At 68.9% G+C, this 55858-nt stretch carries 55 protein-coding genes and 2 riboswitches (2 of these 57 only partly in view); of the genes, 26 read left to right on the top strand and 29 right to left on the bottom strand.

Annotation, left to right across the window (positions count from 1 at the left end; genetic code table 11):
• From gcvP to DWQ67_RS09725, 3 genes are all read right to left on the bottom strand, one after another.
• Positions 1–173: the 5' end (the start) of an aminomethyl-transferring glycine dehydrogenase gene (gene gcvP / locus DWQ67_RS09735; protein ID WP_121485398.1), read on the bottom strand. The gene continues 2719 nt to the left of window position 1, outside the view; 173 of the gene's 2892 nt are visible here — the first part of the coding sequence; the start codon lies at positions 171–173; its stop codon lies off the left edge, out of view.
• Between the two features lie 58 nt (positions 174–231).
• A riboswitch (glycine riboswitch) is annotated at positions 232–338 on the bottom strand.
• Positions 339–434: riboswitch (glycine riboswitch) on the bottom strand.
• A 90-nt stretch (positions 435–524) separates the two neighbouring features.
• Positions 525–743: a hypothetical protein gene (locus DWQ67_RS09730; protein ID WP_121485397.1), complete on the bottom strand. Its 219-nt coding sequence runs from the start codon at positions 741–743 to the stop codon at positions 525–527.
• A gap of 48 nt (positions 744–791) precedes the next feature.
• Positions 792–1577, bottom strand: coding sequence for an SGNH/GDSL hydrolase family protein (locus tag DWQ67_RS09725; RefSeq protein WP_121485396.1), 786 nt, complete (start codon positions 1575–1577; stop codon positions 792–794).
• A gap of 95 nt (positions 1578–1672) precedes the next feature.
• On the opposite strand from DWQ67_RS09725, the gene DWQ67_RS09720 reads away from it, so the two are divergent.
• Entirely contained in the window at positions 1673–1981 is a 309-nt protein-coding gene (locus DWQ67_RS09720; protein ID WP_121485395.1) for a hypothetical protein, read from the top strand.
• On the top strand, positions 1978–2679 hold the full coding sequence (locus DWQ67_RS09715) for a hypothetical protein (protein WP_121485394.1): 702 nt from the start codon (positions 1978–1980) through the stop codon (positions 2677–2679). Before DWQ67_RS09720 ends, DWQ67_RS09715 begins: the two co-directional genes overlap by 4 nt.
• Here DWQ67_RS09715 and DWQ67_RS09710 read toward each other — a convergent pair.
• The 3 genes from DWQ67_RS09710 to DWQ67_RS09700 are packed head-to-tail and all read right to left on the bottom strand — an operon-like array spanning position 2676 to position 5968.
• Positions 2676–3827 (bottom strand): serine hydrolase domain-containing protein, encoded by a 1152-nt coding sequence (locus tag DWQ67_RS09710; RefSeq protein ID WP_121485393.1) that lies wholly within the window; start codon positions 3825–3827, stop codon positions 2676–2678. The two genes, DWQ67_RS09715 and DWQ67_RS09710, sit on opposite strands and share 4 nt — an antisense overlap.
• 58 nt (positions 3828–3885) lie before the next feature.
• Positions 3886–4788 (bottom strand): RNase H family protein, encoded by a 903-nt coding sequence (locus DWQ67_RS09705; protein ID WP_121485392.1) that lies wholly within the window; start codon positions 4786–4788, stop codon positions 3886–3888.
• Between the two features lie 55 nt (positions 4789–4843).
• On the bottom strand, positions 4844–5968 hold the full coding sequence (locus DWQ67_RS09700; RefSeq protein ID WP_121485474.1) for a glutathione S-transferase family protein: 1125 nt from the start codon (positions 5966–5968) through the stop codon (positions 4844–4846).
• Between the two features lie 126 nt (positions 5969–6094).
• Here DWQ67_RS09700 and DWQ67_RS09695 point away from each other — a divergent pair, with 126 nt between their 5' ends.
• Positions 6095–6619, top strand: a complete 525-nt coding sequence (locus DWQ67_RS09695; protein WP_233556030.1) for a MarR family winged helix-turn-helix transcriptional regulator — start codon at positions 6095–6097, stop codon at positions 6617–6619.
• A gap of 22 nt (positions 6620–6641) precedes the next feature.
• Here the strand turns inward: DWQ67_RS09695 and DWQ67_RS09690 are convergent, their stop codons facing one another.
• The 5 genes from DWQ67_RS09690 to DWQ67_RS09670 form a co-directional block, all read right to left on the bottom strand.
• Positions 6642–6860 carry a helix-hairpin-helix domain-containing protein gene (locus DWQ67_RS09690; RefSeq protein WP_121485391.1) on the bottom strand — a complete coding sequence of 73 codons (219 nt, stop codon included), beginning with the start codon at positions 6858–6860 and terminating at the stop codon, positions 6642–6644.
• 47 nt (positions 6861–6907) lie between these two features.
• Positions 6908–8242: a Dyp-type peroxidase gene (locus tag DWQ67_RS09685; protein ID WP_121485390.1), complete on the bottom strand. Its 1335-nt coding sequence runs from the start codon at positions 8240–8242 to the stop codon at positions 6908–6910.
• A gap of 13 nt (positions 8243–8255) precedes the next feature.
• A complete protein-coding gene (locus DWQ67_RS09680) occupies positions 8256–8825 on the bottom strand; it encodes a copper chaperone PCu(A)C (protein ID WP_121485389.1) in 570 nt (189 codons plus the stop codon).
• A gap of 273 nt (positions 8826–9098) precedes the next feature.
• Complete coding sequence (locus DWQ67_RS09675; RefSeq protein ID WP_121485388.1) at positions 9099–9773, bottom strand: hypothetical protein; 675 nt, start codon at positions 9771–9773, stop codon at positions 9099–9101.
• Positions 9774–9903: 130 nt separating this feature from the next.
• Positions 9904–11766, bottom strand: a complete 1863-nt coding sequence (locus tag DWQ67_RS09670; RefSeq protein ID WP_121485387.1) for an ABC transporter ATP-binding protein — start codon at positions 11764–11766, stop codon at positions 9904–9906.
• A 138-nt stretch (positions 11767–11904) separates the two neighbouring features.
• Between DWQ67_RS09670 and DWQ67_RS09665 the strand changes: the two genes are divergently transcribed.
• Positions 11905–12465, top strand: coding sequence for a MarR family winged helix-turn-helix transcriptional regulator (locus DWQ67_RS09665; protein WP_121485386.1), 561 nt, complete (start codon positions 11905–11907; stop codon positions 12463–12465).
• 37 nt (positions 12466–12502) lie between these two features.
• On the opposite strand, the gene DWQ67_RS09660 is transcribed toward DWQ67_RS09665, so the two are convergent.
• Positions 12503–13171, bottom strand: a complete 669-nt coding sequence (locus DWQ67_RS09660; RefSeq protein WP_121485385.1) for a copper resistance CopC family protein — start codon at positions 13169–13171, stop codon at positions 12503–12505.
• 150 nt (positions 13172–13321) lie between these two features.
• Here DWQ67_RS09660 and DWQ67_RS09655 point away from each other — a divergent pair, with 150 nt between their 5' ends.
• The 6 genes from DWQ67_RS09655 (at position 13322) to DWQ67_RS09630 (ending at position 19814) form a co-directional block, all read left to right on the top strand.
• A complete protein-coding gene (locus DWQ67_RS09655) occupies positions 13322–14140 on the top strand; it encodes an MBL fold metallo-hydrolase (protein ID WP_121485384.1) in 819 nt (272 codons plus the stop codon).
• Positions 14141–14189: 49 nt separating this feature from the next.
• On the top strand, positions 14190–14978 hold the full coding sequence (locus DWQ67_RS09650; RefSeq protein WP_121485383.1) for an SDR family NAD(P)-dependent oxidoreductase: 789 nt from the start codon (positions 14190–14192) through the stop codon (positions 14976–14978).
• 1014 nt (positions 14979–15992) lie between these two features.
• Complete coding sequence (locus DWQ67_RS09645; RefSeq protein ID WP_121485382.1) at positions 15993–16943, top strand: siderophore ABC transporter substrate-binding protein; 951 nt, start codon at positions 15993–15995, stop codon at positions 16941–16943.
• Between the two features lie 57 nt (positions 16944–17000).
• On the top strand, positions 17001–18041 hold the full coding sequence (locus tag DWQ67_RS09640; RefSeq protein ID WP_121485381.1) for an ABC transporter permease: 1041 nt from the start codon (positions 17001–17003) through the stop codon (positions 18039–18041).
• Complete coding sequence (locus DWQ67_RS09635; RefSeq protein WP_121485380.1) at positions 18034–19059, top strand: iron chelate uptake ABC transporter family permease subunit; 1026 nt, start codon at positions 18034–18036, stop codon at positions 19057–19059. Before DWQ67_RS09640 ends, DWQ67_RS09635 begins: the two co-directional genes overlap by 8 nt.
• On the top strand, positions 19056–19814 hold the full coding sequence (locus tag DWQ67_RS09630) for an iron ABC transporter ATP-binding protein (RefSeq protein ID WP_121485379.1): 759 nt from the start codon (positions 19056–19058) through the stop codon (positions 19812–19814). Before DWQ67_RS09635 ends, DWQ67_RS09630 begins: the two co-directional genes overlap by 4 nt.
• Here DWQ67_RS09630 and DWQ67_RS09625 read toward each other — a convergent pair.
• From DWQ67_RS09625 to DWQ67_RS09610, 4 genes are all read right to left on the bottom strand, one after another.
• Complete coding sequence (locus tag DWQ67_RS09625) at positions 19811–20314, bottom strand: hypothetical protein (RefSeq protein WP_121485378.1); 504 nt, start codon at positions 20312–20314, stop codon at positions 19811–19813. The two genes, DWQ67_RS09630 and DWQ67_RS09625, sit on opposite strands and share 4 nt — an antisense overlap.
• Positions 20315–20411: 97 nt before the next feature.
• On the bottom strand, positions 20412–21743 hold the full coding sequence (locus tag DWQ67_RS09620) for a permease (protein WP_121485377.1): 1332 nt from the start codon (positions 21741–21743) through the stop codon (positions 20412–20414).
• Complete coding sequence (locus DWQ67_RS09615; RefSeq protein ID WP_121485376.1) at positions 21740–22531, bottom strand: ABC transporter ATP-binding protein; 792 nt, start codon at positions 22529–22531, stop codon at positions 21740–21742. The genes DWQ67_RS09620 and DWQ67_RS09615 overlap by 4 nt, the downstream gene beginning before the upstream one ends.
• Positions 22532–22651: 120 nt before the next feature.
• Positions 22652–23824: a mechanosensitive ion channel family protein gene (locus DWQ67_RS09610; RefSeq protein ID WP_147433663.1), complete on the bottom strand. Its 1173-nt coding sequence runs from the start codon at positions 23822–23824 to the stop codon at positions 22652–22654.
• Between the two features lie 178 nt (positions 23825–24002).
• Between DWQ67_RS09610 and DWQ67_RS09605 the strand changes: the two genes are divergently transcribed.
• The 3 genes from DWQ67_RS09605 to DWQ67_RS09595 all read left to right on the top strand — a co-directional run bounded on the left by DWQ67_RS09605 (position 24003) and on the right by DWQ67_RS09595 (position 27692).
• Positions 24003–25625, top strand: a complete 1623-nt coding sequence (locus tag DWQ67_RS09605; RefSeq protein WP_233556029.1) for a DHA2 family efflux MFS transporter permease subunit — start codon at positions 24003–24005, stop codon at positions 25623–25625.
• A 7-nt stretch (positions 25626–25632) separates the two neighbouring features.
• On the top strand, positions 25633–26310 hold the full coding sequence (locus tag DWQ67_RS09600; protein WP_121485374.1) for a TetR/AcrR family transcriptional regulator: 678 nt from the start codon (positions 25633–25635) through the stop codon (positions 26308–26310).
• 128 nt (positions 26311–26438) lie between these two features.
• Positions 26439–27692, top strand: coding sequence for an acyl-CoA dehydrogenase family protein (locus DWQ67_RS09595; RefSeq protein WP_121485373.1), 1254 nt, complete (start codon positions 26439–26441; stop codon positions 27690–27692).
• A gap of 86 nt (positions 27693–27778) precedes the next feature.
• On the opposite strand, the gene DWQ67_RS09590 is transcribed toward DWQ67_RS09595, so the two are convergent.
• Entirely contained in the window at positions 27779–28570 is a 792-nt protein-coding gene (locus tag DWQ67_RS09590; RefSeq protein ID WP_121485372.1) for an alpha/beta fold hydrolase, read from the bottom strand.
• A gap of 31 nt (positions 28571–28601) precedes the next feature.
• Positions 28602–29297, bottom strand: coding sequence for an SDR family oxidoreductase (locus tag DWQ67_RS09585; protein WP_121485471.1), 696 nt, complete (start codon positions 29295–29297; stop codon positions 28602–28604).
• Positions 29298–29412: 115 nt separating this feature from the next.
• On the opposite strand from DWQ67_RS09585, the gene DWQ67_RS09580 reads away from it, so the two are divergent.
• A complete protein-coding gene (locus DWQ67_RS09580; RefSeq protein WP_158595426.1) occupies positions 29413–30756 on the top strand; it encodes an AI-2E family transporter in 1344 nt (447 codons plus the stop codon).
• A gap of 103 nt (positions 30757–30859) precedes the next feature.
• Here DWQ67_RS09580 and DWQ67_RS09575 read toward each other — a convergent pair whose 3' ends face one another.
• Positions 30860–31363, bottom strand: coding sequence for a ferritin (locus tag DWQ67_RS09575; RefSeq protein WP_121485370.1), 504 nt, complete (start codon positions 31361–31363; stop codon positions 30860–30862).
• Positions 31364–31590: 227 nt separating this feature from the next.
• Between DWQ67_RS09575 and DWQ67_RS09570 the strand changes: the two genes are divergently transcribed.
• The 7 genes from DWQ67_RS09570 to DWQ67_RS09540 all read left to right on the top strand — a co-directional run bounded on the left by DWQ67_RS09570 (position 31591) and on the right by DWQ67_RS09540 (position 36634).
• Positions 31591–32304 carry a TetR/AcrR family transcriptional regulator gene (locus DWQ67_RS09570; RefSeq protein WP_147433661.1) on the top strand — a complete coding sequence of 238 codons (714 nt, stop codon included), beginning with the start codon at positions 31591–31593 and terminating at the stop codon, positions 32302–32304.
• 5 nt (positions 32305–32309) lie between these two features.
• On the top strand, positions 32310–32693 hold the full coding sequence (locus DWQ67_RS09565; RefSeq protein WP_121485368.1) for an RNA-binding S4 domain-containing protein: 384 nt from the start codon (positions 32310–32312) through the stop codon (positions 32691–32693).
• Between the two features lie 200 nt (positions 32694–32893).
• Positions 32894–33097: a cold-shock protein gene (locus tag DWQ67_RS09560; protein WP_121485367.1), complete on the top strand. Its 204-nt coding sequence runs from the start codon at positions 32894–32896 to the stop codon at positions 33095–33097.
• A 134-nt stretch (positions 33098–33231) separates the two neighbouring features.
• Positions 33232–34254 carry an LLM class flavin-dependent oxidoreductase gene (locus tag DWQ67_RS09555; protein ID WP_121485366.1) on the top strand — a complete coding sequence of 341 codons (1023 nt, stop codon included), beginning with the start codon at positions 33232–33234 and terminating at the stop codon, positions 34252–34254.
• Positions 34255–34429: 175 nt separating this feature from the next.
• A complete protein-coding gene (locus DWQ67_RS09550) occupies positions 34430–34729 on the top strand; it encodes a hypothetical protein (protein WP_121485365.1) in 300 nt (99 codons plus the stop codon).
• A gap of 75 nt (positions 34730–34804) precedes the next feature.
• A complete protein-coding gene (locus tag DWQ67_RS09545; protein WP_121485364.1) occupies positions 34805–35860 on the top strand; it encodes an enoyl-CoA hydratase/isomerase family protein in 1056 nt (351 codons plus the stop codon).
• Between the two features lie 27 nt (positions 35861–35887).
• Positions 35888–36634: an IclR family transcriptional regulator gene (locus DWQ67_RS09540; RefSeq protein WP_233556028.1), complete on the top strand. Its 747-nt coding sequence runs from the start codon at positions 35888–35890 to the stop codon at positions 36632–36634.
• Positions 36635–36710: 76 nt separating this feature from the next.
• Here the strand turns inward: DWQ67_RS09540 and DWQ67_RS09535 are convergent, their stop codons facing one another.
• The 6 genes from DWQ67_RS09535 to DWQ67_RS09510 form a co-directional block, all read right to left on the bottom strand.
• Positions 36711–37739, bottom strand: a complete 1029-nt coding sequence (locus DWQ67_RS09535) for a siderophore-interacting protein (protein ID WP_121485362.1) — start codon at positions 37737–37739, stop codon at positions 36711–36713.
• Positions 37736–38656 (bottom strand): ABC transporter ATP-binding protein, encoded by a 921-nt coding sequence (locus tag DWQ67_RS09530; protein WP_407645806.1) that lies wholly within the window; start codon positions 38654–38656, stop codon positions 37736–37738. Before DWQ67_RS09530 ends, DWQ67_RS09535 begins: the two co-directional genes overlap by 4 nt.
• Positions 38657–38718: 62 nt before the next feature.
• Positions 38719–39762 carry a FecCD family ABC transporter permease gene (locus DWQ67_RS09525; RefSeq protein ID WP_121485361.1) on the bottom strand — a complete coding sequence of 348 codons (1044 nt, stop codon included), beginning with the start codon at positions 39760–39762 and terminating at the stop codon, positions 38719–38721.
• On the bottom strand, positions 39759–40736 hold the full coding sequence (locus DWQ67_RS09520) for a FecCD family ABC transporter permease (RefSeq protein ID WP_158595425.1): 978 nt from the start codon (positions 40734–40736) through the stop codon (positions 39759–39761). The genes DWQ67_RS09525 and DWQ67_RS09520 overlap by 4 nt, the downstream gene beginning before the upstream one ends.
• A 102-nt stretch (positions 40737–40838) precedes the next feature.
• Positions 40839–41927, bottom strand: a complete 1089-nt coding sequence (locus tag DWQ67_RS09515; protein ID WP_121485469.1) for an ABC transporter substrate-binding protein — start codon at positions 41925–41927, stop codon at positions 40839–40841.
• A gap of 522 nt (positions 41928–42449) precedes the next feature.
• Entirely contained in the window at positions 42450–44267 is a 1818-nt protein-coding gene (locus DWQ67_RS09510) for a BCCT family transporter (protein WP_121485359.1), read from the bottom strand.
• Positions 44268–44408: 141 nt separating this feature from the next.
• On the opposite strand from DWQ67_RS09510, the gene DWQ67_RS09505 reads away from it, so the two are divergent.
• From DWQ67_RS09505 to DWQ67_RS09485, 5 genes are all read left to right on the top strand, one after another.
• Complete coding sequence (locus tag DWQ67_RS09505; protein WP_121485358.1) at positions 44409–45722, top strand: MFS transporter; 1314 nt, start codon at positions 44409–44411, stop codon at positions 45720–45722.
• Positions 45723–45890: 168 nt separating this feature from the next.
• On the top strand, positions 45891–47324 hold the full coding sequence (locus tag DWQ67_RS09500) for a sensor histidine kinase (RefSeq protein WP_121485357.1): 1434 nt from the start codon (positions 45891–45893) through the stop codon (positions 47322–47324).
• Positions 47321–48094: a response regulator transcription factor gene (locus DWQ67_RS09495; RefSeq protein WP_121485356.1), complete on the top strand. Its 774-nt coding sequence runs from the start codon at positions 47321–47323 to the stop codon at positions 48092–48094. Before DWQ67_RS09500 ends, DWQ67_RS09495 begins: the two co-directional genes overlap by 4 nt.
• A 121-nt stretch (positions 48095–48215) precedes the next feature.
• Positions 48216–49094, top strand: coding sequence for an ABC transporter ATP-binding protein (locus DWQ67_RS09490; RefSeq protein WP_121485355.1), 879 nt, complete (start codon positions 48216–48218; stop codon positions 49092–49094).
• On the top strand, positions 49091–50335 hold the full coding sequence (locus DWQ67_RS09485) for an ABC transporter permease (RefSeq protein WP_121485354.1): 1245 nt from the start codon (positions 49091–49093) through the stop codon (positions 50333–50335). Before DWQ67_RS09490 ends, DWQ67_RS09485 begins: the two co-directional genes overlap by 4 nt.
• 166 nt (positions 50336–50501) lie before the next feature.
• On the opposite strand, the gene DWQ67_RS09480 is transcribed toward DWQ67_RS09485, so the two are convergent.
• From DWQ67_RS09480 to DWQ67_RS09465, 4 genes are all read right to left on the bottom strand, one after another.
• Entirely contained in the window at positions 50502–50972 is a 471-nt protein-coding gene (locus DWQ67_RS09480; RefSeq protein ID WP_121485353.1) for a hypothetical protein, read from the bottom strand.
• Between the two features lie 56 nt (positions 50973–51028).
• Complete coding sequence (locus tag DWQ67_RS09475; protein WP_121485352.1) at positions 51029–51514, bottom strand: DUF4190 domain-containing protein; 486 nt, start codon at positions 51512–51514, stop codon at positions 51029–51031.
• Positions 51515–51675: 161 nt separating this feature from the next.
• Positions 51676–52317, bottom strand: coding sequence for a hypothetical protein (locus DWQ67_RS14235; protein WP_199712672.1), 642 nt, complete (start codon positions 52315–52317; stop codon positions 51676–51678).
• 152 nt (positions 52318–52469) lie between these two features.
• Positions 52470–55858, bottom strand: the 3' portion of a protein-coding gene (locus DWQ67_RS09465; RefSeq protein WP_121485351.1) for a proline dehydrogenase family protein. Its footprint extends 268 nt past the window's final position; only the last 3389 of its 3657 coding nucleotides appear in the window; the start codon falls outside the window, past its right edge; its stop codon occupies positions 52470–52472.

The raw sequence follows: 55858 nt of genomic DNA, 5'->3' as shown, positions 1-55858 counted from the left end.
TCGCTGAGCGGGGCGGCCAGATCAAGCGGGCGCTTGGCGCGGATGGAGGCGGGGACGGCGGCGTCGACGAGCGCGTCGAGCGAGCTGTAGCCGAGGGCCGCGAGCATCTCCTCGCGATCATCCCCCTGGGGGCCGATGTGGCGATCGGCGAAGACGGATTCGTGGACGGTCATCGTTGCTCTCCCGGGGACTCAGTGGGGCAGTGCGATGCATCCCGGCACCGGGATACGTCCTCCCCACCCTGTATCCGGACCTGAGAGATTCCGCGCCCAACTGCGAGCGCTTGCACCGTCGGTGGGTCCGGACCGGCACGCCGGCGGACCGCTTTCCAGGGTTGCCTCTCCACAGCGGTGCGGGTGCCTGAGAGTTTCCCGGGGAGGGATTGCTCCTACGGCGCCCACCCATGCGGGGCGGGACTCTCCCGCTGCGGGTCGACAGCTTGCTCACGCGCGATCTCTGCTCGCGCGCTCACGCTGACCAGTCTACGACGAGCGGTGTCTGCTGCGCCACATTGCGGGCGGGCGCTACTCCTTGGTCGCGGAGCCCCGCTTCTGGCGGGCCCTGCGCAGCAGGTACAACGCCACCAGGTCGGCGACCAAGAGCCCGCCCGCCACCAGCAATCGCATCTCAAGCGAGAAATCGGCAAAAGTCATCGCGATAAACACGATCACCGGGGTCGTCACCAGGACGGCCATGAGTACGGCCGGGTTCGCCGGTTGTGGCTCCGAGCCCTTTGCTTCCATAGTGAGTGCTCCGATCGTGACGTTCGCTTGAGGGGACCCAGACGGAGCCTAGCGGGAAACGGTCCCGTCCGCGCCAAGGCTGATCCACTCCGGGTACTTGGCGCTGAGCCCGTCGCCGGAAGAGGTGCCCTTGAGGCGGCGCTGCACCCACGGGCCCATGTAGTCCACGGCCCACTTGCTGGTGTCCCGGGCGGACTCCACCCTGTTCATTTGTGGGCGGGTCAGCGGTTCCGGGTCCTTGCCCTCGAGTGGCTGCCCCATCACCCCCAGCACCCGGCGGCTCATCAGCTCGTGGCCGCGCTCGTTCATGTGGAGGCGGTCCACGGCCCAGTAGCCCAGGTCAGAGAATTCGCGCCAGCGCCAGTAGTCGGCCAGCTCCGCACCGGTCACGTCCGCGACCTCCCGGATGCGCTCGTTGTAGAGGGCGGTGCGGCCCACCAGGGTGCCAAAGAGCGCCGACTTGGAGGCGTCAAAGCCCGTGAAGATGATGACGCGCGCGCCCACGTCCTGCAGCCGGCGCACCGCCCCGGCGTAGCCAAGCACCAGCTGAGTGATGTCCACCTTAGGCCGCATGATGTCGTTGCCGCCGGCATAGAGAGTGACCACGGTGGGGCGCAGCTTCACCGCCGCGTCGATCTGCTCCGAGAGCACCTGCGGAATCTTCTTGCCGCGAATCGCGAGGTTGGCATAACCCCAGCCCTCGCCGCTGGCGCAGAGTTGCTCCGCTACGCGGTCCGCCCAGCCGCGCACCTCATTGGGGCGCGTGGGGTCGGGATCGCCAACGCCCTCCGTGAACGAGTCTCCAAGGGCCAGGTATCGCTGCGAAAATTCCACGGGCCCAGCCTAAACCCGGCCGGGTGGCGCAAAGTCACGCCCGGCCCGCAGTCCTATCCCAGCGGGGGCACAGGATGGCACTGAAGGGTAGAGACATGAACTTCCCCCAGCGGCTCCTCCTCGGAGTGGCATCGGTCGGCCTCGCCGCCGCAGGCGCACTTGGACTCTCCACCAGCACGCCGAGCACCACCGCCTCCTCCGTCACCCCCACCTCAAACACCGGGCTTGGCGGCTCGACGACGCTTGGCTCGGTCGGAACGCACACCGGCGTCAGCACCACGGGGAGCGGCTGGCGCGCCGTCGGCTCCGGAACGCTTCTCAGCGGGCGAACCGCGGAGATCACGGCCAGGGTGAGCGCCCGCTCCGCTGGCACATCGACACACCTCGCGGAGGCGGCGGCATGACCACGATTGGCGACGAACCACAGCTGGAGCAGCAACCCCACTCGGCCGTTCCCGGCCTGAGCGGCCAGGCTTTTGAGGTGCGCGGCGTTCGGCTCAGCGTGGACACCCCCGCGGACCCGGAGGAGGCGCTGGCGGCTGCGGAGGCCGTGCGGCGCCTCGCCAACGAGACCGCGCCGCGATGGGAGCTCACTCCCGGCACCCTGGGCTCCGCGAGCCTGCGCGCCCGGGTCCTGGACGAGGCTGGCGCCTTGTTGGACCAGCTGGGTTTGGTGCACTGGGCCCTGACGGCCGACGGCGATGTGCTGGCTTCCGGCTCGGCTCACCCCCGCCGCGCCCCGGCGGCGGATGAGGCGCTGACCCCGTTCTTTGGCACGCCGTGGCGCGCGGCCGTGGAGGATGCGGGAGGACGGCCGGTGGCTCATGTGGGGCTGGCGGGCACACCCGGCTGGCCGGCGGCCCTGGTGGTGCGCCACCGCGGCCTGGAGGATCGCTACCGCATGGTCGCCGTCCTGGCCTCCTCCGCCCAGGAAGCGGACCTGGTCGCTGATCTGCTTCTCTCCCACCGTTCCTGGGACGAGTCCTCGGAGGCCGCGGTGACGGTGCGCGGCGCAGCGGCCCTGATCGCGCGCCACGAGGGGATCATGGTCAGCGAGGCCTGGCCTCAGGCCGGGCAGCCCTGGGCGCCGCGAAGGGGCTAGCTGGCCATCTGGGACATGAGCGCCTGGCGCACCGCCACCGTGAGGCGCTGCGCCAGCGTCCCGTTGCCGCCCGGCTGGGGCACAAACGGGAGGTACGCGAAGGACACGCCCCACGCCGGATCGGCAAAGGCCAAGGACCCGTTGGCTCCGTCGTGGCCCACGGCCTGGGCGGAACCGAAGTCAAAGGCGGGGTTGGAGCGGATGAATCCCAGGCCAAAGCTCTGGGTAGAGCCGGAGGCGCAGTCCACGCCGAACACGCGCCCGCGCCCCACCTCCGCCACGGTCTGCGCGCTCAGGACCGGCTCACGCACCGCTCCGTCCACCTCCAGCCCGGTCACTGCCCCGGCGAACACCTGCGCCAAGCCGCGGGCACTGGCCACGCCGCCCACGGAGAGCGGGGCCTGTTCCCGCACCGCGCGCAGATTGGGCACCTGCAACAGGTTGTAGGTGCGCTGACCCTGCTCGTCGATGAAGCCCGCCGTGGAGTTCAGCGAGAGCCCCTGCAATCCGAACGGGTCAATGAAGGCCGGGGGCATCTGCACCTCGGGAATGGGGCGGTAGCGGTGCTCCTGCTCCTGGGGCAGGCCAAGCCAGGCGCTGGCCGCCACGGGCGCGCGCAGCTCCTCCTCGAAGATCTCTTGGGCGGTGCGCCCCGTGATGCGGCGGACCAGCTCCTCCACAAAAACGCCAAAGGTCATGGCGTGATAGGCCACGGCGGTGCCCGGCTCCCAGGCCGGAGCCATGTCTGCCAGAACCGCGGCGGCCCGCCGGGAATCGAGGTAGTCCTCGATGGCCAGGCCGCCGTGCACTCCAAGCAGTCCGGCCTGATGACTCAGGAGCTGCTCCACCGTGACCGCTTCCTTGCCCGCGGCGGCAAACTCCGGCCACAGGGAGGCCACCGTGGCGCGCGGGTCCAGCTGCCCACGCTGGACCAGCAGGGCGATCACCAACGAACCCAGCCCCTTGGAGATGGAGAAGATGCCGGTCATGTCCTCCGTGCCGAGCCCCTCACCTACGGCCAGGTCCACCACGGGCACCCCGCCCACCATGACGCTTAGTTGAGCGCGCTGGTGCGGATCCTGCTCCGCCGCCTGGGTCAGGAGGGCGGCGACGCCCTCGAATCCGGGGGCAATCAGGCCTTGCTGCATGAAGTGAATCCTCTCGAAATGAAGATGAAGCGGGCAGTGCAGGCGTCAGGAGCGGCGGCTAGGCCAGCACGGTCTCCTGGCGGAAGAAGCAACGCCAGCGCCCGTGTTCTAGGCGCCACCAGGAGGTGATGACGGAGCCCTGCGCGCCGCGATACACCCGGTATGCGAGCTGGACTAGCTCCGGCGTGGTGGCATCCTCGGCCAGCCGTTCCACCCCGTCCACGGCCGGGCGTGCGGCCTCCGCGGCGCTCAAGGAGTCGCGATCCAGCAACGTCCCGTTGGCCCCCACGGCCCGGAAGGCCGGCGAGAGCAGGAAGCGCAGCGTCTCGGGATCGGAGCGTTCCACGGCGTCCATCACCTCTGCCTCGAGGGTCAGGGCAATCTGCGCCGGGTCCGCGAGCGACCCCGTCCCCTGGTCCAGGCCCTCCAAAGTGGCGCTGTCAGCGGGAGCCGACCCAGCGGCGTCGGGCGCTGACGGTGCCGGCACCTCACCGTCCGCCACAAAACCCGGGCCAGCGTCCGGGGCCTTGCCCGCCTGGTAGGCGGTGGCCGCGCCGCGCGCGCGGTCATCCGCGGCCTCGTTGAGGGGGTGGCCTGCATGACCCTTGACCCACTCAAAGGAGACGGTGCGGCCCACCAACGCCGCGTCAATGTCCTTGAGCAGGTCCAGGTTCAGGACGGGCTTGCCGTCCGCCTTCTTCCAGCCCTTCTTCTTCCAGCCCTTCATCCACTTGGTGACCGAGTTGATGACGTACTGCGAATCGCACAGGATCTGCAGCGGCTCCTCGGCGCGGTGCGCGGTGGAGTGCAGCAGGTCAAGCACGGCCATGAGCTCACCCATGTTGTTGGTGCCGTGCTTCCACCCGCCGGCGTGCCAGCTGGAATCGTTCATGTACCAAGCCCAGCCGGCAGGGCCCGGATTACCCAGGGCGCTGCCGTCCGCCGCCGCGATGATCGTCATGTTTCTATGCAATCACAGGAGCCCGACGCCGCGCAGTTGCGTCCTCCGCGCCGGTTCAGGCCGGGTAGAGCGGGTTATGCCCGGCGGCCACGCGCTCTGCGGCGCGCACCGGCCCCGGCGCGGTTCCCTTGCCAAAGGGATTCCCGCCCAGCCGCTCGCGCTGGTGCGGCTCCAGCCAGCCGGAGAGGTCCGGGCCAAGCGGCACAATCTGCGTGGGATTGATGTCCTCGTGGACCACGTAGTAGTGGCGCTTGATCTGCTCAAAGTCGATGGTGTCGCCAAAGCCGGGGGTCTGGAACAGGTCCCTGGCGTAGCCCCACAGCGCCGGCATCTCCTCCAGCTTGTTGCGGTTGGTCTTGAAGTGCCCGTGATAGACGGGATCAAAGCGGGCCAAGGTGGTGAAGAGGCGCACGTCCGCCTCCGTGATGCTCTCCCCCATCAGGTAGCGGCGCGTGGAGAGGCGCTCCTCCAGCCAATCCATGGCCACCCAGAGCCGCTCGTAGGCGGCGTTGTAGGCCTCCTGGGACCCAGCGAAACCGCAGCGATACACGCCGTTGTTGACCTCCGTGAAGATTCGCGTCATCACGGGCCACATGTCATCCAGCAGCTCTGCGGGCAGCAGATCCGGGGCGCCCTCGCGGTGGAACTGCCGCCACTGGGTGGAGAGGTCCAGCGTGATCTGGGGGTAATCATTGGTCACCACGGCGCCGCTTGGCACGTCCACGATGGCAGGCACGGTGATGCCACGCGGGTAGTCAGGGAAGCGCTTGAAGTAGTTCTGCTGCACGCGCTCGGTGCCAAGCACGGGGTCCACGCCGCCCGGATCCAGATCAAAGGTCCACGAGCGGGCGTCATGCGTGGGGCCGGGCAGGGCCACGGAGAGGGCATCCTCCAGGCCAAGCAAGCGGCGCACAATGAGCGTGCGGTTGGCCCACGGGCAGGCGCGGGCGGCCACGAGCCGGTACCGCCCTGCCTCCACGGGCCAGGCCGTGGCGCCGGGAGTGAGGCCAGCGCCCACGGTGCCAACCTTGGATGGGCCGGGCGCTGGCGCGGCCAGGATGGCCTCCGGATCCGCCACGATCCTGTCCTCGATGTAGTTGGTATCCCGCGCAAACTCGTCGCCGGAGTGGACGTACGCGCCCTTCGTTGAGTGCTCTGGGGAGTGCTTTTCCTGGCTCATCAATGCCTCCTGGCGTGCCCGGCTGTGATCGCCGCGGCCCGCGCGCATGGTGGGTGTCCCGCTGACGTTGTTGTCTTGAGTCTCCCGTGAGATGATTGACACGTCAACATCGAGGAGGTCGTTGTAGTGCACGTCGCAGAACAAACCGCAGTAGATCCGCTCCCCACCTTGGAGCGCTCAGATGCGTGCGCAGGAGTCACCCGCTGGCTCAGCGAAGAGGAACAACAGACCTGGCTCGCCGTGCGCGAGTTCATGTGGGGCTACCCACCCGCACTCGACCGCCAGCTCAGCCAAGACGCCGGGCTCTCCACCGGAGAGTATTCGGTGCTCTCCACGCTCTCTGAGGCGCCGGGGCGCCAGTTGCGAGCCGGGGACGCCGCGGCGGACCTTGGCTGGGAGCGCAGCCGACTCTCCCACCTGCTGCGCCGCATGGAGGCCAAGGGGTTCATCGAGCGCGTGGCCTCGCTGTGCGACAAGCGCGGGCATGACGTGCACCTGACGCAGCTGGGCTGGGAGGCCATCGAGGCCGCCGCCCCGCAGCACGTCACCTTCATCCGCGAGACCCTCTTTGACACGCTCACCGTGGAGGAACAGCGCGCGTTGGCCAGTGCCCTGCGCAAGGTGCACCAGGCCGCGAACCGGGCAAACTAACCGGGCAGGCGGGCGGGCCTGATCAGCCGGCCACCCAGGCCAGGCCGCGCTGATCCAGCCCCTCGTCCAGCTCACGCATGGCCTTGGGGCCCACGCCGTGCAGAGCCGCGACGTCCGCCCGCTTCTGCCCGCTGAGCACCGCCCAGGTGGCGAACCCGGCCTGGATCAGGGCCCTGGCGGCCGGCCGGCCAATCTCGCGCGGGAACTCCGTCAGGTCCGCCGCATGTTCCTGTTCACTCATGCGGCCGAGCCTAGACGGGCGCTCACCCCCGCGTCAGGCGGCGACCATCAGGTGAACAGCCCCTCCCCCAAGAAGCCACCCTCGCTTGCCGCGGGTGGGATCCAGAACACCGCCGAGCCCACGGGCACGGTCCACTCGTTGAGCAGATCCATCTGTGCCAGGCGGGCCTGGATGGGATGAAATTGCTTCATCGGGTCCGCCTGGAAGGAAGCGAAGAGCAGCCCCGCGCGGTCATGACCGCTGGCCCCGGGGTCCGCGTAGTTGAAACCGCGTCGATAGATGCGCTCGGCATCGTTGCCGGTCCGGGACCGACGCACGTGGGCAAAGTCCGGGATCACCGTCACCAACCCGCGCTTGGCCTCAAAGTCCGGCTCGTCGCGTTCGGCTCCGCCTGTCACGGGGCCGCCGTCCTTGAGCGTGCGTCCCATCGAGTTCTCCCGCGCCGAGCGGTCCACCTCATCCCACGTGTCCAGGTTCATGGCGATGCGCCGCAGGACCAGGGAGGTCCCGCCCTGCCCAAACGCCCCGGCACCGGTGCGCCACACCAACTGGTCAAAGTCCGGGGTTCCGGGCACAGGATTGCTGGTGCCATCCACCTGCCCAAAGAGATTGCGCATGGTGGTGCCGTCCGGCCGGGCGCCGCGGGCGTGCCGGAACCCCTCCTGCACCCAGGCCACCTCACCAAAGGGCGCGCTCTCCCGTTGAAGCACGCGGTCGGCGTGCGCCAGGGTCAGCGGGTCATCACAGGTCAGCTGCAACACCATGTCCGCCTCACCCCAACGGGCGTCGAGGCGGTCAATCTTGTAGGCGGGCAGTGGCGCAAGCCAGCGCGGAGGGGTGGCACCCACCGCGCGCACCAGGCCGCGGCCCAGTCCCAGCGTGATGGTCAGGGAAGCCGGGGCCTCCCCCAATTCCGGCTCGACGTCCGCGAGCACCTCGGTGCCCCGCATGAGCCGGGAGATATCATCACTGAGCAGGCGAAGCCAGCCCTTGATGCGCTGGGCACCCATCCCCTTCTTGACGTTGTAGGCCCGGTAGATGGCATGCGCGCCGGGCGGCGTGTGCACTCCGGCCTGGCGTCCCGCCTCAGACACGGCAATCGTCGCCGTGCCGAGGGATCCCGAGGCCACCGAGCCGCGCCCGCCGGGAACGTCCGCGGACCCCACCGGGGCCGCGCTGGGACTCGCCCCCACGGCGTCGGGCACTGCGCCGCCCGCCCCGCCGCCTTGGGAAGAAAACGCCGCCCCACCGGCCAGGCCAAAACCGGCCCCGGCGGCCGCCCCCGCGGCGGCCAAGAGGCCGCCGCGAAGGAGGGAGCGACGATCCGTGCCCCGCCGCGGAGCGTCCGCGGCGGGGTCTGCAGTGTGCTGATCGTCAGTCATGTCTGGGGCCCGCTCAGTGATCCGTGGAGGAGTCACCCGTGGGTGCGTAGCTCTCCTTGGCGCCAGAGAACGCCTTGACCGGAGCCTCCACGGTGGACGTGCTGCCATCATCCATGGTCAGGGTGACCTTGACGATATCTCCCGCCTTGAGAGTGGACTTCAGGTCCATGAGCATGACGTGATTGGCGCCGGGCTCAAAGGCGATGGAGCCGCCGGCCGGGACCGGGAAGCCACCCTCCTTCTCCTTCATGACGCTGCCGCCGTTGGGCGTGGGAACGGTGGTGTGGAGCTGGACCATGCCTGCGGAGTCGCTGGTGGCCTTGACGATGGTGCGTTCCTGGTCGCTGCTGTTTTCGATCTTGCCGAACAGGCCAGACATGTCGTTATCGCTCTCGGTGGCCTTGACCCAGGCGTCGGCGACGGAGATGGCGGGCATGTTCTGCTCGGCGGCGGCCGCCGCCGTGGTGGAGACGGACTGGCCAGAGGAGTCTGCCGGGGCAGACCCGGAGGCGCAGCCGGTCAGCGCGCCGCCCACCAGGGCAAGGCTCGCGGCGAGGGAAAGGGCGGAGATCTTCTTGTTCATGATGTTTCCTTCAGGGGTATATGGCCCGGGAGGCATGGTGCCGACTTCCGGGCGCGTGCCACTGGTGGGCGCTCAGGCGAGCGCCGCGGCTGTGGCAGGCAGTGGTGTGGGGACGTGTGTAGTCCAGTGGGGCCGGAAACTGTCCGGCGCCAGAAAGGTGCCCCCACAAGAAATGGACCCGCGGTCCATTTCCGGGGCAGGGGTGTTTTGGCGACGGGAGGTTTCGCAGTTTCGCTCGGGCACAGCGGTTCAGGCGTGCGCGAGCGCGGCGGTTCAGGCGTACGCGAGCGCGGCGGGAGGGCCGCGGTGCCGCAACGCGGCCAAGGGCAGGCCAAGCAGGTGCGGGCGCGGCAGCTCCCACGAGGGCCTGGCACGCTGTGCCCGACGCCGCGGGGCCGGGATCCGCGGCAACCGCACCCCGGCAACCAGGCGCAGATGGCACCAGTCCCAGGCCGCGGCGACGGCACGTTCGGCATGGCGGATGACCAGCACCGAGAGCACGGCAGAGAGGACGTGGGCCAGCAGCATGAGCGGCTGGGCGGACGCCGCCTCTGCGGTGCCAGCGGGAAATTCACCGGCTACGGCGGAGGCGGTGTGGGTCAGGTGCGTGGCAGCGTCGGACGCCGTGACGTCCGCCAGCGTGGGCACCACGCCGCTACCCCCATGCGGCCCGGCGTGCGCGGAGCCGCCGTGCGCCCCGGCGTGCATGCCGCCAAAGACCACGTGGTAAATGAGCTGGGCGGGGAGGAGCAGGCCGGCGAGCCGAACAAGCGAGGCCCTGCGTGAGGTAAATGGCAGCGCCATCACGGCGCCCAGGGCCCACGCCACAGCCAATAACAAGGGTTCTGGAGCGTGCCCGCCAGCCACAGAGTGGGAGAGCGCGGCCAAGCCAACGGCCACCCCGGAGGCACCCCAGGCACGGCCAAGCGGACGCAGGCGATTCTGCATCGGGGCCTCCTCCGGGGTACTTGAGCGTGGGACGCAGGGCGCGCGGCGGCTCCAGCCAACCGCACGTTCGCCCGCAATTCTACCGTCGATAGAAGTGCGGGCGAACGCGGGACGGCATCCCAGCCTGCGCCTAGTGCGCGTCCACCTCGCCGGCACCCTCGCGCTGCCGCGCTGAGAGCTCGGCAAAAGCACCGCCGCGCTCCCGCAGTTCAGGTGCGGTGCCGCGCTCAAGCACGCGACCGCCGTCGAGCACAACGATCTGCTGCGCGTCCTCCACCGTGGAGAGCCGGTGCGCAATCGTGAGCGTGGTGCGCGTGGAGGCCAGGTGGTCCAGGGCCGCCTGCACCTGCGCCTCCGTGGTGTTATCCAGCGCGCTGGTGGCCTCATCCAGGACCAGGACGCGGGGGTTGCGCAGCAGGGTCCGCGCGATGGCCAGGCGCTGCTGCTCCCCACCAGAGAAGCGATGCCCGCGCGCGCCCACCATGGTGTCCATGCCCTGCGGCAGGCCACGCACCAGGTCAGCGATCCGGGCCGCCTCAAGCACGTCCCAGAGCTGCTCGTCGTCGGCGTCAGGGGCCGCGACCAGCAGGTTCTGCCGCACCGAGGCGTGCACCAGGTAGGTCTCCTGGGAGACCACCCCAACGATGGCGGCCAGGTCGGCAAAGCGCATCTCCCGCACGTCCACGCCGTCAATCAGGACGCGGCCTGCGCTCACGTCGTTCAGGCGCGGGAGAAGGGAGGCCAGCGTGGATTTGCCGGATCCCGTGTGGCCCACGATTGCGGTGGTGGTGCCGGCGGGGATGGTCAGGTCAACGTCCGTGAGCACGTTGCGCTCGTGGCCGTCATAGGCAAAGTCCACGTGCTCAAAGCGCACCTCGCCGCGCACCGTCGCCAGGTCCATGCTGGCCGGCTGCTGCGGCTCCTTGATCTCCGGAACCAGGTCCAGCCATTCAAAGATGCGGGAGAAGAAGGCCATGGCGGTGACCCATTGCACGCCCACGCTCATGAGGCCCATGACGGGGCGGAAGAGGCCTGACTGCAGGGCGGTGAAGGCCACGACGGTGCCGATGGAGAGCCCCTCGCCGCCCACAGGGAAGCCCGCGGCCAGGTAGATCACGGCGGGGATCGCGGCAAACACGATCTGCATGGTGGCCATGCGCCAGCGCCCGGCCAACTGGGACTGCATTTCCAGGTCGGCGAGCTCCTTGCTTGCCCCGGAGAAGCGCTCTGCATCGCGTCCGGTGGAGCCCACCGTCTTGGCCAGGCGAATGCCAGAGACGGAGAGTCCCTCATCCACATAATTCTGCAGGGTCGCCATGTGCGCCTGCTGCTTCAGGGTGATGTCCCGGCGCAGCAGCGCCACCTTGCGCGCCACCCAAACGGAGGGTGGCAGCACAATCAGGGAGATGAGGGCCAGCCACGGGGAGAGCGCGATCATGGCGATGGCAGTGCCGATGGCGGTGGTGACGTTGGCGGCCACGGCGGTGGCGGAGTTGGTGACCAGGCTCTGCATGCCGTTGATGTCATTGGTCATGCGGGACTGCACTTCACCGCCGTGGGTCCTGGTGAAGAAGCCGAGGGACTGGGCTTGGAGGTGGCCAAAGAGTTTGGTGCGCAGATCATGCATCACGCCCTGGCCCACTCGCGTGGAAATCCAGGTCTGCCACACGCCGATCACGGCGGTGATGGCGGCGACGGCGATCATGGCGGCAACCAGCCAGGCCAAGAGCGAGATGTTCGCGTGCGGCAGGGCGTCGTCAATCACGCCGCGCACCAGGAACGGTTGGAAGAGGGACACCAGCGAGCTGCCCGTGATCAGCAGCACCACCAGGAGGAGGGGACCCTTGTAGGGGGTGAAGAGCCGGCCGATGCGGCGCAGGCTCACGGGGTGCAGTGTGAGCTGGGACTGGTCAGCCTTGCTGACACGAGATGGGCCGCCCATGCGGCCGCCCCCGGCATGTCCGGGGTTGTGAGGAACGGGACCGTGGGTCATCCGGAACCTCCTTCTTTGTGCGATGGGTTGGCTCGATGGTGGCCAACCTCAATAAGGAGGTTACCTCCACAAATATGCAATGTAAAGAGGTTACCTCGCAATCTTCCGATCGGGGCGGCACGTGCCTACAGTAAGAACATGACGCACGTGCCAGTTCTTCCCGCCGCCACCACAGACGCCCACCCCGGCACTGATCCCGGCACTGATCCCGGCGCCCAGCCGGAGCTCCCCGACCTGGTGCACTTTGTCTCTCACGGCCTGCGCCGCTCCTGGATGGCGGACCTCTCCCCCTTCGGGATTTCCCCGCACCAGTGGCGCGCCTTGCACACCATCGTGGCGCACGACGGCGCCCCCCAGCGCCAGCGCGACGTCGCCTCACAGCTGCGTATCGCAGCGCGCTCCGCAGCCGAGGTGATTGGCCAGCTGGAGTCAGAGGGGTGGATCACCCGCACGCCGGATCCCAGCGACAAACGCGCCGTCCTCCTCACAGCCACGGACGCCGGACGCGAGATCGAGGGGCGCGTGAGCCAGATGCGCGCCCAGCGCGGTTCGGAGTACTTCGCCACCCTCGGCGCCCAGGATCACGCGGAGCTCAAGCGCTTGCTCAGCCTGCTCGTGGAGGCCCACCCTCGCCAGGCCGCGGCGGGCCCGGCCACGGACCGGCCGGCGCCCGCCGGAGGGCAGGCGGGCACCGCCTGAGGTGGAGCAGGCGCTGCCTGAGGTGGACGGGAGCTGCCTACTCCTCGCGGCGCTTCTTGGGGCGCGTCAGCTGCAACACCACGCCAAGCAAGATGGCCAGGACCAAGAACCCGCCCACGATCCACATCATGGTGTTGGTCGGGGACTGATCCGCGGCCTGCGCGGCGGCCGGAGTCTGCGTGGCGCCGGATTTGGGCGTGCCAGCGGTGTCCGGGGACGCCTTGGCAGCGCCGGAGGAGGCCTTGGCGGAGGACGAACCGGCCCCCTTGGATGCCTTGCCCTTCTCGCCCTTGGTGACGGTGAAGGCGTAGTCGCCGTTGTCGCCAATCGGGTGACCATCGGAGGAGGTCGCGGCCCACTGCACGTCATACGTGCCTGCGGGCAGAGGGCTCAGATCGCGGGACATCTTCTCGCCCTTGACGGAGGTCTCTCCGGTGCTGACTTCCTTGCCGTCGCGATCAGTCACCACGATCTGGTTGGCCTTGCTGCCCTCCAGATTCATGAGGTCAGCGGAGAAGACCAGCGTGATCTTGCCCGGCGCCACGTCGATGATGCTGCCGGCCTTGGGGCTGCTGTCGCGGTTGATGAGCTGGTCATGCGCCTGGGCGGGGGCGGCGATGGCGAGGGGGGCCGCGAGCACGGCGAGCGCGCCGGCCAGGGCCAGCAGGGCGCGCGAGCGGAAGGGGGTGCGGCGGGTGGTGGACACTGCAGGGGCCTCCTAGGCCGGACGACGAAATCGGGCGCCAGCACGGCGTGCGCGGCACCGCCTCCATCCTACCGACGCGCGGCTGTGCGTTGGCTGGCCGGAAGGGGCGGCTGGTGCACTGCCCGGGCCGGGCGCGGCATACTGGCGGCCATGGAGTCTTCCGCGCTTGCCCCCACGCCCGTCCCCCAGATCAGCGTCCTGGCCCAGGACAATCCCGGCCCCATGACCCTGGATGGCACGCAGACCTTCGTGATCGCGACCCCGCAGGGTGCGGTCGTGGTGGACCCAGGGGATGACGACGCCGCGCACCAGGGCGCGCTCGCGGCGCTGGGCCCGGTGCGGCTCATCCTGGTGACGCACCGCCACCACGATCACACCGGCGGGCTGGCGCGGCTGCGCGCACTCACCGGCGCACCCTCTCGCGGCTTCTCCCCCGAGTTCAGTGTTGGCGCCCCGCCGCTGACTGACGCCGAGCTGATCCCCCTTGACCACGCGGCGTCGGGCGGCGGCCTGAACCTGCGCGTCCTGGCGACCCCCGGGCACACCTCGGACTCCGTGAGCCTGGTCCTGGAGCGCGCAGGCGAGGCGCTTGCGGTGCTGACCGGCGACACGATTCTGGGGCGCGGCACCACGATCATTGACCACCCGGACGGGCGCCTTGGCGATTACCTTGGCAGCCTGGAGCGCCTGCGCGCCCTGGGGCCGGTGCCCACGCTGCCGGCGCACGGCGGCTTCCCGGGACCGGTCGGCGCGTTGGCGCAGGCGTACATGGATCACCGTTTGGGGCGCTTGCGCCAGGTGCTCGACGCCGCGTGGGACCTGAGCGCGCGCGGCCAAGCGGTGGACGTGGGCGCGGTGACGGACCTGGTGTACGCCGACGTGGACGCCTCCGTGCGCACCGCGGCGGAGCACACCGTGTCCGCGCAGCTGGCCCTACTCGCAGAACGTGGAGAACTGCCAGGGTCCTGAGGTGGTGTCGGGCCGGATTCGGCGCGGCGCTGGCCGTAGGCTCGGGTGCATGGAGCAGAGCCAGAGCAACGTCCGCGATTCGCCGCACCGCACCGCCCTTGTTACGGGCGCAACGGCCGGGATTGGCGCGGAATTTGCCGCGCAACTGGCCGCACAAGGGCGCCACCTGATTCTGGTGGCCCGGGACGCGGACCGCCTGGCGGAGGTGGCCCACCAGCTGGAGTCGCGCTACGCAATCCACGCCGAGGCCCTCGTGGCGGACCTTCTCACGGAGGAGGGGCAGCTCGCCGTGGAGGCCCGCATCGCCAGCGATGTGGATCCCGTGGAGCTGCTCGTCAACAACGCCGGCTACGGGCTGGGCAAGAGCTTTGCTCAGAACGATTGGGCCACCGAGCGCGATCACTGGCGCATCCACACCGAGGTGCCGCTTCGCTTTGCCCACGCCGCCCTGACCGCCATGTTGCGTCGCGGCGGCGGGCGCATCATCAACGTGGCCTCCGTGGCGGCCTTCACCCCGCGCGGCACCTATTCCGCGGCCAAGCTGGCCATGGTCAACTTCTCCGAGTGGGCCTCACTGCACTACGCCGAGACCGACCTGGCCGTCACCGCACTCTGCCCCGGCTTCACGCGCACCGAATTCCACGAGCGCATGGGCCAGGACGTGAAGGGCTTCCCCGCGTTCGCGTGGCTCAAGGCGGAGGACGTGGTGCGCCAGGGACTGGCCGACTCCGCCGCCGGCCGTGGCGTGAGCATCCCGTCGCTGCGCTACAAGGCCGCGCGGGTGGCGAGCACGGTCCTGCCCGACCGCCTCGTGGAACGCATCGTCCGCCGCTCGTAAGGGCGAGCGCGGGTGGGTTCGGGCGCGGCGGGCGTGGCGGAGGGCTTGAGTACGGGCTCGGGCTCGGGCTCGGCGAAGCACCCTTATCGACGCCAAGCACCCTTCAAGCCCGCTTCCCCGCGATAAGCCCGCTTCACCCGCGCGGCCACGGCGGCGATCGTCGGCGGGCTCCGCGCCCAAGCACCCTTATCGACGCCAAGCACCCTTCAAGCCCGCTTCCCCGCGATAAGCCCGCTTCCCCCGCGCAGCCTCCCCCACGGATCCACGTCCCACGCACGACGCCGCCGCGACCGACCCCGCGGACCTGACCGTGCGCCGTCGGGCACCACCGCGAAAACCCCACGCGACCCGACCCACCCAAGCACCCCTATCGACGCCAAGCACCCTTCAAGCCCGCTTCCCCGCGATAAGCCCGCTTCACCCGCGCGGCCACGGCGGCGATCGACGGCGGGCTCCGTGCCCAAGCACCCTTATCGACGCCAAGCAGGGTTCAAGCCCGCTTCCCCCCGATAAGCCCGCTTCACCCGCGCGGCCACGGCGCCTCGCCTGAGCGGCTCGCCCGAGCGGCTCCCCCGCGCTCACCACGCTCCGGCCGGGGCCCGGCCTGGCGTCGGCCCCCAAGCACGACGCTGCCGGCAACCCCCCTCTAGAAGGAAGTGTGGGGCCCCAAAAACCGAAGTCTTTGGAAGCCCCACCACCCTGCCGATAACGATGTTACCTTTCGCCTCGCCGCGAGTCCATACACTGTTAGGAAAGATCCTTCTGTGGGATATCTCGACCCGTTCGCGAGCATCACACTCACCGCCAACCCCACCGCCAAACCCCCTCGCCGAGCAGCCCCCCGCACCCACCGCGCAACCACCACGCAACCACCACGCAACCCGCTCATGAGATCGACTTCACACCGTTTTGCTTCAACCTGAAGGAGTGCCTAACCTAGGTAGTTGTGATTAAGGCACCGGTTGGTCGCTTAATCACGCCAGACTTCCGCGTCCCCCAAACGAAGAGAACACGATGAAGCGTTCACTGCGAACCACCCTCGGCGCCCTCGGCGCCGCCGCCTCCCTGCTGGTCGTCACCGCGTGCGGCGGCGGATCCCAGGCAGCCAGCTCCGATGCCTCCGCCGAAAAGGTGAGCGTCGAGCACACCCAGGGCACCGCCCAGGTCGTGAAGAACCCCAAGAAGGTCTTCACCTATGACCTGGCCGCGCTGGACACCCTCGAGGCCATGGGCGTGGAGGCCCAGGGCGTTCCGGACGCGCAGTTCCCGTCCTCCCTCTCCAAGTACTCGGACGCGAAGTACACCAAGATCGGCGGCATGAAGGAGCCGGATCTGGAGAAGGTCGCAGCGGAAAAGCCGGACCTCATCATCATCTCCGGCCGCACGGCCAGTGCTTACAAGGACCTGAGCTCGGTGGCCACGACCATCGACCTGTCGGTGGATAACAAGAAGCCGCTGGAGTCCTTCGAGAAGAACGCCCGCACCCTGGGCCAGATCTTTGACAAGTCGGATGAGGTGGACACCCAGATCAAGGCGGTGGAAGCCAAGATCTCCGAGACCAAGGCCAAGGCAGAGGCCTCCTCCTCCAAGGCCCTGATCACCATGGTCTCCGGCGGCAAGCTCACCGCCTACGGCGCCGGCTCCCGCTTTGGCCTGGTGCACGACATCCTTGGTGTGAAGACCGCAGCGGACGTGAAGTCCGAGGGCTCGCACGGTGAGTCCATCTCCTTCGAGTACATCCGCGACAAGAACCCGGACATCCTCTACGTGATTGACCGCGACTCCGCCATCGGCGAGACCTCTGGCAAGTCCGCCGATTCCGTGCTGGATAACGAGCTGGTCAACCAGAGCAATGCAGCGAAGAACAAGAAGATCATCGACCTGGATTCCAACACCTGGTACCTGGTCGGCTACGGCCTGCGCTCGGTGCCGGCCATGGTGGACGAGGTCGCGAAGGGCCTCTAAGCGCCCCCAAGCGCTCAGATTCCTGGTCTCACAAGCAAGAACTCGGAACACAGAACAGTGACCACTCCGGTCCCCGTCAGAGAGCCCGCGGCCACGCCTACCAAGGCGGCCGCGGGCCCTCGGCGTTCCGCCCTCCCGTCCGCGGCCCTGATCGGCGGTGCTCTGGCCGTCCTCCTCCTGGGCTTCGTCTCCCTCTTTGTGGGCGTCTCCGACGTGCAGCCGGAGCGTTTGCTAGCTGGCGACCCGGCGGCGTGGGAAATCCTGCTGGTCTCCCGCCTGCCCCGCACCCTCGCCGCGATCCTTGCCGGCGCCGCCGTGGCCGTGGCCGGCCTGATCATGCAGCAGCTAGCCCGCAACAAGTTTGTTGACCCCGGCATGGTGGGCACCACCGAATCCGCCACGCTCGGCATCCTGGTCATGACCATGCTGGTGCCCGCGGCCCCCGTCCTGGCCAAGATGGGCGTGGCCACCCTCTTTGCGCTGGCGGGCACGGCCCTGTTCCTCGCGGTGATCAACCGCCTGCCCACCCGGGACACGCTGATGGTCCCGCTCGTGGGCATCATGCTCGGCGGCGTGATCGGCGCGGCCACCACCTTCTTTGCCTACCGCTTTGACCTGCTCCAGACCCTCAACGCCTGGATGATCGGCGACCTCTCCGGGATCCTGAAGGGCCGCTACGAGCTGCTCTGGATCGTCGCCGCCGTCATGATCCTTGGTTACTTCGCCGCCGACCGCTTCACGGTGGCCGGCCTGGGCGAGGACTTCACCACCAACCTTGGCCTGAACCACCGCGCCACGGTCCGGCTCGGCATGAGCATCGTGGCCCTGATCTCCGCGGTCACCGTCACCACGGTCGGCGCGCTCCCGTTCCTTGGCCTGGTGGTCCCAAATCTGGTCTCGCTCATGGTCGGCGATCACCTGCGCCGCTCGGTCCCCTGGACGGCGCTGTTCGGCGCCGCGATGGTCCTGGCGTGCGACATGCTTGGCCGCCTCATCCGCATGCCGTATGAGATTCCGGTGGGCATGATCATGTCCGTGGTCGGCGCCGCGATCTTCCTGGTCATGCTGATCCGTCGCAGAGGAGCCAACCGTGGCTAAGACCGCGCTCACCCCGGCTGCCAAGGCACCAGCACAGTCCCCTGCCCGACGCCGCGTGCTTGGCTCCGCTTCCCGCCTCACCTTGTTGATCTGGGGGCTGGCGATTCTCGCCGTGGCCTCGATTGTCCTGTTCCTGAGTTGGGACCTGCTGGGCAACATTTCCTTTGCGCTGCGCCTGCGCGGCACGCGCGTTGGCGCCATGATCCTGTGCGCCGTGGCGGTGGCCGTCTCCACCCTGGCGTTCCAGACGGTGACGGCGAACCGCATTCTGACGCCGTCCATCATGGGCATGGATGCCCTGTACACCTTGCTGCAGACCGTGATGGTGTTTGCCTTTGGTGCGGTGGCCTGGACCACGGCCCCGGATACCGCGCGGTTTGGCGTGGAGCTGGTCCTGATGGTCGGCTTCTCCCTGCTGCTCTACCGGGCCATGTTCACCGGCCGGGCCGGTTCGCTGCACTTGTTGTTGCTGGTGGGCATTGTGCTTGGCACGCTCTTTCGGGGCATGGCCGGGCTGATGCAAAAGCTCATGGATCCCAGCGAGTTCACCATGCTGCAGGACCTGTTTTTTGCCTCCTTCAACCGCGTTGACCCGCCGCTGCTTGGCCTGGGCGCCGTGGTGGTGGCGGCCTGCGTGGTGGTGATCTGGCGCATGCGTCACACGCTGGATGTGATGGCGCTTGGCCGCGATACCGCGGTGGGCCTTGGCGTGGATCACCGGCGCGTGGTCACCACCGTCCTGGTGGTCTGTTCGCTCCTGGTCGCCACCAGCACCGCGCTGGTGGGGCCGGTGACGTTCTTTGGCCTGTTGGTGGTCTCGCTGGCCTACCGCATGGCCGCCGGCGCGGACCACGGCCAGCTGATTGTGGTGGCATCCCTCCTGGGTGTGCTCACCCTCGTGGCCGGCCAATTTGTGGTGGAGCAGTTCGCTGGAAACTCGACCACCCTGTCCGTTGTTGTCGAGTTTGTGGGCGGCATCGTGTTCCTGATTCTGCTGTTGAGGGGTGCCCTGAAGTGATCGAGTTGAATGCCGTCACCAAGACGTACGGCGAGACCACGGTGGTGGATTCCGTCACGACCACCATCCCGGCGGGCGGGCTGACCAGCATCATTGGCCCCAACGGCGCGGGCAAGTCCACCCTCCTTGGCCTCATCTCCCGCCTGCTGCCCATGGACGGCGGGTCCGTGAGCGTGGGGGGCCTGGACGTGGCCGGCACCCCCTCCAAGACGCTGGCCCGCACCCTCTCGATCCTGCGCCAGGAGAATCAGGTCTCCCTGCGCCTGCGGGTGCGCGATCTGGTGACCTTTGGGCGCTTTCCTCACACCGGCGGGCGCCCCACCAGCGAGGATCGCGTGCATGTGGAGGCGGCCCTGGCCCACCTTGACCTCACGGAGCTGGCGGATCGCTACCTGGACGAGCTCTCTGGTGGCCAGCGCCAGCGCGCGTTCATCGCCATGGTGTTGGCCCAGGACACCGACTACATCCTGCTGGATGAGCCGCTGAACAACCTGGACATGAAGCACTCGGTGGAGATGATGCGGCTGATGCGCGGGCTGGCGGATGAGGCGGGCAAGACCGTGGTGGTGGTGCTGCACGACATCAACTTTGCCTCCAGCTACTCAGACACCATCCTGGCCATGCGCCAGGGCGCACTCACCGCCCAGGGCTCCCCGGATCAGATCATGCGCACCGAGGTGCTCAGCCAGATCTACGACCTGGAGATCCCCATTCACGAGGTGGCGGGCAAGCGGATCGGCGTGTACTTCTCCTAGCCTTGCTGTGCCCGACGCCGCTGGCGTGCCTCCCGCGGCGCGGGCGTCAGTCCCGCAGTCCTGGCGCGAAGCAGCAAGACCTCGCGTTGCACCAGCACCACGGCGCCAAGGTGGGCCAGGAGCGAGACCTGGCCAAGGTCGGGGGTGTGGAGCAGAAGGTCGCTCCCCAGGTGCAGGCCAAGGGAAACCAGCCAGAGCGTGGCGTTGAGCCAACCGCCCTGCCGCCACGCCGCGCCGTCGTGCTCCCAGAGCCGCATGCTGTACGCGCGGGCCACGCCCAGCGCGCAGCCCACGGCGAGCGAGCCTGCCAGCACCGCGACGTCGCTCAGCGGAAGCGGCGTCTTCAGGGCCAGGCGCAGCACCTGCACCAGGCCGGCGGCAAGGAAGAGGAAGGGCATCAGCGAGCGCTCGCGCACCGGGCCGGGGCGCATCTGCTTGCCCAGGATCCAGGCCAGTGCGGCCAGGGCTACAACACCGTTAAGAAGCTGATCCATGTTCATGCTTCAAGCCTGCTCCGCAACGAGCACCGGCACCCCTGACGGCTGTCATGAGGTGCCGGTGCTCGTTGTCATGCATCTGACCCTGAGGGTCTCGCGATCAGACGCCAGCCGGGATCCGGGCACCGCCCTGGGAGACGCGGCCGGCCAGCGAGGTGGCGCCGCGCACCGCGAGCACACCGCCCGCGCAGACTCCGGCCACGATCGCGACCGTGAGTGGCTGCATGATCATGGCCATGCCCACCAGCGGGAACAGCAACGCCGCAGAGGAGACAATCGCCAGCAGCAGCACAATGATGAGCGGGCGCATCAGCGCTCCCACTCGAGCCTGAGTGGAGAAGGCGGCCGGCACACCCATGGTCTCCAGGGCCCCGGTGAGTTCCTCACGATCAAGCACGGTGGCGGCCTGGGCCACCAGCGTGGTGCAGACGACACCCACAAAGGCGATCACGAGCGTGACCACCACGCCGGTCAGGACGTCCGCGGCCATCAGGGCCTCGGCAGGGGTGGCCTCGGGAGAGACCTGGCTCATCATCGCCGCACCCACGCCGCCCACCACGGCCACAAAGCCGGCCATGGCCGCGCCGGAGACCTGGCGCCAGGTGGCGGCCGGGTCATCCAGCACCGTGCGTGCGGCAAGCAGGGCCTGGGGGGTGCTGGCCCGGCGGACCCGACCGTTGCCCCACACGCGCAGCACCCACGGGCCAATGGCGTTCAGGGCCACCAGCCCACCCAGGAGCACACCAAGCACCATCACCACCATGCCTGCCGTCCCAAAGGCCTCGCCCACGGCGCCATTCATCGTCATCGCGGAGCTACCGCCCACTACCAGACCAAGGGCCACCACCACGCGCAGCCAGGAGGGAACCTTGGCCACCTGACGCGTGCGGACCCCCAAGGGGGTGACAAGCACGCGGCGCAGGCCACCCATCGCGGAGACGCCGGCCAACACCACCACGGCCAGCATGACCAGGGCCTGCAGCCACCAGGGCAGCCAGAGCTGGGCGCCAAGCGCCTCTCCGCGGAAGTGAATCAGTCCCACGAGCGGGGTCGCGGCGGCGGCAAGCACGGCGCCGCCAAGGACACCCACCAGGGCCTCCGACGCCGCGCCAAGCACCGTCACGCCGCCCACCTGCGGGCCGGTGGCTCCCACCAGCCGCAAGGTGGACAGGCGGCGATCCTGCGCCCGGGCAGAGAGCCGTGCAGCGGCGGCGCCCAGGTAGGCCAGGGGCACCACCAAGAGGATCAGGGCCAGCGTCGCCAGCATCTGATACATGGGGGCCTCCTCCCCCTGCCACTGCATGAACGCCCATCCTCCGCCCAAGGTAATGAGGAGCAGGGCGGTCACCAGGGCGTAGGCGCCGGCGCCAATCAGGGCCGCACGCTTGTCCGTGGCGCGGCGCAGCAACCAGGTCAGGCGAATCACCGTCATCGGGTGCCTCCGGCCTGCGCGGCAGCGGCCTGCGCGGCGGCGGCCTGCGTGCGGAAGAACTGGTGGCTGATGCGCCCGTCCTCCATGGTCAGGGTCCTGTCGCAGCGCGCGGCCACCGTGGCGTCGTGCGTCACGACCACCAGCGAGGCGCCACGGCCCACCGTGGAGGCCAGGAGCACATCCATCACCTCTGATGAGGTCTTGCGATCAAGGGCGCCGGTGGGCTCGTCGGCAAAGGTCACCGAGGCGCCTCCCACCTGAGCGCGGGCAATCGCCACGCGCTGCGCCTGGCCGCCGGAGAGTTCGCCGATCCGGCGCTGCTCCATTCCGGCCAGCCCCATGCGCCCCAGCCACTGCGCTGCCTCCGCCTCCGCGGCCTGGCGCGGGATGCCGAGCACCATGAGGGGAAGGGCCACGTTCTCTATCGCGGTCAGCTCCGGGATGAGCAGTCCCTGCTGGAACACGAATCCAAAGTCGGTGCGGCGCAGCTCCGAGCGGCCGCGATCCGGCATGGCCGCCACGTCCACGGGGGCGGAGCCAGCGGGGCTGTACATCACCTGGCCGGAGTCCGGACGCTCAATCCCTGCGAGGGTCAGCAGCAGAGTGGACTTGCCGGAGCCGGAGGGGCCCATGATCGCGAGCGCCTCGCCTGCCTCCACTCCCACGTCAACACCCGCGAGGGCACGCGTGGGGCCAAAGGCCTTGGTCAGGGCACGCGCGCTGATGCGGGTGGCGTGGGTCCGATGAGGGGGCGTGGGGAGGGGGGCCGGGGCCGCGAGGTTTTGCATGGTTCCACTCTCCCGTTCGGAGGGTGGCCAGCGCGTCGGCCCCGGGTCGCGAGCTGGGAGCGGCGGCCTCAGCCCCCGGGTGGACCCGCCCCTCACCCAGGCGGACCACCCGGCGCAGCCTCAGGCCGCGGGTGGCGCCGGCGGGCGGAAGGAGGGCAGCGAGCCCGGATCGCGCTCCTGCAGCTCCGCCACGACCTTCTCGCGAATGTCATTCTTGAGCGTGTACAGATCCCCGGCGTTGCGGGCGCTGATGGTGATGGTGAGCTTGATGATGCCGCCCTCCGCGCCGGTCACCTGGGTGGTGCCGGTGCGCCCGTCCCAGAGGTCGGAGGCCTCCAGGAGCTGGGTCACGCGGCGCCGGATGCGGTCCACGGGCGCGGTCCAGTTCAGGTCCATCACCACATTGCCGTTGAGCTCGCTTGAGTTGCGGGACCAGTTCTCAAAGGGCGTGGTGGTGAAGTAGGTGGAGGGCAAAATCATGTTGCGCCCGTCCGCCATCGCGACCACCACATAGGTCAGGGTGATCTCAGAGATCTTGCCCTGCTGGGTCTCCACCACCACCACGTCATCCACGCGGATGGCGTCCGTGAAGGCCACCTGCAGGCCGGCAAAGACGTTGGCAAGCACGCCCTGCACCGCCAGGCCAACCACCACAGAGACCAAGCCGGCGGAGGCCAGGATGGTGGTGCCGAGCTGCTGCACCGCGGGGATCATGAGCAGCACCGCGCCCACGCCGCAGACAATCACGATGGCGGTGACGACCCGCTTGACCAGCGTGATCTGGGTCTTCATCTTGGAGAGGCGGCGCAGATCCTGACTCTCCTCCTCGTAGTGCTCCAGCATGGAGACCTCAAAGGAAGACAGCGCCACGACGATCAGCCAGGTCACACAACCAAAGATCGCCACCTTCAGGCCGGCCGCTAGGGCAGCGGACCAGCCCTCGTCCGGGATGAGACCGGCGGTGCCGATCGCTAGGCCGAGGGCCAGCAGCACACAAAACACCGGCAGGCGCAGGCGCTTGACCTGGCGCTGCAGGCGGGCGTGACGGCGCAACACCCGATCAAGGAGGAACCACACCACCCAGGTCACCAGGGCGGCGGCGATCACGGGCAGCAAGAAGGAGAGCCACGGGCGCAGCGCCATGGGAGCCTCCGCTACCACCTCCGTCAACGGCGCCGGGGAGGGAAATGGGGTTGGTGACGGCGAGGGGGTCCCGGACGGCGAGGGAGTGCCCGACGGCGTGGGGCTGGGTGTGCCTGTCGCCATGGGCAGGTGCGTGAACAGCGCGAACATGATCCCAGGGTTCCATACCTCCCCGAGCGCGCGCCCAGTCCGCGCTGGGTGCGCGCCGCAACCCAGCGGCGTCGGGCAGTGCGCCTGGCCCTGGCTGATGGGCCGCCACGGGAGCTGCGCCGTGCGATGCAGATCACAGGGCGAGCGGGGTGTCGGCGCGTGGGCCTACCCTTGGCAGGTGAGTCAGACCCAAACGCAGTTCACCCCACCCACTAACCGTGAGTCCTGGAAGGCCATGAGCGCCCTCATCCTGGGCTTCTTCATGATCCTCATTGATACGACCATCGTGACGACGGCGCTGCCCGCCATCATGAAGGATCTGGACGCGGATCTGAACGGCGGGCTGTGGGTCACCAGCGCGTACCTGCTCACCTATGCCGTGCCGCTGCTGATCTCCGGGCGCCTGGGTGATCGCTTTGGCCCGCGCAACATGTTCCTCATTGGCCTCTCCGTCTTTACCTTGGCCTCGCTCTGGTGTGGCCTCGCGGACAGCGCCGCCATGCTCATCGCCGCCCGCGCCGTGCAGGGGCTTGGCGCCGCGCTGCTGACCCCGCAATCCATGACGCTGATTACACGCATCTTCCCGGCCGAGCGCCGCGGCGCCCCCATGGCTTTGTGGGGCGCCACCGCTGGCGTCGCCACACTGGTGGGCCCGCTGCTTGGCGGCGTCTTGGTGGACGCGTGGGGGTGGGAATGGATCTTCTTCGTCAATATTCCCGTGGGAGTGCTCTGCTTTGTGCTGGTGTGGTTGTGGGTGCCGCGCCTGCCGGTGCACTCGCACAGCTTTGATCTGCTGGGCGTGGGGCTCTCAGCGGTGGGTATCTTCCTGCTCGTCTTTGGCATTCAGCAAGGAGAGAGTCACGACTGGGGCACCATCTGGACTCCGTTCCCCTGGCTCCCCCTCACCACCCTCGAGTTCATCATCGGCGGGCTGCTCTTCCTGGTGGTGTTTGTGCTGTGGCAGGCGCGCAATAAGAAGGAGCCGCTGCTCCCGTTGCGCCTGTTCAGCAACCGCAACTTCACCCTCGCCAACGTCGCCATCACCTGCATGGGCGTGGCCGTGACCACCTTCGCCGTGCCCGTGGTGTTGTACCTGCAGACGGTGCGGGAGTTCACGCCCACGCAGGCCGCCCTGGTGCTGGCACCCATGTCCCTGATGGGCATCATCATGGCGCCGCTCACCGGCAAGATGGTGGGCCGGCGGGACCCCAAGTGGATGGCCGCGCCCGGCTTCTTTGTCTTTGGCCTTGGCATGTTCGCCATGGCCTGGTGCGTCTCCTCGCAGGCCCAGCTCTGGGCCATCCTCGTGGCCTCCGCGGTCATGGGCCTTGGCTCCGCCTTTGTGTGGCCCTCCGTCTCCTTCACCTCGAATCGCGACCTCACCCCGATGGACGCGGGCGCCGGCTCCGGCGTCTTCAACACCACCCGGCAGGTGGGCGCCGTGATTGGCTCCGCCGCGATCGCCGCGGTCATGCAGGCCACGATCGCCGCCCAGACCACCTCCGCGCTCACGGACGCCCCCGCGAACGTGAAGCAGGCCGCGCAAGCCGCGTCCGGCGGCGGACCAGAGGCCGGGGCAGGTGGCGTGGTCCCCGAGTTTTTGCACCACGCCTTTGCCACCGCCTATGGGCAGTCCCTGCTGCTCCCCGCGCTGGCCGCGCTGGCCGGCGCCGTGGCCGCCCTGTGCTTCCGGGCGCGCCCCTCCGCCGCCGCCGAGGCAGCGACCAGGGCGGATGCGTCTCGAGCCCAGGCGGCCAAGGTAGACGCCGCGCAGCCCAACGCCGCCGCCGAAGGCAGCTGAGCCCGCCATGCCAACCCCCTCCAGGCACCCCGTACCAGCGGCCGCAGTGGAGCTGCTGCTTGAACGCGGCTTTGACGCCACCAGCGTGGACGAGCTGGCGGCCGCGGCCGGAGTGAGCCGTTCCACCTTCTTTCGGCGCTACGGCTCCAAGGAGGACATGGTCTTCTCCGACCAAGAGGACCGCATCAGGGCCGCGGCGCAGGCACTGGACGGGACCTCAGGGCCCGGCGCCCTGGTCCCCGCCGCACTCGCGGTGTTTGATCACCACACCAGCAACCAGCGGCTCTCGCAGTTGCGGCACGAGCTGCTGCACCGCGTCCCCGCCCTGCGGGATCGCGAGCTGATCAGCACGCACCGCTTTGAACGGCTCTTTAGGACCTTCCTCCTGGAGGGCGGCTCCGGTCGGGACCCCCTGCCCGACGCCCGCCGTACCTCCGCGGTCGCGCTGGCGGCCGCCGTGGTGGCGGTGCACAACGACCACCTTCGCGCGTGGTTGCGCTCGCCCTCCGCCCAGGTGCGACCCCGCCTCGAGGCGGCGCTGCTTGAGTTGGTGCGCAGGCACGGCGCGGCCGGGGCGGCCGTGGCCGGGGGCGGCGCGGCCACCGTCGTGGTCGTCACAGCGGCGGACCAGTCACCCCAAGCGGTGGCCGCCGCCGTGGAACGCACGCTGCGCGAACGCGGCTGACCTGGCAGGGACCGCGGTGCGGCGCGCCCCTTCATCGACCCACTGACACTGGGTTTCTTGATTTGACACTCAGTTTCATTAGGCTGGGCTCAAGCGCGTTCTTCCGCCATCCCAGATCAGGAGCCCCCATGTCCCAGTTTGAAGCCCCCTTCCCCGCCGGAGTCACCGAGCCGGAGTACGACCTCTACGGGCGCAACACCCCCGTGGACGTTGACCCTGCACGCGTCTTCGCGGACGTCAACGACGAGGACAACGCGTACCGCCAGCGCGCCCGCGACTTTGCGCTGAACGAGGTGGCGCCGATCATCGACGACTACTGGGACCGCGCCGACTACCCGCTGCAGCTGCTCAAGCGCGTGGGTGAGCTTGACCTGCTGCGCGACGGCGTGGACATGGAGGGCTACCCCCACCAGTCGCGCATGGCGGCCGGCCTGGTCAACGCCGAGCTGGCCCGCGTGGATGGCTCCGTCAGCACCATCCTCGGTGTGCAGGGCGGCCTGGCGCTGCGCTCCATCGTGGACTGCGGCTCCCCCGAGCAGATTGAGCGTTGGGCCGGCCGCATGGCGGATGGCTCGCTCCCGGGCGCCTTTGCGCTGACCGAGCCCACCCACGGCTCCGACTCCGTGGCCCTGCAGACCACCGCCACGCGCGTGGACGGCGGCTACGTCCTCAACGGCGAAAAGAAGTGGATCGGCAACGGCTCGCTTGGCCCGGCCACCGGCATGGAGTCACTCTCCGTGGTGTGGGCACGCGACGAAGAGGGCAAGGTGCGCGGCTTTGCCGTGCCGCAGGATTCCGAGGGCTACTCAGCGGAGACCATCACAGGAAAGCTGGCCCTGCGCGCCATCTGGCAGTCCCACATCACGCTGCGCAACGTCTTTGTCCCGGACGAGAACGTGCTGCCCGGCGCCCGCTCCTTCAAGGACACCTCCGCCGTCCTCTTCTCCACCCGGCTCTCCGTGGCCTGGGGCGCTGTGGGCTCCGCGATGGGCGCCTACGAGACCTCCGTGTTGTACGCGGCCCAGCGCGAGCAGTTTGGCCGCCCGCTCGGCGCCAGCCAGATCGTCAACGAGCGCCTGGCCCGCATGCAGTCCGAGATGGTGCAGATGCAGCTCCTCGTGAAGCACATGGTGGAGCTGGAGGACCGCGGCGAGCTCACCGGCGCCCAGGCCTCGCTGGCCAAGTTCACCTGCACGCGCAGCATGCGCTCCATCGCCGCCAACGCCCGCGACCTGCTGGGCGGCAACGGCATCCTGATCAAGAACCGCGCCGCCCGCTTCTTCGCGGACACCGAGGCACTGCACACCTACGAGGGCACGGAGACGGTCCAGGCCATCCTGATTGGCCGCTCCATCACGGGGCACTCCACCTTCGCAGGCTGATGCGTGTGGCCCGGCCCAGCAGGCCGGGCCACACACCCCCTTGGTTGACCCAGATCCCCTGGGTTCACGTAGATCCGCCGTGCGGGCTAGCGCAGCGGCGGGATAGCTCGGTTCAGGAACGGCACCATCACGTCCAACACATCTGCAGCGGAGGCCAGCGTGCCCGCGTGATCGCGCCCCTCCAACCCGGCAAATCCGCCGCGTGGCAAGAGCCGTGCGCCATCCAGCGAGTCCGCATAGCGAGCCTGATCCCGACTCCCGGCGATGAGCAGCGCGGGGACCCGCACCTGGCGCACCAGCAGGTCCGGGATACCGGTGTCCCCAGACTCCGTCATCTCAAAGAGCGCGGCGAGCGCCAGCGGGTCGTTGTTGCGGAACGCGGCCTTGGTATTGGGATCCAAACCCGGCCCAAAGCCCTCCACGAAGGCATCGATGTCCCCTGCTCGCAGCGTCTCAAGGTAGCCGGGGAAGAAGATCTTGGAGATCTCCCCGTGCTGCACCCGGTGCGTGCCACCCATCGCCACAAAGGCCAGCGCCCGCTCTGGGTGGGAGGTCACCAGCTGCCAGCCGGTCCGGGCGCCCATGGAGTAGCCCACGATGCCGGCCTTCTCCACGCCCAACTCATCCATGACAGCCAGGACGTCAGAGACCATACTGTCCGGCCGGTAGGACGGCGCCGCGTGCGGTTTCTCGCTGCGCCCGTGCCCCCTGGCATCGATGCGGATGTGCGTGTACCCGGGCAGTGCCTTGAGGTAGCCAAGGCCACGCCACACCACGCGGGAGAGCGCGGAGCCGTGCAGGAAGACCAGCGGCGGGCCCTCCCCCGCTACGTCATAGGAGATTCGGGTTCCGTCCACTGGATTGAGCACATCTGGCATGCCCTTAAGCCTAGTGGGCGCCGCCCAGCAGCTAGGCCGCGGCCCCCGGCAGCTGCCCCGCGGCAACCTGGCCAATCCAGTCCTGGATCCCCAGCTCGCCATCGCTGAAGTCAAGGGTCTGCCCCACGGAGCGCTTCTCACTCAGCACGGCCGCGATGACCTCTGCCACCAGCTCGCGACTGGTGGAGGTGTCCGACGCCGCTGCTTGCGCCACCGTCGCGGCGGCGGCCGCCACGTGATGGGGCGAGGGCTCGGTGGTGAGGCCGCCAGGGCCAAGAATGGTCCAGTCCAGCTGGGTCCCGCGCAGGTACTCATCCGCGGCCACCTTGGCCTGCTGATAGGTGTAGAAGGAGTTCTCCTCCGGGACCACGTTCACGCGCCCCGCCCCGTGATAGGACACCATCACGTAGCGCCGCACCCCTGCCGCGGCCGCCGCGTCCATGGTGCGGATGGCCGCCTCGCGGTCCACCGCGACCGTGCGTTCCGGGCTGCCACCCCCGGCGCCCGCGGAGAAGACCACCGCGTCGGCGCCGTCAAACGCAGAAGCCAACGCCGCGGCGTCGGACGCTTCAATGTCCAAGACCAGCGGCTGCGCGCCGGCCTCCTTGATCTGTGCCGCATGCTCCGGGTTCCGGATGACGGAGACCACCTCATGCCCGGCGTTCGCTAGGAGGGGTGCGGCCATGAGGGCCACCTTGCCGTGTCCACCGATAATGATGATTCGCATGCCCTCCACCTTGCTCCCTTCCGCCTCCGGGTTCAAGCGCCGCCCCCGTGGCAAGATGACTGCACGCCCCGGTCATCCGCCGGGATCAACCCCACCCGGACCCCAAGGGGACATTGTGTTCTTCTCGCGCCGCAAGCTGGCGAAACAAACCGACTCGGAACGCCGCGGCGACGGCTCGGTCGGCGTCACCTCTGACAGCGACATCAACGGGCTCACCGCCCCCGCCTCCACCCGCGACCCAGAGCGGCGCAACGGCGTGGCCACGATGGGCACTCCCAAGATTCCCTTGAATCCGGGCGGCAGCCGTGTGTCCCACCTCTGGTCGGACGGACTGGGCACGCTGGGCACCCGCTCACTGCAGATCATCCTGGTGGTCCTGGTGGCCGCCGGCCTGATCTTCGCGATGACGACGCTGTCCCTGGTGGTCCTCCCGCTGCTGCTCGGCATCATCCTGTGTTGCGCACTGTGGCCGCTGGTGAAGTTCTTCCGCCGTTGGCTCTCTCCCATGGGCGCCGCGTGGACGGTGCTTTTGGGGGCCTTCCTGATCCTGGGCGGCGTGCTGACCGGCATCGTCGCCACCGTCATGGCCCAGTGGGACAACCTCTCCAGCAAGGCCCAGCAGGGCTTTGCCCAGGTCAAGGACCTGGTGCAGCACCTGCCCATCAACATTGACCAGGCCCAGATCGACGAGTGGATTCAGCAGGCCACCAAGTTCGCCACCAGCGCCCAATTTGGCCAGGGTGCGCTCTCCGGAATCTCCGCGGCCGGCAGCTTCTTCACCGGCGCCGGCCTGCTGTTTGTCATCATGTTCTTCTTCTTGAAGGACGGCGACAAGATCTGGCAGTTCTTCATGAGCTGGGTCCCCGAGCGTGTGCGCCCCACATGGCAGCGTGCAGGCGCACGGGCCTCGGGCACCTTTGGCGGCTACGCCCGCGGCACCTCCATCGTGGCCGCCGTGGACGCCCTGGGCATTGGCCTGGTCATGGTGGTGGTGGGAGTGCCGTTGGCCTTCCCGCTGGCCATCATCGTGTTCCTTGGTTCCTACATCCCCATGGTCGGCGCCACCGTGGCCGGCATCCTCTCCGTCCTCGTCACCCTGGTCACCACGGGAACGTGGCAGGCCATCGCCGTGGCGATCGGCACCATTGTGGTCCAGCAGTTGGAGGGAAACCTGCTCCAGCCCGTGGTCATGGGCAACACCTTGCACCTGCACGGTCTGGTCATCCTGGTCACGCTGACGGGCGGCACCGTGCTGGGCGGGATCGTGGGCGCACTGATCTCCGTCCCCTTGGTCGCCGCGACCTGGGCCGTGGTCAAAGTGGTGTCCGGGCGCGAGTCAGCCCTGGATGATCCGCAAGTGCGCAAGCGCCACGAAAAGGCCCAGAAGAAGGCCAGGAAACGGCTGCGCGCGGCCAAGCGCCGCGAGCGCGAGGAGGGCCGCGGGGCCCGCACGGCCTGACAAGCCAACAACGCACGACGGCGGGTCCTCACCTTCAGGTGAGGACCCGCCGTCGTGCTGTTCAGGCAGTGCTGTTCAGGCAGTGCCGTTCAGGCGGTGAGGCTCAGTGCTCGCCGCCGTCGCGCTGACCCAGCTCGCGATCCAGCGACAGCATGCCGGAGCCGTCGTTGCCGATGCGCTTGACGCGGCCGATGATCTCGGAGACCGTGGCCTCTTCCTCCACCTGCTCGTCAACGAACCAGTTCAGCAACGGCAGCGAGTCAATGTCGCCGGTCTCCAGGGAGAGGCGGTACAGATCGCGGATGGCCTCGGAGACCTTGACCTCGTGGGCCAGTGACGCCTGGAACGCCTCAAGCACGGTGGTGACGGTGACCGACTGGGCCGGGATGGCCTGGAAGACGGGGTGGGCGCCGCGGTCCGTCATGTGAGCGATGAACTTGTCGCGGTGGACCAGCTCTTCCTCAGCCTGGGCGCGGAACCATGCGGACAGACCCGGCAGGTCCTGCAGGTCCATCTCGATGGCGAGCTGGCGATAGGTGATGGCGGCTTCAAGTTCCAGAGTGACCTGGCGGTTGAAGGCCTCTTCAAGCTTTCCGGTGAGTTCCATGCGTTCAGCCTAGAACTCCTTGGCCCGCTTCGCATCCAAGGAAAGGCTGGGCTGTGCTGAGGGCAGAAACAAGCGGATACAGCGCCCATACGGCCCATGAGCAGGCAAGCCTTGCCTGCTCAAGGGCCGGGTCGCTGGCCGCCTACCAGACCAAGCGCGCCAGGGCGAGGAAAGACTCCTTTCGATGTGAACTGGCACGGACAGCCGTGGGCTGGAACACTGTCATCATGCCGAGACCTCGCCGATACGATGCAGCCGTCCGGGAGCGCTTGCTCAGTGACGCCGCCATGATTGCTGCCACTGAGGGCCCCTCCGCTCTCTCCGCGCGTCGCCTTGCGACGGAATCCGGCACCACCACCGCCGCGATCTACACCCTTTTTGGGGGGATGGACTCGCTGCGGGCCGCGCTGACGGCCCAGTCCCTGCAGGACCTGGGGCGTTCGCTGAGCACCCTGGCGCCGGAGGCGGACCCGCTCAACCAGCTCCTCAAGCTGGCACGCGCCTACCGCACCTGGGCACTGGCGCACCCGAACGAGTACCGCTCCATCTTCTCCGACGCCCTTGGCCTGGCCGTTCGCCGCGCTGGTACCGGCGCCGTGCGTACGGTCGTGGCGCCCACCGTTCCGATCTCTGCGCCGGAGGTGTTCCTGGACAGCGTGGACGAGGCCTGGCAGGCCGCCATGGCGCCGCTGAATCAGACGCTGCGAGACGGCCTGGCCTCTGGCGCCCTGCAGGGGGATCCGGAGAGCTCCGGCGCGCTCTGCACCGCCGTGTGGGCCACCCTGCACGGCACCGTGTCCCTGGAGCTTGCTGGGGTCCTGGAGCCCACGCTGGCCAGCCTGGGTAGCGAGATGGGCGCCGAGCTGTTCTTTGACGGCACCCTTGGCCGCATGGTGGCCGGCCTGGTCACCGGCGCTGCCACGGACGTTCCGCAGGCCTGAGCCCCATGCCCGCGCCCTCCCGCGTGCGCGTGGACGCCTGGCTGTGGGCTGTGCGCGTCTACAAGACCCGTTCCGAGGCCACCACGGCCTGCCGCGCCGGCCATGTGCGCCTCAATGGGGCTCCCGTGAAGGCCGCCCAGACGGTGGTGCCCGGGGACCGGTTGCGCATTCGGCGCTCCGGTGAGGAGCGCGATCTTGAGGTGTCCGGGCTCATCAACAAGCGCGTCTCCGCGCAGGTGGCCCGCACCGTTTACGTGGATCACACTCCCCCACGGGAGAAGGTCGTGATCCCGCAGGTCCCGGTCCGTGACCGCGGCGCTGGCCGCCCCACTAAGAAGGATCGGCGGGAGATGGACGCCCTGCGCTCCTCCTGGACGGAGCAGGAATAGCAGGGGAACTCGCGGCAAAGGGGTGGAACTCAGCCCGGTGCTCACGTAGGTTGAGAAACGTAGTTCCCAGTTCTTCGCCGAAGCCGGTCCGGATTCCCGGTCCTCACGCAGCAGGTAAGGACCGACTGCAACGCCCGCGATCCCGTCGGGCGGTCACAGTGCCCCCGCTCACCGGGGGCTGAGAAAGGATCAGTACCTACATGGCTTCTGGCATCGTCAAGTGGTTCAACCCGGACAAGGGCTTTGGCTTCATCGCTCCGGATGACAACTCCGAGGACCTGTTTGCACACTTCTCCGCCATCGAGAGCAGCGGCTTCCGCACCCTCGAAGAGGGACAGCGCGTTGAGTTCGAGGTGACCCAGGGCCCCAAGGGCCTGCAGGCCTCCGCGATCCGTCCGGTCTGATCGACCGCTGACGCTTCCGGCGCCGTCACCCTCACGGGTGGCGGCGCCGTCGTCATTCCTGGCACGTTCACGCCCCCCTGCCCGACGACGCGTGGTTCAGGAATACGCGCGGCGCCGGCTTGGTTGCACCGAGCGTGACTCTTTCCACTCAGCCGCCGCTTTCCGTTCTTGACCTGGCCCCGCGCCGCCCAGGCACCGATCCGGGCCAACCGTTCCGCGACGCCGTCGAGCTGGCGCAGACCGCCGAGGCCTCCGGCTACACCGGCCTCTGGTACGCCGAGCACCACAACATGGCGAGCATCGCCTCCAGCGCCACGTCCGTGCTCATGGCCCACGTGGCCGCCCACACCGAGCGCATCACCGTGGGCGCCGGCGGCGTGATGCTCTCCAACCACCCGCCCCTGCTCATCGCGGAGCAGTTTGGCACGCTGGAGGCCATGCACCCGGGCCGCGTGAACCTGGGTGTGGGGCGCGCGCCTGGCACGGACCAGGTCACCACACGCGCGCTGCGCCGCGGCCCCAACGCGGCAGAGCACTTCCCCTCCGACGTGGTGGAGTTGATGGGCTACCTGGATGATGAGAGCCGCATCCCCGGAGTCGACGCCTACCCGGGCCGCGGCTCCCACGTGCCGGTGACCATCCTTGGCTCCAGCCTCTTTGGCGCCCAGCTGGCGGCGCAGCTTGGCCTGCCGTACGCCTTTGCCTCCCACTTTGCCCCCGCCGCATTGGAGCAGGCGCTGGACGTGTACGTGCGCGAGTTCAAGCCCTCTGCCCGGCTGGAGGCACCCAAGCCCATCGTCGCCGTCGGCGTGCTGGCCACGCAGGACCCCGCAGAGGCCGTGCGCCGCTTTGATGCTGTGGGCCGCGAACGCGTGCGGGACATGCTGGGGCGCGGGCGCGCCACGCCATTCACCGAGGACGAGGTGGACCTGATCCTGGAGACCCCCGCCGGGCGCCAGGTGCTTGAGTCCATGAGTTTCAGCGCCATCGGCACCCCGGATCGCGTGGCGACCCAGCTGCGGGAAATGGCGGCCAGCGCGGGCGCCGCGGAGCTGATCACCGTGCACCACGCCCTGGATCAGGCCACCAGGCTGGACTCCGTGCGCCTCACCGCCGCCGCGTGGGCCGCGGGCGGCCTGTCCGGGGGGCTGGCCTAGCCGCGCCTTCCTGGCCCCCGCGCCGTCCCCGTCAGCGTGCCCTCCCGTCCCCGTCAGCGTGCCGAAACGGCCAGGGGGGTGACAGCGCGGGCTGGGAAGGGCAGGATCGGAACTGGGACGTGCGTCACCTTCTGCCGCACGCCGGAGAGATCAAGACGCGGAACAGGAGAAGAACATGGACGCCGACTTTGAGATCAACGACGACCTGGACCTCGACCAAGACAGCGGCCTGGTCCCCGGCTACGACCCGGACGAACCCGGGGATGCCGGCGTGCGCCGCGAGCTGGAGGACGCAGAGGAAGACGGCCGCGACAGCGCCTCAGCCGTGGGTTCCTCTGACTCCCCTGAGCTGATGGACTCGCAGGATCCGCTGCGCCGCCAGGCCACCGAGGTGGGCAATGAAATAGCGGACTTTGATAACTCGGGGATGCAGATCACCGAGCTCACCGAGGAGGACGACGGCCCCGAGTGGTGAGCCCTAGCTCGTGAGCGGCGAGGGCGCGATGAGCGGGCCTGCTGTACGGTCGGGGGACAGTTGCGAGGAGGCCTCATGGATGCACACGTGCTCGTGGAAAGCCACGCCGGGCTTGGCGTGCTGACCCTGAACCGCCCAGACAAGATCAACGCGTTGACCCCCAGCATGGTCAACACGATCGGCGCCACGCTGCGCGCCTGGCGCTACGACGCCTCCATCAGCGCCGTGGTCCTGCGGGGCGCCGGCGAGCGCGGGTTCTGCGCCGGCGGTGACCTGGCCGGCTTCCACGAGGCGCTGGAGCGCGGCGAGCACGAGGGTTTCCTCGACGTGCTGGCGAACGAGTTTGAGCTGGCCGGGCAGATCTCCACCTACGCCAAGCCCATCGTGGCGATCATGCACGGCCTCACCCTCGGCGCCGGGCTTGGCCTGGCCGGGGCCGCGCAGGTCCGTGTGGTGACGCCGGACGCGCGGCTTGGCATGCCAGAGACGCGGATCGGCTATGTGCCCGACGTCGGTGGGTCACTGCTGCTTGGACGCGCGCCTGGGCGCGTGGGTGAGCACCTGGCGGCCACGGCGGACACGGTGGGTGCCGGAGACGCAGTGGAGAACGGGCTGGCAGACTTCTGCATGGCCCAAGACGGGGCAGATGACCTGCTGGCGACGCTGCAGGACCTGGCCCGGCTGGGAGCCGGGGAGGTCGCCGTCGGGCTGGAGGTCATGCACGGCGTGGCACCTCCGCCCTCCACCTTCACCGTGACGCAGAGCCGCGCCTGGATAGATCACTGCTACGCGCCGGAGGAGCTCTCTGACATCCTTGCGGAGCTGGGCGACTCGGTCTGGCCCGCTGCCCGCGGGGCGGCGGAACGCATCCGCGGAAACTCGCCGCTGGCCGTAGCCACCGCAATTGAGGTGGTGCGCGCCGCCCGCGACGAGGACGAACTGCGCGGCTCTTTGGAGCGCGAGCACCGGGCCGCGGCCTTCCTCATGAGTCATCCGGACCTGGCCGAGGGCATCAGGGCCCGGGTGATCGACAAGGACGGGGCACCGCGGTGGAACCCCGCCGATCCAGGGGAGGTTGATGTGGAGGCCATCCGCGCCATCCTTGAACCCGAAGAGGACGAGGACTGGTAGGGCAAGCAATGCGAGGAAGGGGCGCCCGTGGCTAATTCAACGTCAGGCGACGCGGTGCTTGACCGTGCCGTGCGCGTACTGCAGGCCTTTGACGCCCACCACGCGCGCCTTTCCGTCTCCGCCCTCGCGGAGCGCGCGGCCCTGCCCAGAACCACCGCATACCGCCTGGTCTCGCAGATGACCGACCTGGGCCTACTCACGCGGCTGCCGGATGGCACCTACCGGCTTGGCTTGATGCTCTGGGAGATGGCGACGCGCTCCACCGACGCGCAGGACCTGGCCACCGCCGCGTTGCCGTTCATGGAGGACGTGAACCAGGTGGTGCGCCACTCCACGCAGCTCTCCATCCTGGACGGCGGCGAGGTCCTGATCCTGGAGCGCCTCTCCCGGCCCGGCCACGCGGTGAACCCCGCCCGCCGCGCCGCTCGCATGCCCGTACACCTGACCTCCATGGGGATGGTGCTGCTGGCCCACGCCGCCGCCGCGGACCTGGAGGCCTACCTGGCCAGGCACCGCGAGACCGTCACCGCAAAGCACCCGGAGCTGCGCCGGGAACTGGATCACATACGGCGCCAAGGCTTTGCCAGCTTCACAAGTTTCATTGACCCGGACACCACCGGCATCTCGGTGCCCGTGCTTGATCAGCGTGGGCGCGCCCTGGCCGCCCTGAGCGTGGTGGTGCCGATCCAGTACGACGCCGCGCCCTCCGCCGTCATGTCCCTGCGCACCGCCGCCCGCGCCATCAGCCGCACCATGGACACCGGGCGTCGCTGAGGGTGTTTGTCGCTGAGGGTGTTTGTCGCTGCCGGTGTTCGTCGCTGCCGGTGGGGCAGCGTGCTCCCCGTCCCGGTCAGTCGCCTGAGCGGCCCTGACGCCAGTAGCCCATGAACGCGATGCGGGTGCGGTCCACGCCCAAGTCACGCACCAGATGCCGGCGCAGTTCCTTCACCACTCCGGCCTCCCCCGCAATCCACGCATAGTCCCTGGAAGAGTTCTGCAGCGGCGACTCCCACAGCACCGACTGGTCCACGTCCACGTCCTCCGGTTCCTTGCCGTACGCCGCAGCTGAGTCACTCGGCGTCACGCTCGAGGCCAGCCACAGCGGGGCGGTCTGCGCCACGGCAGGCGCCAGCAACGCCCCCACCGCCTGCTCGCCGCCGCGGACCAGCCAACGCACCTCAACGCCGTCGGGCGGGGTCACGTCCTGGATCTGGCCCGCGTCCGGGACCTCAATCAGCGCCCAGCCGGTGGCCGTGCGTGGCAGCTCGTCCAGGATGGAGCAGATGGCAGGCGCCGCCGTCTCGTCCCCCACGATCAACAGGTGGGAGGCCTGCCCCGGGCGGAAGTCGATGCCGCCGTAGTCCGCGTCAGTGAGATGGCGATTGGGGCCAAGCAGGTAGAGCGCGTCCCCCACGGCCGCGTTCGCGGCGAAGGCGGCGGCAGGGCCGCAACCGGGCCCCACGGAGCCGTCCGGTCCCACCCCATGCAACACCAGGTCCACGTCCATGCGGCGCTCGCCCTCCACATCCCGCAGCGCCCGGATGGTGTAGGTGCGCATCAGGCCGCGCTGGGAGACGGGCGCCTGCAACCACTGCTGGTACCAGCTCTGCTCCGTGTCCTGCTCCACCACGGTGTGCGGCAGCAGCGGCTCAAGCACGGCGCCGATGCTGGCCTCCCTGGCGCCCTCCGCGGGAACAATCACCTTAAAACGCAGATCAAGCGTGGGCCCGTTCAGGCCAAGGTGCGCCAGATCGGGGCCACCAAGGACCAGCCGGCGCAGGCCAGGGCCCAGGTCAATGACCTCGCGGATGATGCCGCGGAAGGCCAGGGTCTGCGAGACGGCGGAGACGGTGCCGGGGAGGGGCTGGACGGCGTTCATGGGGTTTCTCCTTGGGGGGCGGGAGGTTGGGGGGCGGGAGGCTGAGGGGAGGGAATCTGCGGGGTGGGGATGTGCGAGGTGGGCGGTGAGGCGTTGCCTGCCAGCGGGACCACCATCGGGGTGCCGGCCACAGGATCCGGGACCACCACGGTCTCCAGGCCAAAGACCGTGCGCACCGTGGACGTGGTCACCACCTCCTGCGGCGTGCCCTGCGCCACCAACTCGCCCTCACGCAGGGCCACTAGGTGGTGGGCGTAGCGCGCGGCCAGGTTCAGGTCATGCAGCACCATGATCACCGTGGTGCCGCGGCGGGCGTTGAGCTCCCAGACGGTCTGCAACACGTCCACCTGGTGAGCCAGATCAAGGAAGGTCGTTGGCTCATCCAGGAGCAGCACATCCGTCTCCTGGGCCAGGGCCATGGCGATCCACGCGCGCTGGCGCTGGCCTCCAGAGAGGTCTGCCACCACGCTCTCCGCCAGGCCCTGCAGTTGCGTGGCCGCGAGCGCACGCTCAATCGCCGCGCGGTCCTCCGCACCCTCGCGTCGCAGCGCGGAACGGTACGGCGCGCGCCCATGGGCCACCAGCTCCCTGACCGTGAGCGCCTCAGGGGTGATGGGGCTCTGGGGCAGCAGCGCGACTCGACGCGCCAGCGCCTTGGGCGCCATGCGGTGCACATCCGCCCCATCCAGCGTGACGCTCCCGCCTGCGGGCCTGAGCAGGCGGGAAAGGCCGCGCAGCAGAGTGGACTTGCCGCAGCCGTTGGCTCCCACAATCACACTGATCTGCCCGGCGGGAAGCGAAAGGCTCAGTCGCTTCACGATGTCCGCTCCGCCGTAATTCAGCGTCAGGTCCTGCACCGCCAGCGCGCCGCCGGGGCGGTGCGAGGAGGCTGGGACGGTGGAAGCGGCGTCGGGCAACTGGGTGTCGACACCGGGCACCCCGGCAGCGGCGCGTGGCAGGGACGTATCGGGTGAGCGCTTCACGCGCGGCTCCGTTCACGAGTGAGCAGGACGAGGAGAAAGACGGCGCCAAGCGCGCCGGTGACCACGCCGACGGGCAGGCCGTGGCCGATCCCAAAGAGGTGGGCCGCCACCAGGTCTGACACCACCACCAGCGTGGCGCCGGTCAGCGCCGTGACCGCCAGGTTGCCGCGCCGCCCCAACAGGCGCGTGGCGAGCGGATGCGACATGAACGCGACAAAGGACACCGGCCCGACGACGGCGACGGCCGCCGCACACAGCGCGGCCCCGACCCCCACGATGGCGCAGCGCGCCACGGTGACGCGCACGCCGAGGGCGCGGGCGGCGTCGTCGCCCAGTTCAAGCAGGCCAAGCCAGCGCGCCACGGAGGCCGCGCACACAAAGAGCACCAGAAGCGCAGGGGCCAGCACGGCCAACTGCTCCCAGCTGACGTCGGTGACGGAGCCGGTGAGCCAACGCAGGGCATCCGAGGCCTGACGCACATCGGTGCGGGTCAGCAGCAGGTTGACCACAGCGGAGAGCGCGGCGCCGATCGCGATGCCAGAGAGCACCAGGCGCGCCCCCATATCCCCCTTGCCAAGGCTCATGAGCAAAATGGCACCGGAGACCAGCAGCGCGCCAAGCAGCGAGGCGCCCGTGAGCAACCAGCCGCCCCAGCCGAGCACGAGCATGCCAAAGACGGTCGCGGCGGAGGCGCCAAAACCCACACCAATCACATCCGGGCTGGCCAGCGGATTGCGCAGCAGGCGCTGAAAGAGCCCTCCGGCCAGGGCAAGCGCTGCGCCAGCGAGGACGGCGGCCGCCACGGCCGGGAGACGATCCTCCAGAATCATGAAGCGCAGTGCCCCGCGCCCGCCCCCGGTCAGCACGGCAAAGATGTCCTGCGGGGAGGCCAGGCGGGCGCCAAGCGCCAGGCGCGTGCTTCCCGCGAGCAGGAGCAGCAAGACGAGCGCGGCGCTCACCAGGGTGACGCGGCCGGCGCGGGTGCGGGTGCTGGTGCGGTTGCGGGTGCTGGTGCTGGAGACGGTGCTGGTGCTGGTCATCGCTTGCTCCCCACGCGCAGCAGGATCAAGAAAACGGGAGCGCCGACCAGGGCCGTCATGACGCCCACCGGCACCTCACCGGGCGGCGCTACTACGCGACCAAAGGTGTCCGCGGCCAGCACCAGAAGGGGGCCGGCGAGCAGGCTCAGCGGCGCAAGCACGGTCTGCTTGGATCCCACAAAGGGGCGCAGGGCGTGCGGAATGACAAGGCCAACAAAGGCGATGGGGCCACCGATGGTGGTGGCGGCGCCGGCCAGTAACACCGCCGCGCCCAGGGAAAGAAGGCGCACGCGGGCGGGGTGGGAACCCAGGGAGGCCGCCACGTCGTCGCCCAGCGCCAGCCGGTCAAGGGCGGGGGAACAGATCAGGGCCAGGAGCACACCGGCGGCCAGCACCAACGCCGGAACCAAGAGCTCGTCCAACTGGCGCTGGGAGAGCGAGCCCACCTGCCAAAAGCGGAAGGTGTCCAGCTCATCGCGCCCCTGCAACAGAATCGCCTGCGTGACAGACACCAGGCCCGCCGCCAGCGCGGCCCCCGCAAGGGCCAACTTCAAGGGTGTTGACCCGCCGGAGCCCCGCGTGGAGACCGCGTGCACCACCAACGCGGCGCCGGCGGCTCCCACCAAAGCAAACCAGGACAGCGCACCGACCGCTGCCACCCCAAAAACTCCGATCCCGATCACCACAGCCAAAGCCGAGCCGGCGTTCAGACCCAGCAGACCGGCGTCGGCCAACGGGTTGCGGGTGGCCGCCTGCATCACGGCACCGCACAGCGCCAGCGCCGCGCCGACCAGCAGGCCGTTGACGGTGCGGGGGATGCGGGAGGAAATCACGGCGGCCGCATCCGGGTCCGCCGCCGGCGTGATCAGCGCACTCCACACCGCCTCAAAGCTGTACCCCCGCGCCCCAAAAGCCAGCGACGCGGCGACCGCCAGCGCCAACAAGACCAAGAGCACCGCGGCGGTCAACGCCACGCGGCCGGCCGACCCCTTGGAGGGTCGGCCGGCTATGAGCGCGCGTCCGGCGGCGGCCGGTGCCTGGGTCACGTCAGTGCTGTCAGGAGGACGAGTGAGGGACTACTTGCCCTCGACGACGTCCGCGCCGTTGCCCACCAACGCCGCGATCTTGTCTGCGCCCCACGCCAGGCTCAGCGGATTGGCGGCGGAGACGGAGAGCAGCAGCTGGTTATCAGAGGTGCCGACCAGGCCGCCCTTGGTGATGGCCGGGATGCGGTTCAGGAGCTTGTCCTTCTCGATGCTCTCCTTGTTCTGGCCCTCGGGGAACCAGGTGAAGAAGATCTGCGAGTCAAGCTCGTCTGCCTTCTCCGCGGAATAGTTGAAGAAGAAAGCGCCCGGCTTCTCGTTGGCCTTGACCACCGGCGCCTCCTTCATGCCAAGCGCCGTGAGCAGGCGGGGGCGGTTGTCCGCGGAGGTGTAAACGTTGATGCCGCCCTGGTTGGGCTCAAAGTTGCCGGCGATGAAGGTCTTACCCTTCAGCTGCGGGTTCGCGTCCGCGGCCTTCTTGATGGTGGCCTCGGTGTCCGTGATGAGCTGCTTGGCTTCCGCGGACTTGCCCAGCGCCTGGCCGATCATCTCCGTGGACTGCTCCCACGGGGTGCCATAGGCGGCCACGCCCGGGCCCACCACGGGGGCAATCTTGGAGAGCTTCTCGTACTGCTCCTTGGTCAGGCCGGAGTACGCAGCCAGGATCACGTCCGGATCGGCGTCGGCGATGGCGTCATAGGCCACGTCGCCGACGGGCTCGTCAAAGAACGTGGGGGCCTTATCGGAGCCCTTTCCCGCGCCGAGGGAGTCAAGCTTGGCGTCCGCCCAGTCGGTGGAGTTGTTGGCGTTCATGCCCCAGGTGACCTTGGGAACGGCCACCGGGACCACGCCGAGGGCCAGGGCGGTGTCGCCATTGACCCACGAGACGGACACTACGCGCTCCGGCTCTTCCTTGATCTCCGTCTCCCCGTAGACGCTCTTGACCTTCACGGGGAAGGCCTCGGCGGCGGCGCCCGAGGCGTCCGGGCCCGGCGAGGAAGACTCGGCCGCGCCGGAACCGGCGTTTGCGCCGCAGGCGCTCACGGTGAGGGCGATCAGGCCAGCCGCGGCCGTGGCGGCGACGGCGCGCAGGGCGCCTGGAGTGCGAGAGAAGAGCTTCATGGAGTGCATAGTCCTTGTTCGACGACGGGCCCAGCCAAGCGGGTGCGCGTCGTTGCGTTGGGCCCGCGGTCAGAGCCAGCCCCCTTCAACATCAGGGGCGGTAGAAACGGTAGCCGCACCTGAGGTGATTAGACAAACTAAAGTTTCCTTATTAGCTGTGAATGGGGTGGTGCGGGGTGGGTTCGGGCCCGTGTGACGCGGGGCTTTCCGGGGGGCGAAGCGGGACGAAGCGGCCCTATCCGGGGGGCGAAGCGGCCCTATCGACGATAAGCACCCCTCACGCCCGCTTCCGAGCGATAAGCCCGCTTCCCCACGGACGAGCGCGAACCCGAAGCGGCCTTATCGACGACAAGCGCCCCTCACGCCCGCTTCCGAGCGATAAGCCCGCTTCCCCACGGACGACCTCGAACCCGAAGCAGGCCTATCGACGACAAGCACCCCTCACGCCCGCTTCCGAGCGATAAGGCCGCTTACGCCAGGGACCCGGCCCGACGTCGTCGGGCCGGGTCCCTGAGTCCGGTGCTAGCCATCGGTCCGCTTGGAACCACCGCGGGGGCGGCGCTTGGTGTCGCCGCTGAGTTCCTCGGTGGCCTTGCTGACGCCCATGATGATGGACTCGCGACGGCGCGTGGTGAGCCCCTCCCACCAGGAATCGGCGGAGCGGGGGCCGGACTCGATCGCGTCGTCGTCTGACTCCAGGCCAAACTTCTCTGCCAGATCCGAGACCAGCGCGTCGCGGCGCAGCCTCTCCGACCTGCGCACATTGCGATTCAGCGCCTTGAGCGTGGCCACGCACATCAGCACCATGATGACGCTGAACGGCAAGGCAATGGTGATCGCCAGCGTCTGAATGGCGGTGAGGCCGCCGGCCAGCAGCAGCGCCGCGGCGAGCACCGCGGTCGCCAGCGCGAAGAACACGCGAATCCAGTTGCGGGGCTCGGTGTCACCGCCCGTGGCGATCATGGCCATCACCAGCGAACCGGAGTCGGAGGAGGTGATGAAGAAGATCGCGGACAGGATGATGGCACCAATGACCAGGATCCCGCCGGCGGGCAGCTGCTCCAGGACCTGGAACAGGGCGCCGTTGGCGTCCACCTGACCCTCGGAACCGATGACGCTGGTGTACCCCTCTGGCCTGGTCATCTCGTTGAAGATGGCCGTTCCGCCCAGGATCCCGAACCACACGAAGGTGATGAGGGCGGGGACAAGCATGACGCCGAGGATGAACTCGCGAACGGTGCGCCCGCGGGAGATGCGGGCAATGAAGACGCCAACGAACGGGGCCCAGCTCATCCACCAGCCCCAGTAGAACGTGGACCAGGTGGCCTGCCAGCTGGAACCTTCAGAGCCGGTGAAGGCGGAGGTATCCGTGGACATGCCCAACCAGTTCTGCAGGTAGTGGCCAATGCCCTGAACAATTTCCTTGGCCAGGAACTGCGAGGGTCCCACGATCAGGACAAAGAGCAGCAGTCCGGCGGCAAGGACCAGGTTGATGTTGGAGAGCCACTTCATGCCGCGGGAGACGCCGGAGAGCACTGACCACAGCACAAAGCAGGTCACGAAGGCGATGATGCCGTATTCAATCCAGTTGTTATCTGCTTCCACGACGCCAAGGGACTTGAGGCCTGAGCTGATCTGGGTCACGCCAAGGCCAAGGGAGGTGGCCACGCCAAAGACGGTTCCGACCAGGGCAATCACGTCGATCGCGTTGCCCCAGCCGCCACGAACGGCCTTCTCGCCGATCAGCGGCTCAAGCGCCCAGCGCACCGCCAACGGGCGGCCACGACGGTGGATGGCGTGGGCCAGAGCCAGGCCAACCACCACGTAAATGGCCCACGGCTGGAATCCCCAGTGCAGGAACGTGGTGGCGAGCGCTTCCTGCGCCCGCGCGCCGTCGTCCAGGTTTTGCACGGCCACCTCCGGCTTGGGGGTGGCGTAATGCGTGAGCGGCTCGGTGACTCCGTAGAACACCAGGCCGATGCCCATGCCCGCCGCAAACAGCAGCGAGAACCAGCTCATCAACGAGAATTCGGGCTCGTGGTCCGGGCGGCCCAGCTTGACGTTGCCCTTGCTGGAGAAGCCGACGTAGACACAGAAGACCACAAAGAGGAAGGCGAGGGCGACGTACCACCAGCTGAAGTTGGTGATGATGGCGCCCTGTACGGCGCCGATGCCGGCACTCATGCCTTGGGGGTTCAGCACGGTCGCCAACACAAAGGCCAGGACGATCACGGCGGTGGGCCAAAAGACCCAGCGTGCGATGCCCCCGGCGCCGGTGCCCGGCCCCGATTTTTGACTGATTTCTGGACTTAGTTCTGTATTCAGATCGTGGGAAGGCATGCCATCACGGTACGTGGACTGCGCTCACAGCCAAACTTCAGTGAACTGGGCCACTATGCCCAGCTTTCCCCTTCAGAACCGATTGACTTGTCCCAATTACTTCCGTCAGACTGGAGCCTCACACCCCTTCAGGAGGACCCCATGGCAGTGCGCGCGCTGCAACCCTTCCGCCATCAGCAATACCGCGTGCTCGCCCTGGCGATGCTCATCAGCCTCTTTGGCCACGGGCTCTGGGCGGTGTCCATGGTGTACCAAGTCCGGGCACTGGGCGGCGGGCTACTGGAACTCTCCATCACCACCACCGCCCTCTCCATTGGCCTGCTGGCGTGCATCCTCATCGGCGGAATCGCCGCCGACCGCCTGCCCAAACACCGCATCCTCCTCGCGGTGGAAATCACGGACGCCATCACCATCGGCGCCATTGCCCTGCTCTCCCTCACAGGCACGCTGCAGCTCTGGCACTTGGTGGTCGTGGCCGGGTTGGTCGGGGCCAGCGCGTCCTTCTTCTTCCCCGCCTACTCCGCGCTACTCCCCGGCATCCTCCCGCCGCAGGACCTGCTCGCAGCCAACGGGCTAGAGGGCACCGCCCGGCCCGCACTGAGCCTCGCCGCCGGCCCCGCACTGGCCGGCGTGATCGTGGCCGCGGCCTCCCCCGGCGCCGCGCTGGCGCTGCTGGCGCTCTGCCACGTCGCGGCGTCCATCGTGTTGACGCGGCTCGGTCCCCCACAAAAGGCCACCCCCCTGCCCGACGCCGCCGGGTCACCTGCCAGCGCCGGGTCACGTGCCAGCGCGCTGCGCGACCTAGCCGAGGGCGTGCGCTACACCCGCCGCACGCCCTGGCTGCTGTGGACGCTGCTCTTTGCGTGCGTCTCCGTACTCACGACCGTGGGGCCCATCGAGGTGCTGCTGCCATTTGTGGTGTCGGACCAGCTGGGCGGGGACTCCACCATGTTTGGCGGGCTGCTGGCTGTGGTGGGGGTGGGGTCCATGGTGGGCTCCATCGTCACCGCGTCCCGGCCCCTGCCGCGCCGCTACCTCACGTGGATGCTGGCGGCGTGGGGGCTCGGCTCGCTGCCGCTGATCCTGATCGGCTTCACGAATCAGTGGTGGGTGGTGGCGGTGGTGGGCCTTGGCTGGGGCATCACCGGGGCCATGGGCCAGGTCATCTGGGGCACGCTGCTACAACGGCGGGTGCCGCATCACATGCTTGGCCGCGTCTCTAGCCTGGACTTCTTTGTCTCGCTGGCGCTGATGCCGGTGTCCATGGCGTTGGCCGGGCCGCTGGCCACGATCATGCCCATGTGGGTCATCTTCGCGATCGCCGCTGTGGTCTCCCCGCTGGTGGCCGCGGCCGCCTGGTGGGGCGGGCGGCTGTGGCGGGACGAGATTGATCACCCGCTCGACGTCGGCGGCGAGGGCCGCGAGCCCGTCACCACGGCGGCGCCCGAGTCCTGACCTTGCGGGGGCTGCGAAGGTTTGCGCCTCAATTTCGGCGGATGCAGTGCAAAGCGGGACTGCATCCGTTGAAATCGGAGCGCAAAGCATGGGCTCCAACCCAAAACGCCGCCGCGCAGACCGCTAGGCTCAAAGCGCAGACCGCACCCACCTGGTCCCGGAGGCCCCATGCCGTTCCCCCTGTTCAACGCGCTCATGCGGCGCGATGCGTCCGGCGCCCCCGCGGCCTGGGAACGCCCGAGCCCCCCGCCGGCCGCCCTACGCAGGGACGTCTACGCGGCTGGGCTGTGGTGGGTCATCGGTGTGTCCGTCTGGTGGCTCACGGAACAGTTCCGCGAGCCCGAGTTCCGCATCGCTGTGTGGCAGGCCATGTTCGGCTTCGCCCTGCTCATTGCCCCGCTCGCCGTCCGGCGCCGCTGGCCACTCACCGCACTGTTGGTCGCGAGCGTGGTCTTCATGGTGGTCGGCATGCTCTTCCCGAGCATCAACGTCCAGGCCACCTTCCAGGCTGCGTACTTTGCCTCCCTCTACGCCGCCGCGGCCTGGGCCAAGGACACGCGCGCGTTCTGGATCTGCGCAGCCGTGGTGCTTGGCGTCATGTTCGCGTGGGTCGTCATGTCCTTCACCTTGGTCAGGAGCGCCGAGCAACTCATGGCGGAGATGCCCCAGCAGGACGGTCCCATCTCGCCGCTGGCGAGCTATGCCCTCTTCTCCCTGATCATCAATGTGGCCTACTTTGGCGGGTCGCTGTTCTTTGGCCGGCGGGGGCGGGCCGCGGCCTGGCAGCGCGAGACCCTGCTGCGCCAGACCGATCAGCTGCGCCTGCAGGCGGATGAGCTGGCCCGCCGCGCGGTGGTGGATGAACGCCTGCGCATTGCCCGCGAACTGCACGACGTGGTGGCGCACCACATCTCCGCGGTCGGCGTGCAAGCCGCCGCGGCCCGCAGGGTGCAGGCCAAAGCGCCGGAGACCACCACCCGCCTGCTGGGCCAGATCGAGGAATCCAGCCGGCAGGCGCTCGCCGAAACCCGCTCGCTGCTGGGTGTGCTGCGCACCGATACGAGCGTGGGCTACGGCGAGGATGAGCGCGGCGAGCGCAGTCCCGAGCCCGGTCTGGGGGAGCTGCCCGCGCTCCTGGAGGGCAGCGCGGCCGGCGGTGTGAGTGCGACATTGCAGCGCGTGGAGCACCCGGATGTTCCGCTGGATTCGGTGCCCTCCAGCCTTGGTCTCTCCCTCTACCGGGTCACGCAGGAGGCCCTCTCCAACGTTCGCCGCCACTCCACTGCCACGTCAGCGACGGCGACGCTGCGCACGGGATTAGGGCCCGACGACGCGTGGCCGGGCGGGTGGGTGGAGGTGGAGATCGTGGACCGTGGGCGCCCGCTCCCGGACACTTCCGGCGGCGGATTTGGGTTGCGTGGCATTCAGGAACGCGCGGCGCTGCACCGCGGCGAGGCCGAGTTGGGCCCCCGCACCACCGGCGGCTCCGGCACCGGCTATAGGGTGCGCGTGCGGCTGCCTTTGCAGCGCGTCGGCGTCCCCGTCACGTCCCCCTCCCCCACCACTTCCGGCACCTCTACCCCCCAGGGATCCTCCTCATGAACCAGCCCATTCGCATTCTCTTGGCAGACGATCACGCCGTGGTCCGCGAGGGGATCGGCCTCATCCTCTCGGTGGAGGAGGACATGGAGGTGGTGGGGCAGGTCGCGGACGGCGCCGCGGCCGCGGATTTTGTGGCCAAGCACCCGGTGGACGTGGTCCTGATGGACATCCAGATGCCCGGGGTGGATGGCATCGAGGCCACGCGCCGGATCGTCAGCTCCGGTGCCGCAGCCGGGGTGGTCATCCTGACGACGTTTGAGCGCGACGACTACCTCTTTGACGCCATTACCGCGGGCGCCGCCGGCTTCCTCTTGAAGAACGCGAGCCCCGAGCATCTGGTGGAGGCGGTGCACGCGGTCCACGCCGGCCAGGCTCTCCTCTCCCCCGAGGTCACGCTGCGGGTCCTGCGCCGGGCCATCGGCGCGGGCGCTGGCGCAGCCGTTGGTGCCGGCGATGGCGCTGGCGAGACGAACGGGACGGCGCAGGCCCTGCCCGACGCCGCCGCGAAAGGCACCAGCGCCTCGGCGTCTTTCCAGGCACCCGGCCCTGCGACGACGCACGGGATTGACCTGACCCCGCGTGAGGCCGATGTGCTGGCGCTGCTGGCCGCCGGCTACTCCAATCAGGAAATCGCCGCTGAGTTGTTTGTTTCCGAGGCCACCGTGAAGACCCACGTCTCCAATGTGCTGGGCAAGCTGGGCGCGCGGGATCGGGTGCAGGCCATCGTCACGGCGTATCGGCTGGGACTGGCCTCGCCGCACGCGGGCTGACCGCCTCCTCCTCAAGGTGGATCTGTGGGCTTCCCCCCTGCGACCGAGGCGCCGGGCATGGCCCGCGGGATAGTTTCGAGGTATCGCCGAATCCGGCGGCACATTCGACCCTGGAGGACCCATGCTTTCGGTACGCGGACTCACGCGCCGCTACGGCGACAAGATGGTGGTTGACCACGTCAGCTTTGATATTCCCGCCGGAATGATGACGGGTTTTGTGGGCGCGAACGGCGCCGGCAAAACCACCACCATGCGCATGATTATGGGTGTTCTAGCCGCTCAGGAGGGCGAATCCCTACTCAACGGAGTGCCGTTGGATCGTGATGCCCGCTCCCGCTTTGGCTACATCCCGGAGGAACGCGGCCTCTACCCAGAGCAGCCCATCCTGGATCAGCTGGGCTACCTGGGAGAGCTGCACGGCCTGAGCCGGCGCGAGGCCACCGCCTCCGCGTCCGAGCTTTTGGAGCGCTTTGACCTCCTAGACCGCGCCAAGGCCAAGCTAGATTCACTCTCCCTCGGCAATCAGCAGCGCGTCCAGATCGCCGCCGCCCTGCTGCACCGCCCCACCGCGCTGATCTTGGATGAGCCCTTCTCCGGGCTGGATCCGGACGCCGTGGACTCCATGGTTGATCTGCTGCGCGAGCGCTGCTCTGACATCCCCATCCTGTTCTCCAGCCACCAGCTGGACCTGGTCGACCGCCTCTGCGATCACCTCGTGGTGCTGCAGGGCGGGCGGGTCGTCGCCGAGGGCGACGCTGAGGATCTGCGCGAGGGCGGCGACATTTTGCACCGCATCGTCACAGTGCCCGACGCCGGTTGGTTGCGTGGGATGCCGGGCGTTCAGGTGCTGGACGTGGACGGCGCCTCGGCGCTGATCCGCCTCGAGGATCCCAGCCGCGCAGGCACCATCGCGGCCCAAGCCGTGGCCCGCGGGGAACTCACCGAGTTCAACCGCATCCTTCCCACCCTGTCAGAGATCTTCCGTGAGGCGACCCGATGAGCACCCAGACCCAGCCAAGCGCCCAGCCGCAGGACGGCCGCCCGGCCGGCCACGCGCCGTCGGGCAAGGACACCTCCAAGCCGCGCCCGCCGTGGCTGATCGTGATGCTGCACCAGATCTCCATCACCGTGCGCCGCAAGGCGTTCGTGATCAGCACGCTCGTCACCGTCCTGGTGATTGTGGGCGGCGTGATCGGTTTTGGGGTGCTCTCAAGCAAGGTGGACAAGCTCAGCGTGGCGGTGACCTCGCAGAACGGCGTCGCCGTGGTGCAGGCCGCCCAGCTGTCCGGCGAGGCCAGCGACGCCAAGGTGGAACTCAGCGGCACGGTGTCCCAGAATCCGGTGGAGAGCGTGCGCAACGGCGAGACCGACCTGGCGCTGACGCAGGAGGGCGAGGGCTGGAAGCTCACCGCGCGTGACTCCACGCCCACCACCGCACTGGCACTGCTCTCCCAAGCGGTGGAGCAGGCCACGGTGCAGCAGAAGAGTGGAGCGGGCGGCACCGCGTGGTCGGAGCTGATCAAGGGCTCCACCCTCACACCCGTGCTGCTGGAGGGCGACGCCGAACGCAACGGCATGGCCTCCGCCGTGGGCTACGTGTTCGCCATGATGTTCTACCTGGCAGCGATCCTCTTTGGCATGCCGCTAGCCACCTCCGTGCTGCAAGAGAAGGCCAGCCGCGTGGTGGAGATCCTGGCCGCGACCATCCCCCTGCGCCAACTGCTCGCCGGCAAGATCGCGGCGTCCACGGTCCTGGCCGTGTTCCAGATTGCGCTCTACATCGGGGCCGGGCTGCTGGCGCTATCCTTCTCGCCAGCGGACCTGGGGTTCACCGGCGTGATTGTGTCCACGGCCGGCTGGTTCCTGGTGTTCTTCCTGGCCGGCTTCCTGATCCTGGCCGCGATCTACGCGTCCATCGGAGCCATGGCGCACCGGGCCGAGGACCTCTCCTCCTCGTCCATGCCGGTCATCTTTGTGCTGATCCTGAGCCTGTTTGCCGGCATGGGAGCCACCGGAAACGTGCTGGTGGCCAGCTCCTTTGTGCCGATCATCTCCTCGGTGACCATGCCCGTGCGCATGCTGCAGTCCGACGTCCCGCTGTGGCAGACGCTGGTCTCGCTGGCCCTGAGCCTGCTCACCGCGTACCTGCTGATCCGCCTGGGCGGCAAGGTCTTCCGCCTCTCCGTGCTGCACACCAGCGGCGCGCTGAACTGGAAGAGCGCGTTGGCCCTGAAGGACTAGCCAGTACCGGCGGCGCCGGGGCGGGGTGGGTGCTTGACGGCCCGCCCCGCCCCGTCTGCCACGCCGGCCCGCCACGCCGGCCTGGTTTGCGGCTCACGATCGACCTTTGCGGCACGTACGTGAGCCGCAAACCTCGATCACGGGCCGCAAACCCGCGGACGCCGCCCTAGATGAACCCGAAAATCCTGTTCGCCAGGCCCAGCACACCAAGAACCACCCCGGCCACGCCCAACGCCACCAGCGTGCCCACGGCCGCTTTCCTGCGCTTGAGGCGGTGGGCCGCGGCCAGGGTTTGGATCCCTGTCACGATCGCAATCACCGCCAAGGGGACCACAAGAAACAGGACGTATGAGTTGATGAAGATGGACACGGCGCCCAGAGAGAGCGCAATCCAACCCGATCCCCTGGACGCATCCGTTTCCCGCCCGACGCTGGCGCCGGTGTCCGTTGCCAGGCTGGACGGGTTGTAGGCCGGCGGCAAGCCCAACGGATCCTGCCCGGGCTGCGGTCCAGGCGCGGGGCTCACACTGTGGGCCGAGTAGTCACCGTCTGCGCGGCCACCTGCCGGCCGCTCGTTGGCCAGGGGGGCATAGGGGTTGGGCTGGTCCCAGTGGGAATCGTTCGGGTGCTGACTCATGATGTCCCCTGCTGAGTTACGCCGAAGCCGGCTGACGGGTGAGACAAGGGCGGGCTCTACAGGAGGGCGCTGACCGCGATCTGGCCCACGATGCCCAACGCACCCAACACGATGCCGACCACGCCCAGCGCCATCAGCCCACCCCCGGGAACTCCACGAGTCTTCAGGACGTTGACCTGCTTCACGGTGGCCACGCCAAGAATGATGGCCACGACACCAAACGCGTAAGGCACGAGAAAGAGGGAGACGGCTCCAAAAACCGTGGCCAGGACGGCGCGGGTGCGTACGCCCTTGGTCAGCGCTGACGCGTCCTGGTGAGGCGCACCGAACTGGTTCGGGGCCCCAAACTGGTTGGGCGCAGCAAACTGGTTGGGCGCAGCCGGCTGGCCAAACTGGCTGGGCGCACCGAACTGGGCATTCTGACCCGGGGCGTCGGCCGCAGGGCTCGCCGGAGACGTAGGCACCTGCGGCGTGTACGAATCACCCGAAGGCTGGTTGGCCTGGGGGTCCTGTGAAGTGGGCTCGTACGGATTCTGGCTCATTTTTTCCCCTTGTCAGATGCTCAGGTGCTGAGCATTGCTTCAACGCGCGCGGGCCCGTGATGTGTGGCGCACACTTTGTGCATCATCATGTCCTACCGGGGCCGCCGACTCAACGTGGGCGCACTCGTGACTCACCACGGCCCGGCATTGAGATGGGCATGCTAGTTCTGCAGCAAGTGGGACACGAACGCGAAGCTCTGCATCCCCCGGATCACACCCAAGCCGCCCAAAACGATGCCCGCCCAGCCCAACACCGTCCACACCACCGAAGGTGCTTCCTGGCCGCTCAATGCCTTGGTCTTGGCCAGGGCCCGTTGCCCACAGGCGACGGCGAGCACAGCGACGAAGGGGGAAGCAATGGTGAGCGCCAGGGCTCCCACCACCACGCCCGCGATCCCCCAGACACGGCCCCACAAGGCCTGCACAGCGCTTCTGTCGGACTGATCGGTCCGGCTCAGGCCGGGCGGTGGGGTGTAAGGCTCCCGGCTGGTCTGACCCAAAGCATGGGGCTGCCCCGCCTGGCTGGGTTGCCCAAACTGCCCATACTGGCCAAACTGCCCGCCCGGCTCCAAGGACCCCGCACCCTGCTGAGGGGTGCCAACACCCGGCGTACCAACACCGGGCGTACCAACACCCGGCGTGCCAACACCCTGCGCCCCCGGCCACGCCCCAAAGCCAGCGCCAGCGCCAGCCCCGGCCCCGGCCCCGGCCCCGGGCTCAGTCAGCCAGTCGTCCGAGAGCCCCCGCGGCGGCGGGACGGAGGAGGCACCGTCGGGATGGGACTCGTTTGGGCTCTGACTCATGATTCCCCTCGGTGTGCTTCCTCAACGGTCCAAGACGTGGGCTAACTGTCCCACAGCGACACGCCACCACGCGCGCCGACACGGGCATCAGCAGAGGCCGGGCCCCTCCCGAAGGATGGACCCGGCCTCAGCAACTACAACAGCAACAGCAATCAGACGAGCGTGATCTTCCCGAGCGCTCGCTCCGGCAGATCGTTGATGGTGCCAAAGCGGTGCGCGGTCATGGAGACGGCCTGCTCGCGCAGGAACGGAAGCATTTCCACGCGGCCGGCGCCGGTGACGGGCTGCGAGTACACGGCCACGTCGGGGCGGCCCAGCGTCGCGGCGAAGGTCGCCTCCACGGTGGAGGCGGTCTCGGAGCCCACGATGCGCAGGCGCTCCACCTCGGACGGCCCGGCCTGGGCGGCCTGGTGAGCGCGAGCCGACCACGCGGCGTCGTCCTCCAGGACCACCGTGATGCCCGCGTCGCGCAGCACCTGCGCCACGCGCTCCGGGAAGGCTGCCGGCGCGGAGACGGTGATCGCGGTCTGCGCCGCGGTTCCCTTGCCGTTGACCGTGGCGCCGTGGGCGCGCAGCCCGGCGGCCGCCACGCGGGCGGCCTCTGCCACGTCGCGGGAGCCGGTCCCGGACACGCGCACCGTCACGGGGACGGGGCGGTAACGCAGCGCGTTGATCTCCACCTCAAGCTGCGAGGCGTCGCAGGCGCCAACAAAACGCTCGACGGCGCTGGCGTCGCCTGCCGCGGCGTTGCGCAGCCAGGCTGCCTCGCCGGTTTCCACCAGGTCGGCGACAGCCGAGGCCAGCTTGCCCGCGGCGTCGCTGGGCACCGTCGCGGTTCCGGACACCGGGGCGTCCTCCCAGTCCGAGAGCCCCACCAGGTAGTTGGGGCCGCCGGCCTTGGTGCCTGCGCCCACGGCGGAGCGCTTCCAGCCACCAAAGGGCTGGCGCTGCACAATGGCGCCGGTGATGCCGCGGTTGATGTAGAGGTTTCCGGCCTCCACGTGATCCGCCCAGTAGGCAATCTCGTCCGCGTCGAGGGAGTGGATTCCGGAGGTGAGGCCGTAGTCAATCGCGTTGACGTAGGACACGGCCTGCTCCAGCGTGTCCGCGGTCATGACGCCAAGCACCGGGCCAAAGTATTCGGTCAGGTGGTACTCGCTGCCGGGCTTCACGCCGGCGCGCACGCCCGGCGAGAAGAGGCGGTCTGAGTCATCGAGGGAGCGCGGCTCCAGGGACCAGGACTCGCCCTCGCCCAGCTGGGTCAGGCCGCTGCGCAGCTTCTCACGCGGGGGTTCAATGACCGGGCCCACCTGCGAGCGCAGGTCGGTGGGCCAGCCCACCTTGAGGGACTTGGCTGCGTCCAGCAGCTGGCGGTGGAAACGCTCCGACTGAGCCGAGCGACCCACGAGGATCACCAGCGAGGCGGCGGAGCACTTCTGGCCGGCGTGGCCAAAGGCGGAGAGGGCCACGTCCTTGGCGGCCAGATCAAGGTCGGCACTGGGGGTGACGATGATGGCGTTCTTGCCAGAGGTCTCTGCCAGGAGCGGCAGCTCGGGGCGGAATCCACGGAAGAGCTGCGCGGTCTCGTAGCCGCCCGTGAGAATCAGGCGTCCCACGGCCGGGTGGGAGACCAGCTGGGTGCCAAGCGCACGCTCGGAGAGGCGCACCAGGTTCAGGACGTCCCGGCTCACGCCGGCCTCATCCAGGGCGGCCCAGATGCACTCGATCATGACGGCGCCGGAGCGCTTGGCCAGGTCGGCGGGCTTGATGATGACGGTGGAACCGGCGGCCAGCGCGGAGAGCGTTGAACCGGCCGGGATGGCCACGGGGAAGTTCCACGGCGGGGTGACCACGGTCAGGTCAACCGGCACAGCGGTGGCGCCCTGCACGGAGGCAAGCTCCAGGCCAAGCTCCGCGTAGTAGTGGGCAAAGTCGGCGGCCTCGGAGACCTCGGGGTCACCCTGATCCAGGGTCTTGCCCGTCTCCAGCCCCATCACGGCCAGCAGGTCCGCGCGGCGGGCTTGGAGCATGTCCCCTGCGCGGTGCAGGATCTGCGCGCGCTTCTGGGCGCCAAGGGCGCGCCAGGCGGGGGCGGCGGCCACGGCGCGGGCCACCACCGCTTCCAGCTGCTCCGGCGTGCTCAGGCTCGCGGCCTCAATGGAGGCAAGGCCCAGCTCGTTGTTGGCCATCTTGGCGGCAATCTCGCGTCCCCAGACGCGGTTCTGCGGCAGGTCCGGGTCGGAGTCGGGGATGTTCTCAAAGCCGGCCTCGGGGCTGGGCTTGGAGTAGTCCTCTGACAGGCGATCCTGGGTGCGGCGCGGCATGGGGACAGCGTCGCCGCGCTCGCGCAGCTCCGCCAGGGACGCCCGGAAGCGCCCCTCCTCGCGGGCGAACAGCGGCTCGGAGGAATCCAGTTCAAACACGGCGGACATGAAGTTGTCCTGGCTTGCGCCCTCCTCCAGGCGGCGGATCAGGTACGCGATCGCGACGTCAAACTCCTTGGGGTGCACCACGGGCGTGTAGAGCAGCAGGCTGCCCACGTCCGCGCGCACGGCCTCCGCCTGGGCGGTGGCCATGCCAAGCAGCATCTCAAACTCCACGCCGCTCTTGGGGTCCTTGGCGTCAATGCCGCGGGCGCTGAGCAGCTTCCAGGCCAGGGCAACGTCAAAGAGGTTGTGACCGGCAATGCCGAGGCGCACGTTGCTCAGGCGGTCGGCGTGCAGCGCGTAGTCAAGCACCGCCTTGTAGCTGGTGTCGGAGTCCTGCTTGGTGGTCCAGACGGTCTGCTCCCAGCCGTGGACGCGGGCCTCCACCTGCTCCATGGGCAGGTTTGCACCCTTCACGATGCGGACCTTGATGGGGGCGCCGCCGTTGGCGACGCGCTCCGCGGCAAACTCCTGCAGAGCAATCATGGCGCCAAGCGAGTCCGGCAGGTAGCCCTGGAGCACAATGCCGGCCTCGTAGTCCTTGAACTCCGTCTCGGCCAGGAGGCGCGTGAAGACGGCGATCGTGAGATCCAGGTCCTTGTACTCCTCCATATCCAGGTTGATGAAGGTGCGCGGGGAGGCATCGCGAGCCGCGCGGTAGAGCGGGCGCATCTTCTCCACGATGTGATCCACCGCCTCGTCAAAGGCCCAGTGGTTGTGCGGCGCCACGGTCGCGGAGACCTTGATGGAGACATAGTCCACGTCCGCGCGCTGGATCAGCTTCATGGTGCCGGCCAGGCGGCGGTCCGCCTCGTTCTCACCCAGGATGGCCTCGCCAAGCAGGTTGATGTTGAGGTCAATGCCCTCGCGGCGCAGCTTCTTGATGCTGGTGCCCAGCTTGGCATCCGTGGCATCGATGATCAGGTGGCCCACCATGGAGCGCAGCGCCATGCGGGCGGTCGGGACCACCACGCCCGGCAGGATCGGGGCCATGGCCCCGCCCACGCGCACGGCGGCCTTCAGGTACCACGGGAGGAAGGTCGGGACGCCGGGGGCCAGCTCGCGCAGCGCCTGGGCGGCGACGTGTAGGTCCTCCGGGCGGACCACGCGGTCCA

Origin of the sequence: Galactobacter caseinivorans, from assembly GCF_003640665.1 — a bacterium.
Classification (GTDB): Bacteria; Actinomycetota; Actinomycetes; order Actinomycetales; family Micrococcaceae; genus Galactobacter; species Galactobacter caseinivorans.
This window is presented reverse-complemented; position numbering and strand designations above follow the sequence as displayed.

Excerpts from the sequence above, each read along its gene's own strand:
- DWQ67_RS09730 (WP_121485397.1), bottom strand. The coding sequence starts at position 743 with ATGGAAGCAAAGGGCTCGGAGCCACAACCGGCGAACCCGGCCGTACTC.
- DWQ67_RS09720 (WP_121485395.1), top strand. The coding sequence starts at position 1,673 with ATGAACTTCCCCCAGCGGCTCCTCCTCGGAGTGGCATCGGTCGGCCTC.
- DWQ67_RS09715 (WP_121485394.1), top strand. The coding sequence starts at position 1,978 with ATGACCACGATTGGCGACGAACCACAGCTGGAGCAGCAACCCCACTCG.
- DWQ67_RS09710 (WP_121485393.1), bottom strand. The coding sequence starts at position 3,827 with ATGCAGCAAGGCCTGATTGCCCCCGGATTCGAGGGCGTCGCCGCCCTC.
- DWQ67_RS09705 (WP_121485392.1), bottom strand. The coding sequence starts at position 4,788 with ATGACGATCATCGCGGCGGCGGACGGCAGCGCCCTGGGTAATCCGGGC.
- DWQ67_RS09700 (WP_121485474.1), bottom strand. The coding sequence starts at position 5,968 with ATGAGCCAGGAAAAGCACTCCCCAGAGCACTCAACGAAGGGCGCGTAC.
- DWQ67_RS09690 (WP_121485391.1), bottom strand. The coding sequence starts at position 6,860 with ATGAGTGAACAGGAACATGCGGCGGACCTGACGGAGTTCCCGCGCGAG.
- DWQ67_RS09685 (WP_121485390.1), bottom strand. The coding sequence starts at position 8,242 with ATGACTGACGATCAGCACACTGCAGACCCCGCCGCGGACGCTCCGCGG.
- DWQ67_RS09680 (WP_121485389.1), bottom strand. The coding sequence starts at position 8,825 with ATGAACAAGAAGATCTCCGCCCTTTCCCTCGCCGCGAGCCTTGCCCTG.
- DWQ67_RS09675 (WP_121485388.1), bottom strand. The coding sequence starts at position 9,773 with ATGCAGAATCGCCTGCGTCCGCTTGGCCGTGCCTGGGGTGCCTCCGGG.
- DWQ67_RS09670 (WP_121485387.1), bottom strand. The coding sequence starts at position 11,766 with ATGACCCACGGTCCCGTTCCTCACAACCCCGGACATGCCGGGGGCGGC.
- DWQ67_RS09665 (WP_121485386.1), top strand. The coding sequence starts at position 11,905 with ATGACGCACGTGCCAGTTCTTCCCGCCGCCACCACAGACGCCCACCCC.
- DWQ67_RS09655 (WP_121485384.1), top strand. The coding sequence starts at position 13,322 with ATGGAGTCTTCCGCGCTTGCCCCCACGCCCGTCCCCCAGATCAGCGTC.
- DWQ67_RS09650 (WP_121485383.1), top strand. The coding sequence starts at position 14,190 with ATGGAGCAGAGCCAGAGCAACGTCCGCGATTCGCCGCACCGCACCGCC.
- DWQ67_RS09645 (WP_121485382.1), top strand. The coding sequence starts at position 15,993 with ATGAAGCGTTCACTGCGAACCACCCTCGGCGCCCTCGGCGCCGCCGCC.
- DWQ67_RS09625 (WP_121485378.1), bottom strand. The coding sequence starts at position 20,314 with ATGAACATGGATCAGCTTCTTAACGGTGTTGTAGCCCTGGCCGCACTG.
- DWQ67_RS09620 (WP_121485377.1), bottom strand. The coding sequence starts at position 21,743 with ATGACGGTGATTCGCCTGACCTGGTTGCTGCGCCGCGCCACGGACAAG.
- DWQ67_RS09615 (WP_121485376.1), bottom strand. The coding sequence starts at position 22,531 with ATGCAAAACCTCGCGGCCCCGGCCCCCCTCCCCACGCCCCCTCATCGG.
- DWQ67_RS09610 (WP_147433663.1), bottom strand. The coding sequence starts at position 23,824 with ATGTTCGCGCTGTTCACGCACCTGCCCATGGCGACAGGCACACCCAGC.
- DWQ67_RS09600 (WP_121485374.1), top strand. The coding sequence starts at position 25,633 with ATGCCAACCCCCTCCAGGCACCCCGTACCAGCGGCCGCAGTGGAGCTG.
- DWQ67_RS09595 (WP_121485373.1), top strand. The coding sequence starts at position 26,439 with ATGTCCCAGTTTGAAGCCCCCTTCCCCGCCGGAGTCACCGAGCCGGAG.
- DWQ67_RS09590 (WP_121485372.1), bottom strand. The coding sequence starts at position 28,570 with ATGCCAGATGTGCTCAATCCAGTGGACGGAACCCGAATCTCCTATGAC.
- DWQ67_RS09585 (WP_121485471.1), bottom strand. The coding sequence starts at position 29,297 with ATGCGAATCATCATTATCGGTGGACACGGCAAGGTGGCCCTCATGGCC.
- DWQ67_RS09575 (WP_121485370.1), bottom strand. The coding sequence starts at position 31,363 with ATGGAACTCACCGGAAAGCTTGAAGAGGCCTTCAACCGCCAGGTCACT.
- DWQ67_RS09570 (WP_147433661.1), top strand. The coding sequence starts at position 31,591 with ATGCCGAGACCTCGCCGATACGATGCAGCCGTCCGGGAGCGCTTGCTC.
- DWQ67_RS09565 (WP_121485368.1), top strand. The coding sequence starts at position 32,310 with ATGCCCGCGCCCTCCCGCGTGCGCGTGGACGCCTGGCTGTGGGCTGTG.
- DWQ67_RS09560 (WP_121485367.1), top strand. The coding sequence starts at position 32,894 with ATGGCTTCTGGCATCGTCAAGTGGTTCAACCCGGACAAGGGCTTTGGC.
- DWQ67_RS09550 (WP_121485365.1), top strand. The coding sequence starts at position 34,430 with ATGGACGCCGACTTTGAGATCAACGACGACCTGGACCTCGACCAAGAC.
- DWQ67_RS09545 (WP_121485364.1), top strand. The coding sequence starts at position 34,805 with ATGGATGCACACGTGCTCGTGGAAAGCCACGCCGGGCTTGGCGTGCTG.
- DWQ67_RS09535 (WP_121485362.1), bottom strand. The coding sequence starts at position 37,739 with ATGAACGCCGTCCAGCCCCTCCCCGGCACCGTCTCCGCCGTCTCGCAG.
- DWQ67_RS09525 (WP_121485361.1), bottom strand. The coding sequence starts at position 39,762 with ATGACCAGCACCAGCACCGTCTCCAGCACCAGCACCCGCAACCGCACC.
- DWQ67_RS09515 (WP_121485469.1), bottom strand. The coding sequence starts at position 41,927 with ATGAAGCTCTTCTCTCGCACTCCAGGCGCCCTGCGCGCCGTCGCCGCC.
- DWQ67_RS09510 (WP_121485359.1), bottom strand. The coding sequence starts at position 44,267 with ATGCCTTCCCACGATCTGAATACAGAACTAAGTCCAGAAATCAGTCAA.
- DWQ67_RS09505 (WP_121485358.1), top strand. The coding sequence starts at position 44,409 with ATGGCAGTGCGCGCGCTGCAACCCTTCCGCCATCAGCAATACCGCGTG.
- DWQ67_RS09500 (WP_121485357.1), top strand. The coding sequence starts at position 45,891 with ATGCCGTTCCCCCTGTTCAACGCGCTCATGCGGCGCGATGCGTCCGGC.
- DWQ67_RS09495 (WP_121485356.1), top strand. The coding sequence starts at position 47,321 with ATGAACCAGCCCATTCGCATTCTCTTGGCAGACGATCACGCCGTGGTC.
- DWQ67_RS09490 (WP_121485355.1), top strand. The coding sequence starts at position 48,216 with ATGCTTTCGGTACGCGGACTCACGCGCCGCTACGGCGACAAGATGGTG.
- DWQ67_RS09485 (WP_121485354.1), top strand. The coding sequence starts at position 49,091 with ATGAGCACCCAGACCCAGCCAAGCGCCCAGCCGCAGGACGGCCGCCCG.
- DWQ67_RS09480 (WP_121485353.1), bottom strand. The coding sequence starts at position 50,972 with ATGAGTCAGCACCCGAACGATTCCCACTGGGACCAGCCCAACCCCTAT.
- DWQ67_RS09475 (WP_121485352.1), bottom strand. The coding sequence starts at position 51,514 with ATGAGCCAGAATCCGTACGAGCCCACTTCACAGGACCCCCAGGCCAAC.
- DWQ67_RS14235 (WP_199712672.1), bottom strand. The coding sequence starts at position 52,317 with ATGAGTCAGAGCCCAAACGAGTCCCATCCCGACGGTGCCTCCTCCGTC.